At 58.4% G+C, this 51,854-nt stretch carries 43 protein-coding genes and 1 pseudogene; 17 read left to right on the top strand and 27 right to left on the bottom strand.

All coding sequences use genetic code 11. The features are described 5' to 3' along the window. Positions 1 to 3: 3 nt before the first annotated feature. Positions 4 to 132, bottom strand: a complete 129-nt coding sequence (locus EOC93_RS35310) for a hypothetical protein (protein ID WP_135907184.1) — start codon at positions 130 to 132, stop codon at positions 4 to 6. 296 nt (positions 133 to 428) lie between these two features. Beyond that, complete coding sequence (locus EOC93_RS07170) at positions 429 to 722, bottom strand: hypothetical protein (RefSeq protein WP_126105032.1); 294 nt, start codon at positions 720 to 722, stop codon at positions 429 to 431. 180 nt (positions 723 to 902) lie between these two features. Here EOC93_RS07170 and EOC93_RS34015 point away from each other — a divergent pair, with 180 nt between their 5' ends. Then, positions 903 to 1,043, top strand: a complete 141-nt coding sequence (locus EOC93_RS34015) for a hypothetical protein (RefSeq protein ID WP_164546995.1) — start codon at positions 903 to 905, stop codon at positions 1,041 to 1,043. Here EOC93_RS34015 and EOC93_RS07175 read toward each other — a convergent pair. Continuing rightward, a pseudogene (locus tag EOC93_RS07175) lies at positions 1,012 to 1,325 on the bottom strand (IS256 family transposase); the annotation flags it as partial. The gene EOC93_RS34015 and the pseudogene EOC93_RS07175 overlap by 32 nt on opposite strands. A gap of 938 nt (positions 1,326 to 2,263) precedes the next feature. Here EOC93_RS07175 and EOC93_RS07180 point away from each other — a divergent pair. Beyond that, positions 2,264 to 2,779 (top strand): DUF2285 domain-containing protein, encoded by a 516-nt coding sequence (locus tag EOC93_RS07180; RefSeq protein ID WP_245329899.1) that lies wholly within the window; start codon positions 2,264 to 2,266, stop codon positions 2,777 to 2,779. Between the two features lie 774 nt (positions 2,780 to 3,553). Here EOC93_RS07180 and EOC93_RS07185 read toward each other — a convergent pair. The 6 genes from EOC93_RS07185 to EOC93_RS07210 all read right to left on the bottom strand — a co-directional run bounded on the left by EOC93_RS07185 (position 3,554) and on the right by EOC93_RS07210 (position 14,056). Next, the gene (locus EOC93_RS07185) at positions 3,554 to 5,029 is read right to left on the bottom strand and encodes an NAD-dependent succinate-semialdehyde dehydrogenase (RefSeq protein WP_095486045.1); all 1,476 of its coding nucleotides are present in this window, start codon (positions 5,027 to 5,029) and stop codon (positions 3,554 to 3,556) included. A gap of 415 nt (positions 5,030 to 5,444) precedes the next feature. Continuing rightward, positions 5,445 to 7,421 (bottom strand): insulinase family protein, encoded by a 1,977-nt coding sequence (locus tag EOC93_RS34645; RefSeq protein ID WP_245461385.1) that lies wholly within the window; start codon positions 7,419 to 7,421, stop codon positions 5,445 to 5,447. A 69-nt stretch (positions 7,422 to 7,490) separates the two neighbouring features. Continuing rightward, positions 7,491 to 7,961 (bottom strand): pitrilysin family protein, encoded by a 471-nt coding sequence (locus tag EOC93_RS34650; RefSeq protein WP_245461386.1) that lies wholly within the window; start codon positions 7,959 to 7,961, stop codon positions 7,491 to 7,493. Positions 7,962 to 9,973: 2,012 nt separating this feature from the next. Beyond that, positions 9,974 to 11,302 (bottom strand): HAMP domain-containing sensor histidine kinase, encoded by a 1,329-nt coding sequence (locus tag EOC93_RS07200; RefSeq protein WP_127204231.1) that lies wholly within the window; start codon positions 11,300 to 11,302, stop codon positions 9,974 to 9,976. After that, complete coding sequence (locus tag EOC93_RS07205; RefSeq protein WP_126105034.1) at positions 11,299 to 11,958, bottom strand: response regulator transcription factor; 660 nt, start codon at positions 11,956 to 11,958, stop codon at positions 11,299 to 11,301. The genes EOC93_RS07200 and EOC93_RS07205 overlap by 4 nt, the downstream gene beginning before the upstream one ends. Positions 11,959 to 13,597: 1,639 nt before the next feature. Next, a complete protein-coding gene (locus EOC93_RS07210) occupies positions 13,598 to 14,056 on the bottom strand; it encodes a response regulator transcription factor (protein ID WP_224570033.1) in 459 nt (152 codons plus the stop codon). A gap of 754 nt (positions 14,057 to 14,810) precedes the next feature. On the opposite strand from EOC93_RS07210, the gene EOC93_RS07215 reads away from it, so the two are divergent. The 3 genes from EOC93_RS07215 (at position 14,811) to EOC93_RS07225 (ending at position 17,686) form a co-directional block, all read left to right on the top strand. Then, on the top strand, positions 14,811 to 15,932 hold the full coding sequence (locus EOC93_RS07215) for a DUF418 domain-containing protein (RefSeq protein WP_095486047.1): 1,122 nt from the start codon (positions 14,811 to 14,813) through the stop codon (positions 15,930 to 15,932). A 289-nt stretch (positions 15,933 to 16,221) separates the two neighbouring features. After that, positions 16,222 to 16,782: a hypothetical protein gene (locus EOC93_RS07220; RefSeq protein WP_127204232.1), complete on the top strand. Its 561-nt coding sequence runs from the start codon at positions 16,222 to 16,224 to the stop codon at positions 16,780 to 16,782. Between the two features lie 691 nt (positions 16,783 to 17,473). Further along, complete coding sequence (locus EOC93_RS07225; RefSeq protein WP_008874821.1) at positions 17,474 to 17,686, top strand: cold-shock protein; 213 nt, start codon at positions 17,474 to 17,476, stop codon at positions 17,684 to 17,686. Positions 17,687 to 17,914: 228 nt separating this feature from the next. Here the strand turns inward: EOC93_RS07225 and EOC93_RS07230 are convergent, their stop codons facing one another. The 6 genes from EOC93_RS07230 to EOC93_RS07255 all read right to left on the bottom strand — a co-directional run bounded on the left by EOC93_RS07230 (position 17,915) and on the right by EOC93_RS07255 (position 23,821). Then, positions 17,915 to 18,385, bottom strand: coding sequence for a MucR family transcriptional regulator (locus EOC93_RS07230; RefSeq protein WP_024505385.1), 471 nt, complete (start codon positions 18,383 to 18,385; stop codon positions 17,915 to 17,917). A gap of 891 nt (positions 18,386 to 19,276) precedes the next feature. Further along, on the bottom strand, positions 19,277 to 19,819 hold the full coding sequence (locus EOC93_RS07235) for a tetratricopeptide repeat protein (protein ID WP_082826568.1): 543 nt from the start codon (positions 19,817 to 19,819) through the stop codon (positions 19,277 to 19,279). A gap of 53 nt (positions 19,820 to 19,872) precedes the next feature. After that, positions 19,873 to 21,936 carry a type III secretion system export apparatus subunit SctV gene (sctV, locus tag EOC93_RS07240; RefSeq protein WP_127204233.1) on the bottom strand — a complete coding sequence of 688 codons (2,064 nt, stop codon included), beginning with the start codon at positions 21,934 to 21,936 and terminating at the stop codon, positions 19,873 to 19,875. Positions 21,937 to 22,168: 232 nt separating this feature from the next. Further along, the gene (locus EOC93_RS07245; protein ID WP_127204234.1) at positions 22,169 to 23,059 is read right to left on the bottom strand and encodes a hypothetical protein; all 891 of its coding nucleotides are present in this window, start codon (positions 23,057 to 23,059) and stop codon (positions 22,169 to 22,171) included. A gap of 117 nt (positions 23,060 to 23,176) precedes the next feature. Then, positions 23,177 to 23,419, bottom strand: coding sequence for a nodulation protein NopA (locus EOC93_RS34655; protein WP_224570034.1), 243 nt, complete (start codon positions 23,417 to 23,419; stop codon positions 23,177 to 23,179). Between the two features lie 72 nt (positions 23,420 to 23,491). Next, entirely contained in the window at positions 23,492 to 23,821 is a 330-nt protein-coding gene (locus EOC93_RS07255) for a hypothetical protein (protein WP_091595908.1), read from the bottom strand. A 1,350-nt stretch (positions 23,822 to 25,171) separates the two neighbouring features. Here EOC93_RS07255 and EOC93_RS07260 point away from each other — a divergent pair. Continuing rightward, positions 25,172 to 27,286 carry a hypothetical protein gene (locus EOC93_RS07260; RefSeq protein ID WP_029354840.1) on the top strand — a complete coding sequence of 705 codons (2,115 nt, stop codon included), beginning with the start codon at positions 25,172 to 25,174 and terminating at the stop codon, positions 27,284 to 27,286. 542 nt (positions 27,287 to 27,828) lie between these two features. On the opposite strand, the gene EOC93_RS07265 is transcribed toward EOC93_RS07260, so the two are convergent. The 12 genes from EOC93_RS07265 to EOC93_RS07320 all read right to left on the bottom strand — a co-directional run bounded on the left by EOC93_RS07265 (position 27,829) and on the right by EOC93_RS07320 (position 37,389). Next, complete coding sequence (locus tag EOC93_RS07265) at positions 27,829 to 28,632, bottom strand: Effector protein NopP (protein ID WP_127204235.1); 804 nt, start codon at positions 28,630 to 28,632, stop codon at positions 27,829 to 27,831. Positions 28,633 to 28,988: 356 nt separating this feature from the next. After that, positions 28,989 to 30,026, bottom strand: coding sequence for an EscU/YscU/HrcU family type III secretion system export apparatus switch protein (locus EOC93_RS07270; RefSeq protein WP_029354843.1), 1,038 nt, complete (start codon positions 30,024 to 30,026; stop codon positions 28,989 to 28,991). Next, the gene (gene sctT / locus EOC93_RS07275; protein ID WP_091595845.1) at positions 30,023 to 30,841 is read right to left on the bottom strand and encodes a type III secretion system export apparatus subunit SctT; all 819 of its coding nucleotides are present in this window, start codon (positions 30,839 to 30,841) and stop codon (positions 30,023 to 30,025) included. The genes EOC93_RS07270 and sctT overlap by 4 nt, the downstream gene beginning before the upstream one ends. An 8-nt stretch (positions 30,842 to 30,849) precedes the next feature. Next, positions 30,850 to 31,125 (bottom strand): EscS/YscS/HrcS family type III secretion system export apparatus protein, encoded by a 276-nt coding sequence (locus EOC93_RS07280; RefSeq protein WP_024505375.1) that lies wholly within the window; start codon positions 31,123 to 31,125, stop codon positions 30,850 to 30,852. Between the two features lie 2 nt (positions 31,126 to 31,127). After that, positions 31,128 to 31,793: a type III secretion system export apparatus subunit SctR gene (sctR, locus tag EOC93_RS07285; protein ID WP_095486053.1), complete on the bottom strand. Its 666-nt coding sequence runs from the start codon at positions 31,791 to 31,793 to the stop codon at positions 31,128 to 31,130. Beyond that, positions 31,786 to 32,814, bottom strand: a complete 1,029-nt coding sequence (sctQ, locus tag EOC93_RS07290) for a type III secretion system cytoplasmic ring protein SctQ (RefSeq protein ID WP_126105039.1) — start codon at positions 32,812 to 32,814, stop codon at positions 31,786 to 31,788. The genes sctR and sctQ overlap by 8 nt, the downstream gene beginning before the upstream one ends. Before the next feature lie 89 nt (positions 32,815 to 32,903). Next, positions 32,904 to 33,416, bottom strand: a complete 513-nt coding sequence (locus EOC93_RS07295; RefSeq protein WP_095486055.1) for a hypothetical protein — start codon at positions 33,414 to 33,416, stop codon at positions 32,904 to 32,906. Beyond that, positions 33,392 to 34,750, bottom strand: a complete 1,359-nt coding sequence (gene sctN, locus EOC93_RS07300; RefSeq protein ID WP_024505372.1) for a type III secretion system ATPase SctN — start codon at positions 34,748 to 34,750, stop codon at positions 33,392 to 33,394. The genes EOC93_RS07295 and sctN overlap by 25 nt, the downstream gene beginning before the upstream one ends. Next, positions 34,747 to 35,370 carry a type III secretion system stator protein SctL gene (gene sctL, locus EOC93_RS07305; protein WP_091595841.1) on the bottom strand — a complete coding sequence of 208 codons (624 nt, stop codon included), beginning with the start codon at positions 35,368 to 35,370 and terminating at the stop codon, positions 34,747 to 34,749. The genes sctN and sctL overlap by 4 nt, the downstream gene beginning before the upstream one ends. Continuing rightward, complete coding sequence (locus tag EOC93_RS07310; RefSeq protein WP_268931536.1) at positions 35,367 to 36,062, bottom strand: nodulation protein NolU; 696 nt, start codon at positions 36,060 to 36,062, stop codon at positions 35,367 to 35,369. Before EOC93_RS07310 ends, sctL begins: the two co-directional genes overlap by 4 nt. Further along, positions 36,007 to 36,870, bottom strand: coding sequence for a type III secretion inner membrane ring lipoprotein SctJ (gene sctJ, locus EOC93_RS07315; RefSeq protein ID WP_029354862.1), 864 nt, complete (start codon positions 36,868 to 36,870; stop codon positions 36,007 to 36,009). The genes EOC93_RS07310 and sctJ overlap by 56 nt, the downstream gene beginning before the upstream one ends. Before the next feature lie 9 nt (positions 36,871 to 36,879). Beyond that, positions 36,880 to 37,389 carry a nodulation protein NolB gene (locus EOC93_RS07320; RefSeq protein ID WP_029354864.1) on the bottom strand — a complete coding sequence of 170 codons (510 nt, stop codon included), beginning with the start codon at positions 37,387 to 37,389 and terminating at the stop codon, positions 36,880 to 36,882. A 186-nt stretch (positions 37,390 to 37,575) separates the two neighbouring features. Between EOC93_RS07320 and EOC93_RS07325 the strand changes: the two genes are divergently transcribed. From EOC93_RS07325 to EOC93_RS34660, 11 genes are all read left to right on the top strand, one after another. Next, entirely contained in the window at positions 37,576 to 38,274 is a 699-nt protein-coding gene (locus EOC93_RS07325; RefSeq protein WP_127204236.1) for a secretin N-terminal domain-containing protein, read from the top strand. Between the two features lie 427 nt (positions 38,275 to 38,701). After that, a complete protein-coding gene (locus EOC93_RS07330) occupies positions 38,702 to 40,513 on the top strand; it encodes an HrpF/NolX family T3SS translocon protein (protein ID WP_245461390.1) in 1,812 nt (603 codons plus the stop codon). A 1,058-nt stretch (positions 40,514 to 41,571) separates the two neighbouring features. Continuing rightward, positions 41,572 to 41,916 (top strand): helix-turn-helix domain-containing protein, encoded by a 345-nt coding sequence (locus EOC93_RS07340; protein WP_084831489.1) that lies wholly within the window; start codon positions 41,572 to 41,574, stop codon positions 41,914 to 41,916. Between the two features lie 37 nt (positions 41,917 to 41,953). Continuing rightward, positions 41,954 to 43,291: a serine hydroxymethyltransferase gene (gene glyA / locus EOC93_RS07345; RefSeq protein WP_127204238.1), complete on the top strand. Its 1,338-nt coding sequence runs from the start codon at positions 41,954 to 41,956 to the stop codon at positions 43,289 to 43,291. 57 nt (positions 43,292 to 43,348) lie between these two features. Next, complete coding sequence (gene metK / locus EOC93_RS07350; RefSeq protein ID WP_127204239.1) at positions 43,349 to 44,524, top strand: methionine adenosyltransferase; 1,176 nt, start codon at positions 43,349 to 43,351, stop codon at positions 44,522 to 44,524. 100 nt (positions 44,525 to 44,624) lie between these two features. Then, positions 44,625 to 45,638 (top strand): adenosine kinase, encoded by a 1,014-nt coding sequence (locus tag EOC93_RS07355; protein ID WP_127204240.1) that lies wholly within the window; start codon positions 44,625 to 44,627, stop codon positions 45,636 to 45,638. Positions 45,639 to 45,703: 65 nt separating this feature from the next. Then, positions 45,704 to 46,738, top strand: coding sequence for an L-threonine 3-dehydrogenase (gene tdh, locus EOC93_RS07360; RefSeq protein ID WP_127204241.1), 1,035 nt, complete (start codon positions 45,704 to 45,706; stop codon positions 46,736 to 46,738). Positions 46,739 to 48,426: 1,688 nt separating this feature from the next. Then, positions 48,427 to 49,113, top strand: coding sequence for a response regulator transcription factor (locus EOC93_RS07370; RefSeq protein WP_095486062.1), 687 nt, complete (start codon positions 48,427 to 48,429; stop codon positions 49,111 to 49,113). 71 nt (positions 49,114 to 49,184) lie between these two features. Then, positions 49,185 to 50,606 carry a type II and III secretion system protein family protein gene (locus EOC93_RS07375; protein WP_245461391.1) on the top strand — a complete coding sequence of 474 codons (1,422 nt, stop codon included), beginning with the start codon at positions 49,185 to 49,187 and terminating at the stop codon, positions 50,604 to 50,606. A gap of 9 nt (positions 50,607 to 50,615) precedes the next feature. Next, positions 50,616 to 51,179 carry a CpaD family pilus assembly lipoprotein gene (locus EOC93_RS07380; protein ID WP_095486064.1) on the top strand — a complete coding sequence of 188 codons (564 nt, stop codon included), beginning with the start codon at positions 50,616 to 50,618 and terminating at the stop codon, positions 51,177 to 51,179. A gap of 83 nt (positions 51,180 to 51,262) precedes the next feature. Then, on the top strand, positions 51,263 to 51,854 hold a 592-nt coding region (locus EOC93_RS34660), incomplete at its 3' end, for an acyltransferase (protein ID WP_245461387.1).

Here is a 51,854-nt window from a genome sequence, read left to right on the forward strand (position 1 = left end):
CAGCTACGCCGCCAGAGCGTCATCCGCAGCCTGCTTGATCAGCCATTCGATGTGATTTGACCACATCTGCAACACCTCGCGCTTCTCCTTGACGTTGCTATAGAGATTGTAGATTTCGCCAATGTCTGTCAAGGACGCCGCCTTGTGTTCACTATGTGCTCGATGACGTGTGGCAATACCTGCCGCCTGCCGAGATTTGTCGCGAGCGTCCTGCGCAGATCGTGAAGGGTCCAGTTCTCCAAAGCCACCCCGTCAGTATTGACCTTGCCGTCTAGAGCCTTCTTGCCCTTCGCGTAGCCTGAGAAGTGGCTTCTTTCGTTGCCCCTCGCAGGGAAAAAAACGTGTCATTGGTCTTCGGTACCGACTGGGGGACCGACACCGCCAGTGTGGACAGCGGAATAAGCGTAGGCTCTTCGTTCTTCGTGCGGTCACCCGATAGTTCCATGTTCCGGCTTCAAGGTTGAGGACCAACGCATCGCGGCAACTTCCGTACGCCTCTGTCCGGTCAGAATGAGCAGCTTGACGATGGAGCCGAACGAATAGCCGATATCGCCCGGTTCGGGCTCACAGCCCGTCCATATAGCCGCCAGTTCGGCATCGTTCACCACTCGCTTGCGCTTGACGATCGGGGCCGGATCCGGATTTTCCAATCCCTCGCGTTGGAAACCGCGATGAGCCGTTGCGGCGGTTTGCGACACCAGTTGAAAAATGCCCGCATACACCAGAAGGCCGTGTTAGCCGCTTGCGGGTGACCCCCGGCGACGATCTTCTTGGTGATGTTAGCAATGTCGGTGTCGATCACATGGTGGATAGAGCGACTCCCGAGGGCAGGCACAAGATACCGGTTCAGGCTGGCCTCGACCAGTGCGGTGTTTTGAGGGTCGTTACTCGGCGGCCTGGAGGTGACCGCCATCGCCGTCCTCGGTATCGTCAGCGCTGATATGCGCCTGATCGGCAAGGAAGGCTGGCAGTTCCGATGGAGCTATGCTGGAATTTGGGTGACGAGGCTGATCAAGCGGCGCTCTGCGGCTTCGTTTCGATGACCTCGATTCCGTCCAGGAACCTGGCACCTGCGATGAGTTTCGGCAACTGATTTTGTCCTTTCAATCGTGCCACCTCCTGGCCGCGGCAATGACCAGCTTGAAGACCATCAGCTGGGCGATTTTCCAGGATAGCGAGCCCTTGCTACGCACCGTGCGATGGCGAACGGTTGCAAAGACGCTTTCGATGGGATTGGACGTTCGCAGATGATCCCAGTGTTCGGCGGGGAAATCGTAGAGCGCCAGCGACGCATTCTGATCTTTCGTCAGGCAGTCGACCGCCTTGGCATACGCCTCGGCCTCCATCTCGATCGCATGCGCAAGCAATTTGCGCGCGCCGCTGCGAAGTACATCCGTCGGGGTATCATCGATTTCGTCGGGCTGACGAAAGGCGAACAATGTGTTGATAGTCTCGTTCATGGCGTATCACTCTCCTTGAGAGGTACTGGCAGGCTTCATCACCCGCCTCGATACGCCGCTCTCCTCAAGCCGTCATCATCCAGTTTCCGCCATGGCTCCCCCTGATTGATCCGCTTCACCTGTGCAACTGCACAGGCTGCCCTAGCGGGGAGATTGGCCTCCAATGGCGAAAACTTGCCGCAGGAGACCCTCCGATGACCGTGCCTATGGCGCCGCCGCTACGACAACTTGCCGACAAGCAGCGTGCGATCCACTGCCGCGCTACTGCGCCTTCAAGGGACGTCTGGATCGCGACGCAGGAGCCGATGACCGTTACGGAATCAATTCCAGGTCGCGCTGGCCGTCGCTGTGCCCGTTCGACGGTCTGGTGGCAATTTGGGCACATCTTCTGTCGCCGACAGTGGCGATGGCTGACGCTTCAACGAAACGGGGTCTTCGACGTCTGCTGCCTTCGCCGATGCTTTGCGAAGTGGCATAATGTTTCGACGCACGCAGGCGCGGGCAGGGGATGTCAGTCATGAATCTCCTGACTGGCGCGGATCAGGCCGATTGGCGGGATGAAAGATCATACGACTACACCGCTGGCCTGACGCTGCGGGAATGGGCTTGGGAGTTCTTACGCCGCAATCCAGCGTTCCAGCGCGATCTGACCGCTGCGCGCCAGCATTGCAAGACTTGGTCTCTCCAATCCTTTCTCGATATGGTCGCGTCGGCCGGCGACCTGTCACGCTGGGGTGTTCTGTTTCGCGGAGTCTTGTGGCCGCGCTTCGGTCGTATTCTGGTGTCCGCTCTGGTGCGTCCATGTGCTGCCGGTCATTGCGGAACGGTTGCCTGCCTCGTCGCCGACACCGCCGTTCGAACTCTCGGCATTGCCCTGTCGTGCAACCGTCCTGCTGGCGCCCGACAAGAGCCAGCATGTTCTTCTTCGCAATGCGGACCACGCGCTGCAGCTCGCCGTCTCGGGCGCGAATATCCTCCACCCTGTTTGCCTGCATACGCAAGCCATCTGGCCCGCGGTGCTTTTAAAGCATCGACTGAGGGGACTGGAGTGCCTCAATGCTCTCAGTCTAGGGCAACAGTTGCCCCCCCGCTTGTTTGCGCCGGAAAAGCGCGGCGTCCGTTTGTCCTTCGTTCTTCGTGCGCTCGACGGTTCGCTCGCCGGAGCACCTCATCGCGAGCTCGCCGAAGTTCTCATCGGTCAACGGCGCGTCCATGCCGACTGGGCGGATCCTCGCGATCATCTGCGCGACCGCATCCGTCGGGCCGTCTCGCGTGGCCGCGCGCTCATGAATGGTGGCTACAGAGATTTCCTAATTTGAAAAGCGACAGTCCGCGCTGTGCGTCGGTGGATGAACGTTCGCTCGCAGCTGTACCCGTCACCAACAGTTCGCCCGCCGACAGGACTGCATGGCGCCTTGCAAGTGCGCTCTGGTCTAGCTTGTCGATGCCGAAATGAGATGGGCGAGGGTGGTTCATTAGGGCCGGCCTCGACCTGGACGCACATCATTGGTCGGAAAGCGGCGTGCACCGCAATGTCGCCATAGCAGCCAAGATCCTTTGAGTCCGGACCTGCAGTCCTGTTGGACCGGCGGGTGCAACAATATGGAGGGATTTGAGGCCTCACACCGTTCCCTGGTCGACAGCTCGGTCAGACATAGCACCCACCGCTTGATTATGGAAATGGTGTGCCTGGAGTGCAGCGAGTAGCGGCTTGCTGCGCACTGTCCTAAGAATAGCAGTCATGACCCGTCTGGGGGTCTGCAACACGACGATTCAACCGCTTGGGCATTGTCGCATATCCCACAATGTAGAATGCGCAACAGGGCAAAAGCTGATCCATCGGCGGTTTATCAATGCTTTTTGGCTTGGCACGGCACATGCAACGCAATCGGCAAAAGGCGCACGAACTGAGTGGCCCATCGGCCCTAGGAGCGCTGACTTATGCCCTCCCAAGGCATGTCCGGCCCGGCAGCGAGCTCAGTCTCCTGCCGGGCATCCGTGTTTCAGGTCAACGGCGTTTGGAACTTCCAATTAGGTGGCGGCATTGACCGCAGGCCGCCCCCCGGTGGGGCGGAGAGACAGTGCAGCAGGTTTCAAATCCCGCCCATGCAAAGATATTTCATTTCCAGATAGTCCTCGAGGCCATGACGGGAACCCTCCCGCCCGATGCCGGATTGTTTGATCCCGCCAAACGGTGCCGCCTCCGAGGACATGCGTCCCGTGTTGATGCCAACCATGCCATATTCCAGAGCCTCTGCCACACGCCAGACCCGCTTCAGGTTTGAGGCATAGAAGTATGCGGCGAGGCCGTAGATCGTGTCATTGGCCTCGCGCACGACCTGATCCGCATCGTTGAAGCGAATGATCGGCGCGAGCGGCCCGAATGTCTCCTCTTGCGCGACTGCCATGACGCTGGAAATCTCGGTGAGGACCGTGGGTTCGAAAAACGTGCCATTCTTGCCGATACGCTGGCCGCCGCATCGTATTGTGCCGCCTTTCGCAATGGCATCTGCGATGTGAGACTCGATCTTGGCCAGAGCATGCTTGTCGATGAGCGGTCCGATGTCCACTCCGGCATCGAATCCGTCGCCAACCGACAAGTGCCGGATTCTTTCCACGAATTTCTTGACGAACTCATCGTGAACGCTCGATTGGACGTAAATGCGGTTCGCGGAAACGCAGGTCTGGCCGGCATTGCGGAACTTCGCCTGGACCGCACCGTCAACAGCACCGTCAATGTCGGCATCATCGAAGATGATGAAAGGTGCATTGCCGCCGAGTTCAAGGCTGACCTTCTTGATCTGGTCAGAGCACTGACGCATCAGCAGCCGTCCGACCTCGGTCGAACCGGTGAAGCTGATCTTTCGAATCTTGGAATTGGTGCAGAGTTCACGGCCCACGCGATCACCTTCGGACGCATAGATCAGGTTGACCACGCCATCGGGAAAGCCGGCCTGATGGGCGAGGGCGAACATTGCGCCAGCCACGAGCGGCGTCTGTTCAGCGGGCTTGAGCACGATTGTGCAGCCCGCAGCCAAGGCCGGCGAGATTTTGCGCGCCACCATGGAGGCCGGGAAATTCCATGGCGTGATCGTGCCAACAACGCCGATGGGCTGCTTGATCACTAGCATTCGGCGGTCTGTCGAGGGTGCCGAGATCGTCTCGCCATAGACGCGATTGGCCTCCTCGGCATACCATTGCAGATACGCCGCCGCATGCGATACCTCTGAAATGGCTTCGGCAAGCGGCTTGCCCATTTCCGCAGTCAGAATCGCGGCGAGATCGCCTGCATGGTCGATGATCAGCTGATGCCATCGCCAAAGAACGTCGCTACGTTCTCGGGCCGTCAACGCGGCCCATCCCGACTGCGCAACATAGGCCTTGTCTACCGCAGCACGTGTCTCCTCCACGCCCATATCGGGAAGCTCTGCCAAAACTTCGCCGGTCGACGGATTGACGACCTCGAACGTCTTATTGCCAACTGGTCTGCCGAGTGCCGGCAGGCGGTCGATGGCTCCAAACAGGTGCGGGGATTTCAGACGGCGGATCATCGGCAGGCACAGGGGCAATACCGGATTCCTCCTCAACGCAGCGAACATCCAGGTCGACAGGCCGTCAGTGTGTATTCTGCACCAGTGGGTTCGTCGTAGGGCCTCGGCAAAGCAGCTGGTAGACCACGCTAGCCCGATGAAAAGACAGCAGTTTCGTTAGTTTGAGTGCCCGCGGTTCATCAATTGATGGATTAAGCAGTCGGATGTTTGCTTCATCCACCATGCCTGCTGGTGGCATGCGACTGAATTCTGCAAAAAGGCGGCATACATGCTGAGGAGCGCCATTTCGGCGAGAGGCCGCCGGACCGCCAATGCCGCCCAAGGTCGGCGAAAACGACTCCGCGCGTCTGCATGATCTGCTTGGCCCACGGGCCTCCACATTCGCTCTTCCCACGAGAAGCCCCGATGAAGAAGGAAGGTGAGATGAGTTTCTTTACTCATCCTTGCCGCCCAGCGGCGGGCCGACCACCAAAATGGCGGGCTCGGCCGAAAGCAGCTTTTTGGCCGCCGCCTTGACCTGTTTGAGCGTCACCCGACCGATGCTGCGGGCGCGACGCTGGTTGTAGTCGACGTCAGCCTTGTGAATCTGCAAATCCAGGAGCCGGTCTGCAATCGAGCGGGTCGAGCCCAGTTGGTCGATGGCATAGGCGCCGATCAGGTGCTTCTTCGCCGCCTTGAGCTCGGCCCCGGTCGGTCCTTGCTGCGCCATCTGCTTTACCACATCTCGCACGATGCTCAGTGTTTGGGCAGCGCAGTCCGAGCGTGTCTCTGTCGTAACCAGAAGCGAGTCAAGGGTTAGTTCAGAGCTGACGTGATAGGCAAGGCCGCGTTTTTGACGTACCTCCTCGTAAAGGCGGGAAGTCAAGTATGAGCCGCCAAGGATGTCGTTCAGCAGCACGGCCGCGTAGAAATCCGGCGCGCTAGGCTTCACGCCAGGCCAGGCCAACGTCAGCGAAGTCTGCGGCAGGTCGTAGTTCTCCTCCACCAGTTGACCGAGTTTCGGCGCGACATCGTAGACGGGGACGAGGGTTTGTTGCTCAGGCAAATCACCAAACAGCTGGTCAAGCCTTTCCCTCAACGTGTTCGCGTCAATGTCACCCACCACGGCAATATGGAGCCCGTCGCGAGCGAAAATGGCCTGGTGGAAGGCGCGGAGGTCGGACGGCGTGATGCCGGGCAGGCTCTCTTTTGTGCCTTCTCCCAGCCTTGAACAAGGATGCGCGCCATAGATCGCGCGCAGCCATTTGCGCTGAGCGATGGCGTTAGGGTCTCGCTCGCTGCCGACGATGCGGGAGACAATCTCGGCGCGGACGCGATCGATCGGCCCCTGCTCGAAGCGCGGCGCGTTCAGCGCGAGCCGAAGCAGGCCGAACGCCGCGTCCTGCTTTTTGGAAAGCATGCACACCGATCCGTAGATGTCGTCGCTTTGCGCGTCCAAACTCATTTCGGCGCCGGCATGGTCGAGCTTCACCTGGAAGGCATCGCTGTCGTAATGGCCAGCGCCTTCGATGAACAGGCCGGCCATCAGTTTGGCCATCCCCTCCTTCCCGACCGGGTCCTGCTTGGTGCCGCCCTTGAAGGCAAAGCCGATGTTGACGATTTCCACTGTGTGGTCCTCCACCAGCCAGGCGATGATGCCCTTTTCGGACTTCACCTCCTGGATGTTCATCGCAGCATGGGGCCGAGCGCCGAGCGTCATCTCTTGATTCTGCGTCTTGGGCAAGAGATAGCCCGTGGTCGAACGGTCGAACGCGAGATAGCGGGCGGCAACTGCTTTGATTTGCTCGGGGGTAACCTTGCGGATGCGATTCGGCCGTTCCTCGACATCCTTCACGGTACCGCCGGTGGCCAGCGTCGAGCCGTAGATGCTGGCGAGCCAGTCCAGGTTGTCTTCCGCAAAGATCATATTGCGCAAATAGTGGTCCTTGGCCTTGCCTAGTTCCTCGTTGCTGACACCATCCTCGGCAATGCGGGCGACTTCGGCAGCGGCCGCCGCTTCGAGATCAGCCAGCTTGGCATCGCCGCGCGGTGCGCCATAGATGGCGAACTTGGTGTCGTCGAGCATAGTGCCCTGGAAATAGACGCGGGCGCTGGAAGCGATACCTTGCTGGACAGCGAGCGCCTGGTAGAGCCGGCCGCGGTTACCGCCGCCGAGAATTTCGGCCAGCAGGTCGAGCGCTTCGGCCTCGCCCGGCTTGGCGGTGTGGTAGGACGGCACCACCCACTGCGTCGAAAAACTGGGCACGCTGACGCGGGCGTCTGAGAGCGTGACGGTGCGCCTGGTGTTCTGCTCGGGCTCAACCGGCCGGATGCGCGGCGGCAGGTCAGGTCCGCGCGCCACCTTGCCATAGGTCTTTTCGGCCAGCGCCCGCACCGTGTCCGGTTCGACATCGCCGGCCACGATCAGCACGGAGTTGTTGGGCCAGTAGTACTTTTCATAGAAGACGGTGGCGTCGACGCGGTTCAGCTGCTCGATCTCCTACATCCAGCCGATGATCGGGATGCGATAGGGGTGGTTCTGCCACAGCGTCGCGTCGATCTCCTCATGGAGAACGTCCTGCGGGTTGGTGTCGGTGCTTGAGCGGCGCTCCTCGATGACCACATCGCGCTCGGTCTTGACGACATCGTCGGTCAGGATGAGGTTTCGCATTCGGTCGGCCTCGAAGCTCATCATCAGCTCGAGCGCCGACGGCGCCACTGTCTGATAGAAGGCGGTGTAGTCGGAGGAGGTGAAGGCGTTGTTGGAGCCGCCGATCTCGAACACTGCGCGGTCGAATTCGCCGCCCGCATGGTTGGTCGTCGCCTTGAACATCAGATGCTCGAAGAAATGGGCGATGCCGGATTTGCCCGGCGGCTCGTCGGCGCTGCCGATCTTGTACCACACCATGTGGGTGACGATCGGCGCCCGGTGGTTGGGAATGACGACCACCTCCATGCCGTTGTCGAGCACGAAATCCCTCGCCTTGCCGTCCTCCCATGCGACGGGGATCGGAGCCGGCCCCGCGCCGACCAACTCGGACGCAACGGACGTCCTGCGAAGCCCATGAGTGCGGGGCTTGCTTGGTAGTTCTGATAGGGAGAGTGGGGTTATGGGCTGCGTTCCTGGCAAAGTGATCTGTTCCTCATTTTGAAGGATCTATGTCTCCCGAACGCCTATTGGGAGAAAGTGGATCGGCACGCGACGCCGAGCCACATGAGCCGTCAGCGTGTTGCTGGGCCTGACGCGAGCCTCATCTTTGGATGCGTCCGGGAAACTTTCGGCATGGTGAGGCCATGGGAAGTCTGCTCGTTATCCATTGGGTGTTTGCGGATACCTGAGCATGCCCCGTGCCAAGTAAGAAAGCCCCGATTCGCAAGGTTTGATCCAACCTTGATACTTGCGATATCCGACATTGTCGGGCATCCGACAGAAAGCGCCTTTCGCCGGCGCGCCGGCTATGACGCTCGCCTCCTCCGGCGTGACGACGATCCTTTGGCGGGCGCCGCGCACACCGATCTGCCCGCCTATCAGCACCGCGACATCGAAGGACAGCGCGATCGTGACTGGATGGGTCTTACGCAAACATGCAGCAGTGCCACCGCGATCAGGACTTCATCCGCCCCACAAAGACCCGAGCGCGAGGGACGACGTGTAAGGCAACATGTCATCCTCGATAATGATGCCGCGCATAAAGAGGTAAGGTCCCTCGTCGTACCGGCGAGCCCCTTCGCTGGGTCTCGCGAGGGTCTGGTTTGCGAACGTCGACCGACAGCATCACGGCATGGGCGGCCCCATCGGTAGGCAGCATTGACCGTGCCACCAGCGTTGAGGCAGCGCAGAGCCCAATTTCCCGGTGCCAGCCGGTACGTTGGAGCTTCAACTGTGGCCAGCCAAGCGGGCCGAGGCCGTGAAACTCCTGATACCCTGGACCGTCCGGATTGCAACGCACGACGCCTTGGTCTCGCGCCAACGTCCATTGACGCTCAGCGAAGCATCATGCGGACGATCTGGGAAAGCTTGGCCGGGCCGGCGCCTTCCCAGGCGCACGGGACGCGCGACGACCCATGTGGACCTTGGATTTCACTACGCACTTACGCTGCTTTGGCCTTGTCAGCACCCTGAGCATAAAGCGTGCTCAGCTTTCAGGGCGAGCCTCTTTCATGTTGATAGCATCTGTCGTCATTCAGGATCGCCCCATTTTCGCATGCCGCTTGCAGCTTTCAGACTGTTGTCAGCCAGGGCCGCCATAAAGGGTCTCGTTTAACGCATTCGGGAGGCTTCATGACTCGACCACATTAATTTCGGGCGGTTCGCCGGCGCTCCGAAATGGCACTTAACACCAGATCCTCTCCAAACCCGTGATGATCCAAGAGGAAAACGAAAATCCCTAAATCAGGAAAAAGCACCGGTACGGTCGGCTCCAGGCTGATGAAATTGCGGTCTCACTGGCCACGCACGATACTTGCGATGGCGATGGCCATTGCAAAGGCCGGTCAAGCACCCAAGACGCTGACAAGCACGCCTCCGACCAAAGCTCGATCGTTGGCAGCCTTTCTAGCCGTATACTTGGGGCATTTTGGGACGGCGATCCGGACGCCGATTAAAACCTGCCGGTCGTCTAAATGGAATGGTTGGTCCGGGTCCTTACTGGACCTGCGCCAACCCGATCGGGCCGGCGCACAGGGGCACCCAGACAATTGGACACGTCGCCTTTGCGCGGCGGCTTGCACTTTCTCGGATGGCCTTTTTTCTCCCCGGGCGAAATCGAGCGAGCGGTGAGGCGGAGCCTTCGATTTTGCCGATCATGTCGTGTCGCTTCGATCGAACTGCTCAGACGATGATAGCGGCATTGATTGCCGCGGCCGAAATGCGTTGTGTGAAGTACGATTTCTACGCCGTATACATACTGCCGTACAGTTCGCCATGTCAGCAGCCTTGCCAGCAATCCGCCCTGTGTCCAACTGTCGTCGAATTCACCGGTGTCATTGAGGAATTCGTATGATCGCCTCGAAACCATCATTGCGACCGCGGGCGGGCGACGCAAGCTCTAGACTGCCACCGATCCGCTGGATAACCATGTTAGCGATATGTAGACCAAGGCCTGAGCCCGCAGCAGGAGTAGCACCACGACTAAATCGCTTTGTAAGCCCTTCGAGGTCGGGGAGGGGCACCACCGGTCCGGCGTTTGCAATAGCGATGGTTCCATCAGTTTGGACGGAAACTGTTGTCGGAACAGTGGCCAGTCCATGTATCAGCGCATTCTCGATCAGGTTACGAAGGAGGATCCCAAACGCATCGACATCCACTTTGCGCATCAAAGTGGGGCAGCCGTCGACGTTAAGATGCAGGCGTCCGGCATATTGCGGCTTTTTCCTCAGGTCGTCGATTTCCAGCCGAACCGATCGGACAAGATCGATCGCGTGATCCGCCATGCCAACCCCCGATTCAGCTTGAGCGAGCTGAAGCACTTTTTCGACAAGGCGGCCAAGGCTCGACAGCGCTTGCTCGATGCCGCGCGCACGCATTTTGGCCGACCCATTGGGGAGCTCGGCCACTAATCTCTGCATCTGAGCGATTGAACCTGCGATCGGCGTGCGCAGTTCATGCGCACTGTTTGCGGCGAACTCGCGTTCGGCCTCGAGAGCCGCCCGCAGACGATCGAGAAGCCGATTGACGGATGCCGCGATTGGAGCCAACTCTGCCGGGAAATCGCTCAAGTCCATTGGTGACAGATTGCCGCCGTCGCGCGATCCGATCTGCTGTCGCAGTACCTCGATTGGCCGCAGCGAGCGCCGGATCACGATCCACCAAACAGCTAAGCTAAAGGGCAGGAGCACGAGTGTCGGAAGGAAGACAAAAAGTGCGCCCTTCGCGATTGTGGTACGGCGGCCATCAAGCGGTTCGGCCAACTGATGATACACGCCGTCTTGGATCTGCTCTGTGTAGACGCGGTAATCAGCGTTTCCCCAAAAGCCGTTACTCAGGGGAGCATCAGGGAAGGGCTGCTGACCCTCTTCCGGTTCAGAAATAAGCACTACCCCGTACTTATTAATAACCTGCTCACGATAGGTCAAGTACTTTTCGTAAGTTGGCAAGTGGTTATTGTATTGATCAACGTGTTTTCCATTCAAGACCTTGATCAGCTCTGGTTGTCTGTACTTTGCGCTCGCCTGGAGCAAGTCATCCGAACTTTCGTTTACATTATTGCAAAAAATGAACGCAGCAATGGTTGGGGCGGCGATCCAAACCAGGAGCGTTGCCCCGCCTAACCACGATATCAGCTTTCTCGTCATGCTGTTCGAGTTCGTCATGTGACCACGAGCCTGTATCCGAAGCCACGCACGGTTGCTATTCTATCCCCGCCGATCTTCTTGCGGAGCCGGCTGACATAAACCTCCACTGTGTTGCTCTCGAACTCCGAATTGAATGAATAAAGCGCGTGCTCGATCTTCCCCTTTGAAACGACCGAACCGGGCTGGCGTAGAAGGCAGTCGAGCACCGCCCATTCGCGTCCAGACAGGGAGACCTCCTGCCCGTCGCGGAAGAGGCGTCGCTCGGCTGCCTGTATGGAAAGCGTCCCAACCGAAAATTGCGGCTCCGGAAAATGCCCTTGGCGACGTGCCACTGCACGGATGCGTGCCGAGAGTTCCCCCAGATCGAACGGCTTGACCAAATAGTCGTCGGCGCCAGCGTTGAGCCCCTCGATGCGATGCGAAATCCGATCGCGGGCTGTCAGAATGATGACCGGCGTTGTATCAAGCCCCTTGATCAGCTCCCGCAGATAGTCGATGCCATTGCCGTCCGGCAGGTGAACGTCGAGCAAAATAAGGTCGTAGCCGGCCACAGCTGCATGAGCGCGCGCTCCGGACAGGTTCTTGGCCCAGTCGACCGCGTGGCCACCAGCCACCAAATGATCGCGCACAGCACTTCTAAGGTCGTCGTCGTCTTCAATGAGCAGTATTCGCATCAGGCTGCCGAGCTCCGGTATGAGGGCAAGGCTCCTGCCTTATTGATCGAAGCTGACAGTAGGCTGAACCGGCGCCAGCGAATATCTGGCGGCTTTCAGGCTGCTGTCAGCTACAATTGCAAGAAAGGGGTCGTTAACAAAGCCAAACGAAGAGGCCTTATGAAACCCCTCCTGATCTCAGCACTTTTGCTCAATGTGACCACCGGCGGCTGTACACTGGTTGGCGGGCAATTCGACGTGGCGGTCAACGAATGGCAGCCGCGCCACGCGTCAATGTCCAGGCTTGAAACTGACAGGTGTCTTAAATACGAGGGCACCGTAGCGGGTGCCTCCAGTTATCGAACAGTGCCTAGCAGGTCAGAAGTGCACTTTGACCATAGGGGTCGTCCGTATTTTCGGCGCTCGCGAACAGAGTCGACGGTCAATCGATGCGCCACTGCCAGAGTCTGGAACGGTCAAGTGTTTGTTATCCCCCGTCCGGGCCATATTCTCAGCCGAGGACCAAGAAGGCCCTATTTTCGGTGCCCACGAACAGAGCCAACGGTCAATCGATGCGCCACTGCCAGGGTCTGGAACGGTCAAGTGTTTGTGATCCCCTGTCCCGGCCGTGTTCTCTGCCGAGGACCAAGAAGGCCTTATTAGCCCGTCGATCTCGGCTCCAATCCGTTGGGTGCGTCGATAGAGCTTGCCTGCTGATCACGCGCCTAATTCGCGTCTTTTGGCACTTACGGAGTAGACCCATGCAGAATACCCCCATCGCCGATCGTCATGCGCTGTTGCCGACGATGGCAGCCGGCAAGAACTTTCTCCTCGCAGCTGCTCGCCGTTGCGGCAAAACTAAGGACTTCCGAGTGAATCGCTGCACACTATCATTCCTCATTGTCGACCGTCGCTTTAGGGGCGGATCGTACGATCTATTCGGCGCCCGACAAGAGCGTAGTGTTTCTTGGTGGCATCGGTTACACATGGCTCATAGCAACGAGCTTGTCTACGAGGGCGGTAAGCGTGCCAGCCGAGCAGCCGGTTCATCTGAGGTGTGAGGCTCGATGGGACGTACCAGTTATCGGCCTCGCAAAGCACGAGATTGCCGCAGGCAAGCTGCACGCGGCGGTAGTCCACGGGGTTCCTCGGCGCTTATGCCTAACGCCTGGCGGGTTTATCGTCGCGTATGCCACCGGCGCCACCCGTGGTCAATACACCATCGTTCCAGCGTGGAGCGTGGCGTAGGTGTCTGAGCGGGCCGGCGTTAAGGGTTTCCAGCCAGGGCCAGGGCCAGGGCCTGGGTTCGGGAGGCGATGTGATCTGTAAATGAGTGCGGATCTTGCAGGGCAAGGAGACGGTCACCATGAGAGCGAGCGATGCCGCGATCAAATGTCAATCCATGCAAGCTCTAGACTGCCACCGATCCGCTGGATAACCATGTTAGCGATGTTTGGACCAAGACAAAAGCACGCGCCCGTCCCGGGTGCGAATCTGCCCCGGCACTCCAAACATCGGTCATGGCCAAGGCAACTGGAAGCCGAATTTTCTTTTAGAGTATGAATCAGCGCCGTCTGCCGAAAAGCGCGTCCACGATCTTCCCTTTTGAAACGACCGTGCAGGGCTGGGGCAGACGGTAGTCGAGCACCGCCCATCCGCGTCAAGTCAGGTAGACCTCCTGCCCGTCGCGGAAGAGGCGTCGCTCGGCTGCCTGTATGGAAAGCGTCCCAACCGAAAATTGCGGCTCCGGAAAATGCCCATGGCGACGTGCCACTGCATGGATACGCGCTGAGAGTTCCCCCAGATCGAACGGCTTGACCAAATAGTCGTCGGCTCCAGCGTTGAAGCCCTCGATGCGATGCGAAATCCGATCGCAGGCTGTCAGAATGATGACCGGTGCCGATTCAAGTTCCTTGATCAGCTCCCGCAGATAGTCGATCCCATTGCCGTCCGGCAGGTGAACGTCGAGCAAAATAAGGTCGTAGCCGACCACAGCTGCATAATCGCGCGCTTCGGACAGGTTCTTGGCCCAGTCGACCGCGTGGCCACCAGCCACCAAATGATCGTGCATAGCACTTCCAAGGTCCTTATCGTCTTCAGTGAGCAGTATTCGCATCATGCTGCCGAGCTCCGGTATGAGGGCAAGGCTCCCATCTTATTGGTCGAAGCTGACAATAGGCTGAACCGGCGGCAGCGAATTATTTGGGGAGCTTTCAGGCTGCTGTCAGCTACAACTTGCAAGAAAGGGGTCGTTAACAAAGCCAAACGAAGAGCCCCTATGAAACCCGTCCTGACCTCGGCACTTTTGCTCAATGTGACCCCCGGCGGCTGCATCAGCAAATTGATTTGGGAAACAGGCGCGCCGGTTCTAACGACCGACGCAGGCCGAGGTCTGGAACAGCTGGACCAGCGAACGGCGTCTTCGGTTTTTCAGGCAACAGCCACATGGAAGAATATGATTGGCTCGACCATGCGCCGAGCTTTGTCGAACGGATTGGTCGCGGGCGCACCACCACAGATTATGGCAGGTTTACGCCCTGGCCTTGACACCCGGGGTGATCGTCACCGGCGGAGCCGCGGCGTACTGATCGGATATCCAACGTCGCTGAGTCTCTCGTCGGTGCAGTGGATCTCTCGGCTTAGCCATCATGCAAAAAACGACGGTTCCGCGACACCACTTTTCAGGTCCGTGACACAGGCTTTGTGAGCCGATCTGTTGTTCTTACCCCAGGCTAATGGCTGAACAGCTCTGTCGCCGGCTCGATGCGCCAGATGGCGCGATGTTTTGAACCCTTTCACGAGGCGACGGCAGCAGCCGACCGGCTCTCCTATCGCGGCTCCCGCGATCCACACACCCAACAAGGGAATCTACCATGGTAATGAAGGCACCGGTTGCCGACGCTAGGAATGGGTCGGTAGTAGATCGGCTGGTCGGCATCGACCTCGCTCGGGGCCTGGCTGTCTTCGGGATGTATGCCGCCCATCTCGGTCCCGACCCCGGCGAAGGAGGACTAGTCGGGTTTCTGATGGAACTAACCCATGGGCGGCCGTCGGCCCTGTTTGCCGTATTGGCCGGTTTTTCAATCCTCCTGATTACAGGTCGCAAGGCGCCGAAGTCGGGGATAGCCGGTAGACAGGCCATCGCCAGAGTCGCAATTCGTGCCCTTGTTTTGCTCGCGCTTGGCTCAATCCTGGGCTGCCTCGGTACCCAGGTCGAAGTCATCCTAGAATACTACGGAATTTGCTTCTTGTTGGTATTGCCGCTCCATCGGCTCAGCGCATATCAGCTGGGCTTGATCGCTGCCGCTACGGCATTAGTTCTCCCGCAAGTCCGTTCCTCCCTTCTGTCGGTTGCCCCCAACCTCCTCGACCCGGTCTTCAACCTCATGGTCAACGGCTACTATCCCGCGGTGACCTGGGTTCCTTTCCTCATCGCTGGCATGGCCATCGCGCGCCTTAATCTTAATACGCTAGCAGCGCATTGGCGCCTTGGTCTGGCGGGGGTCGGGCTGGCCGTGTTGGGCCATGGGGGATCCTTGCTCGCGCTGAGTTCCCGCGCTTTGACTGAAACCTCCTTGTGGTGGTCTGACGTTGACGGCGCTTTTGAGCCTTCCAAGTCGTCATTTATAGTCAAGTCGTCATGGATAGCCGCACCTCATAGCGAAACGACGCTTTCGATCGTGGGCAGCACCGGTTGCGCAATGATCATCTTGGCGGCTTGCATGCTCGCTGTGGATGCGCTCCCGCGTCTGCGAAAGCTGGTCTGGCCAATAATCGCAGTCGGCTCGATGTCTTTGACGGCCTATGTGCTGCACATTGCGGGAATAGCCTATCTTATGAAGATAAACATTTTCAAAGACGAGAGCCTGTCCACGCTCTTTGGCTTCGTTGTGGTTATCAGCACTTTTGCGGTGCTTTGGCTGCGCGTCTTCCAGCGAGGACCGATGGAAGTGCTGATGGGTAGGGTCGCAGATCTCGCGCGTCACATCCGCTGAGCACCGCCGCGCCCCGGCCTCCCGATCACATTACGGACAAGGCGGGGCTTTGTCCAAAGCTTGTTCGCGGCAGGGGAGGGTACTTCCTCCCACCCTGCCGCCTTGTTGATGGAAGCTAAAACGGTCGCGCAGGCGCTAGAGTTGCATCGGCATAATCAGCTTAAACTCGCGAAGTTAAACCCGCGGTTGGTCTATCTCGGCCCGCCTCACCTGAAAGGCTAAGGTATCCGTTTCGGTCAAGGGTTTTAGGGGCCATTTTCGCTGCGCCTTGAGGAGAGCGTTTGCTAGGATGAGGAGCTTTCGCAACAAGATGATGACCTTTGCGGGTTTGCCTGCCGCCTTTAGCGCCTGGTATTTTGCCTTGAGGTCGGGGTTGAAGCGCAGGGCGAAGGCCGGGCATGTAGAGGGCCTGGCGAACATTGGCCCGGCCGCCCCGGATGAAGGCGCGGCCGCTCCATTTTGCCGAGGCCGGCGAGGCTTGCGGCCTTTGGTTCCGAGTTCCGGCATGTCGATGGTGAGTGTGCAGGCGGTGGCATCCGATGCGCCATATGCTGGTCAGGATTTCGCGGCGCTGGACAGCGTCGGGATCGGCTTTCATGAGGGTAAGCATCGTCTGATCGATATCGCTGAGTTCACGTGGATCTGCTCCAGCCACTCGTTGTTGTGGCGCCTGAGCAAGGCAAGCGGTCAAGGTCTGGCTCTGGTGCTGGCTGCGGTGCGATCCCCGCACGGGCGAGGTGCCGATCGTGTCGACGATCCACCTCGCCGCGACCAGAGAGCTGCTACTCTCTTCCGCTGTTCATTCTGGCCTCTTCGCAATGAATGTCATAAAATCACCTGTCGCAATTAATGGTTTTTGATTTGGCTCCAACAGCTGGCAGATATCGCCGAGAGTTCCGCAGAGAGCGTCGAAAGTTTTGGCCGCCTTCTTCCGCAGCCGCGCCTTGAGTTTTGAGCAGACCTGTCTTGATCGGGTTGAGATCGGGCGAGCATGGCGGCAGGATCAGGAGCCAGTGCCCCTTTGGCCAACCAGTGGGCGGCGCGTACCTTGCCGACAATCTGGGGTTCCGAACCCGACAGTTGGTTTTCAACCCGACAGTGGCCCGCCTCAGAGCAGGCTACCGCCCTTCGGAGCAGGCAGAAGCTAATCGAGGTTCGCGGGTTCCGGTTTGAGTGTGCAGGTCGCTGCGCGCCTGATCTTTCGGTCTGGCGGCACATGACAAAAACCCTCATTTTGGCCGACGATACCCGGTCAGGAGCGGGTATCGCAGTCGAGAAGCGACCCGAGCACGTCCACAAGATGTGCCGAGTTTGCAAGGTGTGTCATTGTTTCTGTCAACGTTCGAGCGACAGCGCACGACGAAACGTCTGGCATACGCCTCGTCTGGCACGCGCCTCGCATATGTTGCAGTTGCTGCTGGAGATCAGGCGATCGAGTGGGCCTTGCAATTTTCCGATTTTGCTGCGCCTAAAGTCTCGTGTACAAATCAGGCTGGCGTGAATGGCCTGCCTAAGTTGCGACTTATTACAAAGGAATGGATATGGCGACTGGAACGGTGAAGTGGTTCAACAGCACGAAGGGTTTTGGTTTTATTCAGCCTGACAACGGCGGTCAGGATGTCTTTGTCCACATTTCCGCTGTTGAACGAGCGGGCCTGTCGACCCTTAATGAGGGCCAGAAGATCAACTACGAGGTGGAACAGGATCGCCGCACGGGAAAGTCCTCTGCAGGCAGCCTCAGCAAGGCTGGCTAACGGTCCGGGAAAGCCTTGGCAAGGTTCGTCATCGCCGGAACGCATTGACGGCTCGAAACCCGGGCCGGAGCATGCAAGTTAATGCCGCGGCAGGGATTGCTGGAGCCATCATGAATTACTCTGGAAATGAGGCTCTTGGACGGGAAAGGCGGGGCTCATCCCCGCCCTTTGATTCCGCGCAGATTGGGCCTACGGCTGCTGCGCGTCCGAACGACTGTTGATACGGATTTAGGCTGCGACCTTCTTGCGGGTCCGTTTCGCCGGCGCCGTGGCTGGGGCTTCCGGCTCTTTCGGTTTGCGGCCGAGTCCCATGGTCTTGGCCAAGGCGGAGCGCGCAGCGGCGTAATTCGGCGCCACCATGGGATAATCCGACGGCAGACCCCATTTGGCGCGATATTCGTCTGGGGTCAGACCATAGTGCGTCGCCAGATGGCGCTTTAGCGATTTGAATTTCTTGCCGTCTTCAAGGCTAATGATGTAGTCCGGTTCGATCGACTTTTTGATCGGGACAGCAGGTTTTTTTACAGGCACAGGCTCTTCTGCCGGTATGAGTCCGGCCGTGCCGTTTAGAGCCCCGTGCACTTGGGCGATCAGGGCAGGAAGCTCCCCCGCCGGGACGGGGTTGTTGGAGACGTAGGCTGATACAACATCGGCAGTGAGCTCGATGAGGATGTCGGTCTTGTGGGGTTCTTCTGTCATAAACTTCTCCGGGCAGCTTGAAACACAGTTGGGCGAAGTGTCGCTACATAGTGGCGGTTGCCGCTGAAAGCAAATGGATCGACGGTGCGCTGCTCCTCCACCATTGAAGTCTCGGCGACGCATCCCGTCATCGTCCATCGCTAAAGGCAGCGTATTGAATTATGGGAGCGGTCGCGCCCGCCCCACCATAGCGATACAGCAAGACAATCAAAAAAGCCGGTCTTTGCTTGGCCCCAAATCTTTTCTCCTTTCGTGAACGCTGAGCTGCCAAGCTGCTACAGTTCACCTCGCGGGGCAACCGTGCACAACACAGGAGTCGCCCGAGCGATACATTCTTCACTTGCCGCTTATCAGCGCTGGTGATTGCACTTTGCAGCCTGCCTCCGGACCCGCAGCGCTCACGCTGTTGGTTTTGCGCCTGCAGGCGTCGGAAGTCGGATCGCCGCAGCTAATTTCCTCAGGCGGACGAATTCAACAAATCGATTGTTTGGATCGAAGGCATCCACACCATCGATGCCTCTAGAATAGGATCCAGCTACAATCACCGTGCTGTAATGGCAGGGACGGCCAGCACAAGCGCGACACGCTCCGGCGGGTCCATCGCTGCGTTACGTATTCATGGCTACTGCATCGGGCGCTCGGTCGACCGCCTTAAGCCAGGTCGCCGCATTGCGAGACGGTGACCGGCGAGGGAGAGGGCGCTCTGGCAACGAAGCGAGGCGGGTGGCCTTGCGGGTGGCCGCGTGATGTCATCCGGCTCTCCTGCCGACCTCTGCCGGCCAGATCTGGAGCAACAGCTTTGCGCAGATATGGCTCTCTTCAGAGGCCATCTATGATGGGAGCCGAGCGCGTCTCGAGCCGGGGAATAGGCTGCACATGCGCTGTGCCCACCTATTGCGATCGTGCTAACCTTGGTTGTTCGGACTTGCCGTTAAAGGCAAGCGACAGATTGAAGTTATGCTGCACCATCTGATTGCCTGGCTCGTTTTCGAGAGCTCGCCGATACAGGGCCTGTGCCGCGTCATGCCGCCCCTCAATGTCCAAAATCACGCCCTTCGCATTCAATGCACGTACGTTTCCTGGGGCTGCAACCAAGACGCTGTCGAGCACCTCAACCGCTTCGTGCGGGCGCTTCTGGCCCACCAAGGCATTTGTAAGTCGTATCGCCGCATCAACATTGTCCGGGTGCTGCTTCACCTCATCCCGCAAAGCCCGCTCTTGAACATCCTGACCAACTTCGCGCAAAATGCGTTCGCGCATAGCCGGATCGATTTGATCGGCGCTGAGCAACTCGGGGGAAGATGTCTCCTGCACGGAAAGAGCCGGCTTTTGCCAGCTGGCGCAACCGCCCAAAGGCAGAATGGCGAGTACGGCAAAAAGAAGTGAGTTCCGGCGCAGAAACATAGGCGATGGAGAAACTGTATTACTATTCATATTATCTCTCGGTTATCAGGGAGGCGCGTGGCGTTCAGTTAGGAAAGGTGGAACTACTCTAACAATCCGCTGTTCGATCCGTGCGGGAGTTTGACGGATCCTGCGGGGCGAATTGTAAAGTCGGAGGCGAGGTCTTGATAAGACAGCACGGCGAGATCGATCCCGTTTCGCGTCAGAAAGCCGCGGACGAAACGTCGGACATCCATTGACGTCAACAGAATAGGGCGGGTTTGACCCGGTTCTGCGTTCGAAAGGACCTGACGTATCTGTGATAGCATCGCTTCGCTTTGCCGATCCTCCAGTGCGAGATAGGGGCCTGCATCCGAATCTCGAACCGCGCCACGCATCACATCCTCGCTCTCGCGCTCGACGACCAAGGCGGACACGATGCCCTCCGTGTTGGCATGGCGGTGGCAGATCTGTCGCTTCAAACCAGAACGGACATATTCCGTCAGCAGGGCAACGTTTTGCTCACGCTCGCTCCATTCGGCCAATGCCTCCAACACGAGACGGGTGTGGCGGATTGGTATACCTTCCTCCAGGAGGCGGCGCAGAACATCGGCAATCCGAGGAATCGGCGTCGTGCGCAGCACCTCTTTCACAAGCTCAGAATATTCCTGCTCCATTCGACCCAGGAAATGTCGGGTCTCTTGGATGCCCACCAATCGCGGTGCGTAGCGGGTCAACGCTGCATGGACGCGCAAGGCGAGGAGTTCTTCCGGAGCCCGATGCTCTGTGCCGGCGCCCGTAAGGGCCTGTGCAGGGGTATGTTCGACCGGGAGTCTGTCCGTTTTCGGCTCACGTCTAAGGGGGATACCGCTCGAGTCGACGTGCGCTACATCGGCTCGGAGCGTCATCTGGCTTGGATCTATCGCGTCCTGTTCGACTGGCACGCCCTCGACATCTATCCGGAATTGCGATGTAGGCAGCTGCTCGTCAATCAAGACAGGGATGCGGGGAACGATAATGCCCAGATCGGCTGTGACCAGGAGCGAAACGCGCCCAATATGTTTTTGCAATTCGGCTTGATCGATCGCCTGCATAAGATTTGGCGCTAAAAAAAATGCGATCGGGAATTCCTTCGCAGGCGCGGCTTGCTTAGGCTCCGCTGCAGTTCCATCTTTCGCATCGGCAGTGCCGGCGCCCAGCACATCAGCCTTGACAATGCTTACCGCAGCGAACACTGCGGCCAGCATCAGAAAGACGGGGAGGGGAAACCCAGGAACGAACCCCATCACGACCAGGACGCCGGCCGCCAGCCGCAAGGCTCGAGTACTGGCCGTGAGCTGACTGACCATTTCGGTACCGAGGTTGATCCTCGCCGTCCCAGTCACACGGGTGACGATGGTCGCCGCAGTAATGGAGAGCAGAAGGGCCGGAATCTGCGATATCAATGCATCGCCTATCGTCAGCAGAGTATAGTGATGCAGTACCTCGCCGAAGGACATGCCCTTGGAGAGCAGGCCGATCGAAATTCCACCCAGCATGTTGATGCAGATAACCACCAGCCCGGCGATGGAATCGCCCTTCACAAATTTCATCGCGCCGTCCATCGCGCCATAGAGTTGGCTTTCCTTCTCCAATTCGGCGCGCCGCCGGCGGGATTCGTTGGCATCGATGTGGCCGTTGCGTAGCTCTGCGTCGACCGCCATTTGCTTGCCCGGCAGAGCATCCAGCGTGAAACGCGCCGCCACTTCTGCCACCCGTTCGGCACCCTTCGCGAGGACCATGAATTGCACCATGGTGACGACCAGAAATATGACGAAACCCACCACGATATTGCCTGAAATGACGAAATCGCCAAAAGTATGAATAATGCTGCCGGCCTCCCCCTCGGCCAGGATCAGTCGCGTCGTTGCGACCGTGAGCGCGAGACGGAATACAGTGGAAATCAAAATAACGCCGGGCAAAGAGGAAAAATCAAGTGGAGTACTGACATACAGGGCAACCATCATCAGCAGTATGGCCAACCCCATATTGAATCCTATCAGGGCGTCGACCACCACGACCGGGATAGGCATGACCATCATCGCGACAGCCAGAAGCAGCATCAACGCAACCATTAAATCCGGGCTGGCCGGCGCACGCTTGATGAAGTCACGCAGGACGTTGGCCATCGAGACACCTTTGCAATCGGTTGAGACTTACTCTGCTGTTACGCCATGAAACGTGGCTTTCGAACTCCGAAGGCGCCTCAGCCTTGGCCAGCGCGTGACCCTGCATGAGAGCCACAAGCAGGCGCGAAATGGCTGGGCAGCAAATGTTTCCAACGCAGCCAGCTTGTCAGCACCGAGCGCGACAGGATGTTTGGCTGGCCATAGAGTGCTGCTTGATGGGGCCTGCGAGCTTTCAATATTGGAGAGCAGCAATGCGGCCATTCCTGCTCAGCAGCACACGGCTGTCCTCAATACGATCGACCACCCATCCATCAGCCAAAATGGCGCCGACAAAATACTTCTCGCTGTCGATGACAATATATGGTTGGACCCCATGCCACACAGCTTCGACCGCGATTGCGGATGGCGCCTTCTCCTCTTTGATGAGCACTCCGTTCACCAGTGTTAGAGTACCCTTGGTGCGACGATCGAACGATTGCTGAAGCTTCTGCCAGCTGATGACCGATTCAGACGTGACGGTGCCTTCGGCGGTCACAACACCCTTTGCCGACCCAATCTTGACGTCGAGAAGACCCGCTCGATCGACTTCCTCCTGCAGCTCTTGGGCCGCTGCCTCCGTAAGTTCATTGTCAGCGCGGTGACTGATCGTTCTGGACGCGACTTCAGCCCGAAGTGAATTGGGGCTCGATCCACTTGCATTGCCAAGATAGGAGATCGTGCCTGAAAGCGCGCCGATCCCGAGTGAGCTGATTATGACCATGGCGAGCACACCGATCGGTAGGCGCGGTATGCCGGTCGAACCAGGCGGCTCTGCATCCTGCACGGACAAAGCAATGGACATCTCGCCTACGAGCAGGACGACAGGAAGGGGCACAACAACGGACTGGCCTGCGGCGATATTCCGGTTGCCCTCGATACTGAGTCCGGGTGCAAGCGCCTCCAGTTCGATCGACTTGCCAAGAAGAGTTACACGAAGGTGATGCGGTGCCAGTCCCTGCTCGACAAAGACCAAATCGGCATCGAAGCCGCTGCCGATTAAACACTTTTGAAGATCCGTCTTGCCGGTCAGACCGCAATAGTGCCCCGAACGCACTTCGAAACGGAGGGAAACGGCGTCATCCACAGAGCATCTCTCAAACAGGATAGAAGCCGCATGGCAATTGCCATGCGGCTCATTTCGGGACTACGTCGCGTCAATAAGGAGACGCGCTAGGGGGCAGTCTAAAACCCGCTTCCGACATTACGAAACGCGTTCGTCGGCGGCCTTCTTGATGGTCTGGAGATTGGTCGTTAGAGTGCGCAACTGGACACTCCTTTTCGTCGCCTCCAAGCTAACATTGGTTAGTTCCTGCACTTGCGCCTGAAAAGCAGTAGCATCAGCTCCGCTTGTATTGCCGGGAGTGCCACTGTTAGTTTTATCGGTATTGCCGGCGCTACTGGTATTGGTATTGCCTGATTTTTTATTATTATCAACTGCAGCCATGATCATTCCTTTTTCTGTTGGAGTTGTGCCGTCAATAACGGCCTGTATGACCTCACGCCGGATTTTCCCGCGTCAGGCATCTTCTGTGTCATCCAAAGCTTCATCGGCCTCAGCCATCGCATCGTTCGCGAATTGGAACGCGAACGATCGCAGGATACTTTGGAAGGCTTCACTTTGTGCTGCAGACTGTGAGTTGTCTTGAAGTTGATCATTTGAAACGGTCCGGTTATCCGCCCGATCGTTCCCGCCAGCTGGCTTGCCATCATTCCCACCAGCTGGCTTGCCATCATTCCCACCAGCCGGCTTGCCATCACCAGAATGCTCGGATTTCGAATCCCCATGGCCCTTTCGGATCAAGGAAGTCCCGAGGTTGCCAACTCCACTCCCAATTGCTGCTATCATCAGGTACTCCGGCATTTGCCATTGGCGGCGACGTGTTAAAGGTTAACCTCGATCAAGCTAAGGGCGGGAGCTTTCGAGAACCTGACGGCTTTTGACAAAAACCGGCCTGCGCAAAAACGTATGCTCTGCAGGATGTTGCTCTCGCATCGAACAGTCGACCACGATCTCGGCTGTTCGGCCAATCCCGCCGTCCACGCATGCCGCGACCGAATGGCAGCCGCAGCAGCTCGTTTGCATCCTCGATGCTGTGGTGTCGAACAGGAGACACGGTCCACGTGCTGCATGACCGCAATGACCGTATTCTTGCTGGCTCCACGGGCGCACGCAACGAGCAGGAACTCGGTCTTTGCATCACCATTCTCTCGCCTGCACATCACGGCCCGGCGCGGTGAGCTCATGGCTTCGAGAAGGTCGGCGACCGTACGAACATGGGATGGTCTGCCGGCTTTGGGAGGCCGGTGCGGATCCTCTTCTCACCATATCGAAAGCTTGAAGCGGTCGGATTTTCTTGCCCTGTTCGTGAGAACTCCCATCGTCAGCTAATCGTCAGCCAAGCGGTCTATCTAGGCCGGCCGTGCCTGACCTTCGGATCCAAAGGTCCCGTCTCGACACTTTTTGTAACTATAGATCGAAATGGTTTCCCGCGCGATACGCAACGCACACGCTTCTCTGAAGCAAATGTGTGACTTTGTCGGTGGCGAACGAGAGGAGTGACGCCTCAATAAAATCGTCAGGCACGTGTCTAGGAAGGGGAGCTAGCCGAGTTGGTCTGATTTCATTCGCTGTTCCTGGAAATCGGCGGACTGAAGCGCTGATAATCTCAGGACATCGATGGCAACGTTGCGAAAGTCCTGTGAGCTCGGGCCAATCTTGGCCTGCTACTGAGAAGCACTTTGGCGGGAACATTACGCCGTCGCGGGTCTGGCTGACCGTGACGTTAACCGAAAGATGCCGCTGGTCTCGTCAGCCGCCAGCACAATAGCAGCACATTCTCGCCTACTACGGAGACGCAATATGAAGGGCATTGGCCGACCACGGAAATCGCAGGCTGAAACTGGAGCCAGCCGCGCGGGGCGGGCGAGCAGTTCCCTTTCGCAATCAAGTCTTGCTGCGGGAGAAGGTGGACAGTCATTCGATTCCGTTGTGGAGCAGATGCGCTCTGGGGACGCCGATAGGAGGCCCTCCTCCCTTCCAGTTGCGCGCGGTCCAGGCGATGCCCGCGAAAGTCTGCCAGGCGCCTCGATTGGCGAAGATCAAATCCTGAACGCACCGCCACGTGGAGCCGCTGCGCCACCACGCGGAACCGTAGCGCCACGTGGCGCAGCCGCAAGGCGGCGCGGTTCTCCCTCCATGTCTGAGGGCGAAGCCATGGCGCCGGTCGGTAGCCAACTATCAACCGCGCAGGTGGAAGGCACCAGCTCATCGTCAAATGAAGATATCAGTCCGACACAGCTCAGAATGAACAGTCTTGTTCAACAACTGACTGATTGCGAGGCTGCGGCCAGGAAAACCGACGTCCCCGAGGAGGCGGTGGAGCTGATCAGTCGGGTCGTCGATGCAGCCTCAGCAATTCTGGAGTACCGCGCTAGCCTGCCTGCGGCTGAGGCGCAGACAATTATGCCAGACGACAAGGTGCGTAGATGTTGCCAGATCGTGTGCGACGCCGCGAATGAAGTAGACAAACTTGGCCTGTCGACGATCACGAAATTGGACAAAAAGACCAAGAAAGCGGCAGGTATGGTCGATAAACTCTACTCCTACTCCCAGGCGGACCGGCAGGAGCTGTTGATTTTAAATGTGGAGAACCACCATACGGCGGCAATTAAGTGGTGGGAAAAAAAGGCATGGCGCTCCGAACGGCAGCGATCCGCCTGCGCTGCCACCGCTAGCCTATCCAGTGGAACGCCCGTGATGCGGGAAGCCGAGCGGTGCGCACTGCGGCTGCGTGCCGGCTCGGTACTGAGTGTCAGGATCTGGCTGGTCCGTGAGCGGATCGGTCTTGCGCGGGCCAAGATTGAACTGCGGGCGAGCAGGTTCGAGCCAGATTTGAAGGAACTCCTCGTCGGTCGAAATGGAGTGGTGCAGCTGATGGCAAGCGCCGTTCAAGAAGCTCTTCGCGCCCTCTCTTTGGCGAAGGGCATAATGGATGATGGCAAAGCACTCAACGCTCATGATTGCGCGGTTGTAGAAAAAATCATGGAGCGGCTTTCGGATTTTGGATTGGCGTTGCACGAGGTGCATACCAAGCTAAGCCATACCTACCCAGATGCCGGCCTCCCATTGAAACTGTTCGAACGGATCGTGGACGATGCATGGATCACTGCGCACGATGCCATGCACTTGTTGAACCTGCAGTCTCCGCCGTCAGCCATCATGGCGCCACAGGCCCAGGCGGGCGCTGCGATGCCGGCCAGGGCAGGCGCTGCGATACCGGCTGACACTGCTGGTACGGCTGCAGTGTCAGAAGGCACTACAGCGCGAAGGAAAGGGAAGTCAAAGCATAAGTCGGCAGCTCGCGCCGGGACTTCTGCCGCCGGGCAGCCATCAACACCAGTCGCTGCGAACGCCGGCACAGTGCCAGCAGCCAAGGTTCTCGCGCGCTCGGATCAAGTTGCGAGTACACAGGTGAGAGCGCAAGAGGTGGCTGCGAGTTCGTCGGGGGCAGGCTCGACAATCGGGGGCGCCGCGTTGTCAATGGAGGTATTGACGGAGCGGCTCAAACGATTGGACGAACTTTTGCAGTTCGATCTGGCCGGTCAGCAAAGCGTCGTCTCCCAAGTGCGCCAGATGAAGCCTGAGGAGGCCGGTAAGGTCGTGGACGATGTGGCCCAGTACCTGCGAGCCCAGGCCATTGAGATGCAAACCTGTCTCGCCGGGTTGCAGGGACGTAATGTACGCCTGCTACTCACCTCCACCCAGCTACCCAAAGTGCACGAACGCACAGACCAGCTCAAAGGGTTGCTGAACATGGTGCTGGGACAGGCCAACGCATTGAATGAAGGAAAAGCCGGCATTACGACTGATTGCATGAAGACCTACGCATTTCCGGCGCAAAAATACCTGGAACATTTGTGCAATGCCGACGAATTGATGCCGCCGGAGGCACCGGTCGCGCTGCGTGGCGAGCCAGGAAAGCTGTTTGAGATGAAGCTGCAGCCCAAGATGCTGGTCAATGGTGCGATGCCGAGCCCGATGTGGGTGCACATCCACACGAGTCGCCCGGTCATGGCCAGAAACTTGGAAGGGCTGGCTGATTCCGAATTCACCGCTTGCCACGTTAAATCCAACGAACAGCGCGGCTACAATCGAGAGCGAGAGGAAGCCGATGCTAGGTCCGGTCGCGAGAAGGTCATAATTCATCGCGGCAAACTCACCCCCGCTTTCTGTAAGTCCTTGTTGACCTCGGGGCTTGGCCGCCAACCACGCCATTCGCGTGCCGAGCTCCCGTCGGCGCAGGCTGCATGACAGGGCACGTACTTTGGGGTCTAGGGCAGAATGCGGCCGGCCACGCTGTGAGTCAGCGAGCATTTCTCCTGGCCAAACCGCGAATGCCGCTGCGCGAGTTGCGGTCCGGCGATTGGAGTCGATCGGCTACCGTCAGGGCCGATTTGCGATGTCGCGTTACCTGCTGTTGACGTGGCGGCGTATCTTGCCTCCCATCCAACTTATCGCCGAGATCGCGCCGCCAAGATCGAGGCGGAAGGTCTTCCTGCGAGCGCGGAGCAGGCATAGCTGATCCGATCGGGATCGGCGCATCGCAACGACCCAACGGTGTGGTGGAGAAAATTGGATTCGGGAGAGCTCGTATCCAAGAGGCGGAGTTCCGGCCCGAATACAATCCGCTCGCAAGCACCCACGATGCGCATCCGCAGTTTATTGTCTGGGAGATGGGCTGGATTGCTCGGCGGCGCTGGCGCTAAGGCGGGGCTGTCGCCGGACAATTAGCATTCACTGCCAACAGCCTTGCAACCGTCACCAGTTGCAAGGCTCGGCGGCGGGTCGACAAATCACATGAAATCCTCGTCGGACCCGCTATCGCTGCTGTCGCTGTCCTCGTTTTTGTGGAGATAGAGTGGAGGTTTGCCTGCACGCTGCCACTCACCGGCACTGTTCTTCGTCCATTTGTCGGGATGCTGCGTAGGGTCAAGCACCAGGTCGCCATGATCCACTTCAACAAACCCCATCGTCTGCGCGCGCGCTTGTGCTTCCGGATTAGCCGCACGCCAATTCAGCAACGGTCGGTCGCCGTCTATCCGAAGTTGATGCTCCAGCAGAATATCGCCCGCATTTTCGACGAGCGGATGGGCGACTTGAAGATCCACTATGGAAGTGACCTCAGTTCGACCAGGAAATTGTTCCCGCCAACTTTCCGATTCGAACTCGTTCATGCTGAATCCGCCTTCCATTCTCAGCAGTCCGGCACTCCGGTCTCCCAATTGGTAACTGAAATATCGCGCGTGCTCCGTATCTCGACGGATGCCATATTGCTGAGCAACGTCCGCGGTGCGCCTGGCTCGTGACGATACGAACTCCGAATACTCTTGAGGATTGTCGGCGATGTGCGTGATTTCATCACCATGAAATTGCCTCACCTGTCTCCTGAAGGAAGTCCTGTTGATCTCCACCACAGGAGGTCGGGAATTGAGGGAGTATGCTTGGGGAGCCGCCGATGATGAGGCGCCGCTACCTTCCGATCCGGATAAGTGCATTCGGGCAAATGTGTCCGCGAACCCTTCGCTTCCTGCATCCGATTGCTCGCCGGCATTATGCGCGCGGTAACTATCGGATGAGCCACCAATTCGACCATACATGACGATTCGTACTCCTATGTTTCGCAACCGAGCTCAAGTTAGCACGGCTGTTCAACATAGGGCGCTTAGTTGACGACTAGCTGACGAGGGCATTCCAACGGCTGCACCAATCAAATCCGCACTGCCGGCCTCAAAACCTCGGACTGCGCCACGCACCGGCCAGCAGAGGCTGAAAGGTCATGCCCGGAGGACTTGCCGTAGTTGCTGGGTGGCAGATCCGAGGGGAGTGATTGCCCCAGGCCCGCGGTTGCGCGGTTGGCCTGACAGAGACACTGGGGCACGGATGGCCAGCCGACATTTGCCACTAGCATGGAACCAGGTCAGTTTTGAACTGGGCAGTCGTGGACTTCCAATGACTAGGCCAAGCCTGCGGCAAAGAATGCTTTCGCGACAGGCTGGAAATATTGCATAGGAACCGCGTGGCCGAGTTTTGTAGTGCTTATCAGCTGACGCGCTAAGACATGGTCATGGACGATCGTCAGGCGTAGTGCCCGCGCCTCACTCAACACATGTGAAACGCGCTCACCTTCGGCACGGCAAACTAAGAACGGCACCCCGGTTTCACCGCGAACGTAACGCAGACCGATCAGGACCGCCCTTCCTGTTAAGACCAGCGTGGCGCGATGCACGCCAAGCGCAGGCTCGTCGGCCGCCTCCTCGCGGATGCGACGCTGTTCACCTTTCAACTCTGGCGCTCCTTGCTGATCCTTCGACTCGCGCGTCACTTCGGTATTGGTCATGCGCATTTCGCGCAGATACAACGCGCGCTGGAGCAGGAGATCGATCAGTCCGCCGACCAGCAGTGCGCCGGCGCCAATTCCCATCAGCAATTTTGTCTCCATAAAGATGAGGCCAACACAGCCCATGCCGCAGATCGGCAGAGGGACCATTGTCTTCCACATCCCGAGAAGGACAATGGAAAAGGTTGCGCTGAGAACCAATACCTTGAACATGGTCTTGCAGACTTCGACCATGGAACGAGCAGACCCCAAGCGCTTCAGCCCTTCAAAGGGGTCAATTTTCTTAAAGCTGAGCTTCATCGGCTCCAGAGAGAAGACAAATCCACCATTGGCTAGCAGGCTGGCCAAAATCACCGCGGCGACGAGGGTTCCAAGCAGCGGGCCAACAGCCGCGACGGTGAGTTGGACGAGCACAACCAATGCCTGCGGCACCGCGGTATCGAAAGGTAGGCTCTGCAACTTGGTGGCTAATAGGAGCGCTTCCCGGCATTTGTCCTCGATCACGCTGCCTCTTAGCCAAAGGTAGCCGAGCCCAGCGCAAGTCCCGACCGCGCGGACGAAATCGGAGCTACGTGGCAGCTGTCCTTTTTTGCGCGCTTCACTTAACTTCTTCGGGCTGGCGGCGTGTGTCTTCTCTTCACTTGTGTCGCTCATGGCAGCAATTTGTCGAACCACTCCAGCGCGCCGTTGGCTTGTGTGACCTCCAGTTTCATGCTCTCCACCAGATAGGCAGCGTAGGTGACCATGAGAACTGGAAAGACAATGTTCTTGATTGCCGGAGACAGTTGGCTCGCCTTAAATTGCGGGGCAAAGCGACGCAGCAGCATCATCGATATATCAATCAGTATCAGGAAGAACACGACAGGCCCCGATACCAATAATGCCGTGCGCATTATGCGGTCGAGAAGCCCCAACAACTCCATTGCTCCTGGCCCGCTCAGTGTCGGGTGAAACTGATACACCGGCCAGATCAAGTAGCTGCGGTACAGGACACTGATCAAAGTTTCCAGGCCTCCTGATCCGACGAATATGGCAATCGCAGTGATCCCCAGAAAAACGCCCATCGCGGAAGCCTGACTGTTCGTCGCGGGATCGGCCGAAGCGGTCGGGCTGCTGATGCCGCGTTGGTTGTCGATAAGCTCCCCGGCAGCCTGAAGGCCCCAAAGCGGAATGCCAAGAAAAGTGCCAAGGAGTACACCGACAAAAACTTCCTTGAATCCGAGCAGGGTTAGCTGGATCAGGCGTGTATCAGAATCCAGCGCCGGCAATCCGCCGCTGACGTGTGCCAGGCATGGTAGTGCGAAGCCAACAGCCAAACAGCCCCGGATCAGCCCACTGATCTGCGAGCGTGTGAATACGGGAAAGATCAGCATGATGCCCATCGCGCGGGCTGCCCCAAGACCTGCCGCAACGACGAGTTCGAGAGCCGTCTGGATCAGAATTTGAATATCGGCCGATGGCGCGTCCATGGGGCGGACTAGTAGCTAAGTGTCATTGCGGGAAACTCGGTGAAGATCTGATCGGCTAGCTCTATGAGCGGGGCGCTTAGCACAGGAGCAAACAGCCCAATCACCGCGACAACGACCAGAAGCTTCACGGTGAGCGGCAAGCTTTCATCCTGGATCTGCGTCGCCGCCTGGAGGATGCCGATAACGAGGCCGACAACCACTGATGCAATGAGCGGCGGTAGAATCCAGATCATGAAAACCACCAGTGATTGGCTCATAAGAGTAATGATGCTGGATTCAGTGATGATCAGCCTCCCGGTAACGTATAACTCAGCACAAGCCCATGCATCAATTTTGACCAACCATCAATGGCAACAAACAAAAAGATCTTGAACGGGACAGATATAACAGTTGGTGAGACCATCGACATACCCATTGCCATCAAGATAGTTGTCACTATCAGATCTATAACAATAAAAGGCAGATAAAGTAGAAATCCCATCTCAAATCCGCGCTTCAATTCTGATAGCAAGAAAGATGGTACAAGTATTGCAAAGTCATCAGGCGTGGCTGCAGCGTGCATTTCCTCTGGCCAGACCTTTTCTGTCGAAGATAGGAAAAATCGCCGCTGCTCTTCATTTGTGAATTTCTTGAGATGCTCGCGCAAGGGCTCACTTCCGGCTTTAGCGGCGCTTACCCAGTCGTCGAATGTCTGATAGTGGAGCTTGGGATCCGACATGCGGTCATAGGTCTGCTCAGCAACGGGCGCACTAACGAACATAGTGAGGATCATCGCCGCGGCGTACAGCACCACATTGGGTGGTATGGTCTGGGTCCCGAGCGCATTGCGGACGAGGAAAAGAACAATTGATACCTTTACAAAGGCCGTTGTCGTGGCAACTGCTAAAACCAGCAGACCGAGTCCGGCGGTAACCGCAAGAAGCGCCAGGATTGTCGGCTGAGCTTCACTCATTGCATGCAAACCCGCCACGGAGCCTGATGCCCAGCTCTTCTCCGATGCGGACAATGTCGCCACGCCCGATACGCTGACCATTGGCCACTATGTCGACCGGGCCGTCGATCGGCCATCCAAGTTCAAAAATATGCCCTTCGCCGGCACTTCTTAATTCCCCAAGAGAAATAGGCCAGCGGCCGCATTCAAAGACAAGCACGATCTCGACATCGTCGAGATCCTTAGTAAGCTCCAGTTGCGATCCGGGTTGTGTCATATGCGCACTCTCCAAAGGACACGGTCGCGGGCGGAAAGGCCCCCGCAAGATTAATTCATCGCCGTCAAGATCCGCCTCGGCGCACAACTGGCCGACAGCTAGGGTGATCTGGCCGCGGCCGAACGGCGCAATATCGGGCAACAATGCATCACCGACACATGCGCTTCGAAGAAGCGCCGCAGGAAGGCGAAGCGTGCCGACCTCTCCTGCAACAATGAGCGGGAGCTCTGGAGGCAGCCCGCCCAGCTGCCGCGGCAACTGGGCAAGCAGTTCGCCTAGCGCGCGAAACGCAGGCGGTACTAAGCCGTCAAGAGGCGTGAACAGGAATAGACGGCCCTTGCCCTTGACCGCGCCGAAAATGATGTCGAGTTCAAGATGAGGAGCCAGCATCGTGGCTTCGCATACCCGCACGAGTTGCACGTTCAGACGCGTCGTCTCCTCCAGTCGAGTGACAAGCGGCTCCAGAGCGAGTTCGAGAATTAGCGAAGCAGTTGGCTCGGAAGGGAAGGCCAAGCCGTTCTGCACTGTCGTGATGAACTCCTCTACGAGCGGGCGCGACAGTGACAAGATGACCGTTTCGGCTCCCACTCTCCAGACGCAGTCAAGCATCGGAATGGCAGCAGGTTCCTGCTGCCAGACAAGCCCTGCCGTTCGCACCGATAGCGGCACCTCGTTGATCCGGCTTTGAAACGGCGTGCGCGGCGCTCCTGTATCATTGAGCCACGAGACAACCGTGCGGGACAGTTTCAGAACTGGTTCGAACATGGCGGGTGTGACCGCAGCGCCTATCAAAGACTGCACGGTCGTGTCATTCGGACGACCTCTTGCGACCGTCGGATCCGGTTGCGCGGCATTTAGGCAAGCGACCCCCTCGCATATTTCAGCAGTATCTCATCGTCGGCCTCGATCTCGGCTGCGGCCTCCGAATGAGTCTCGACGGCGCGCCGCACGTCGTCCTCGATTTGTTGCCATTTGTCCCTTGCCGCCGAACATATGACCCATAGCTCCCTCGTCCTGGACGCCGCCATCTCAGCCTCCTCTTGAGCGATTTGGGTATCATCAAGCATCTGCCGTCTGGAATTGATCTCAGCGGCAAGCTGTTCAGTGTGAAGGCGGTGACGGTCGAGCGCTGCGCTAGACAAGTTGTCGAGTGACATCAGATGCTGATAGAGCGCTGCTTCTTTTCTTGAACAATGTTGCTGTATCATTGCAAGCTCCCTAGAGGCATTTTGTACGGCTGAGGCGGCCACATCGCGCTGGGCTTCCTTCTTGGACAGCTCGCCAAGGGCACGACGCTCTTGCATTTCCTTCAGAAGCCGTAACCTCGAAGACTGAACCCAGTTCACGCGGTCAGACGCGACATCCATGCGACCGTCTCCTCGAAATCTGACGCGTCATCTTCGCTCTGGCGCAGAAACTCCCTCAGTTCGTCGATTGACGCGACGGCCCGGTCAGTCAGGGGATCTCCACCTGGCTTGTATTCGCCAACATTGATCAAGAACTCGGTCTCGGCATAGCGCGATAGGAGCTCGCGGAAAATGGATGCTGCCTTGCGATGTGTCCCCGAAACGACTGCATCCATGACGCGGCTGCGACTCTGCAGCACATCAATAGCGGGGAAATGCGATCGCGCCGCAATAGCGCGTGAGAGGATGACATGGCCATCGAGAATACCACGCGATTCCTCGGCGATTGGATCACCCGTGCCATCACCCTCTACAAGCACCGTATAGAAGGCCGTGATTGAGCCCCGCTCACCCATGCCGGCGCGCTCGAGCAGGCCTGGCAGCATGCCAAAAACGGAAGGAGGAAAGCCCCGTCGCGTCGGCGGCTCACCCGCAGCAAGGCCTATTTCGCGCATAGCGCGGCAGAAGCGCGTCAGCGAATCCAGCATGAGAGCAACGCGTAGGCCCTGATCGCGAAAATATTCCGCGAGCGCAGTCGCCATTGGAGCGCATTGCGCACGCTCTACCGCCGAGCGGTCGGATGTTTCAACCACGACGACCGTACGGAGAAGGCCCTCTTCACCAAGATTCCTTTCGATGAATTCACGAACTTCCCGTCCACGTTCGCCTATGAGCGCCACTATGACGACGTCAGCGGCGGCACCCTTTACGATCTGTGACAACAGCGTCGACTTGCCACCACCTGGCTCGCCATAAATCCCGATCCGCTGGCCCTCGCCGCACGTCAGCAGACCATCGAGGACACGGACCCCAAGCGGGAATGGCCGCTCAATCATGCGCCTCGTCATCGGATTGGGGGCTCTGCCATGCAGGGGCCGAGTTTCGACGGTCTTGATTTCGCCTTTGCCGTCCAATGGGCGGCAACGACTGTCGATCACGCGACCGAGCAAATCGCCGCCGACGGGCACCTCACGCATTCGGCCAGTGGCCACGACCTCTGCGCGGCTGGATAGGCCCACCAAGTCCCCGATCGGTGTCAGCAATACACCATCACCCGACAGGCCGATCACCTCGGCCTCGAGCGACAGCCCGGTTCGCGGGTCCTCTAGGAGGCAAAGTTCCCCAATACGAGTGTCTGGCAAGACGGCATGAACCAGTGTGCCGATAGCCCGCGTGATCCGACCGCGCACCGCACGCGTGTCAATTCGCTTGGCCGCAGCCCTCAAAGACGAGATTGCTGGAACGAGAGCTCGAGTGTCGGCGTCAGCGTTATGTTCTGGGACGGGCTTTCTCATAGCTCGCCTTTTTCACATAGCGTCCCGAAACCAAGGCGCAGCGCGCGCATCTGGGCGTCAAGTCCCAGGTCGACATTGCCGTACTCGCTCCACAGCACGCACCGTTGCGGCGACAACGTCGGGTCGGGCTCGATCCGCACCCTTGGTCGACCATCCTGGCCGTCGCATCGAGCAAACTCTCGTGCAAGCATGTCGACTTGCATGGGAGAAACATGAAGGCAAACTTCGGCGCCGCTGTATTGACACTCTATGGCGTGACGAACAGCCCTCACCAGTAGCTCGCCCGGATCGAAAGCGCCGATAAGATCGCTCAATATTTCCATCACGAGCTGCGGCAATTCCTGCTCCAGAGCCGCCTTTCGTCGCGCGATTTCGGAGATTGTCTCCGCAATCAGCCCTGCCATCTCCTCGGTGCCTGCATTCGAGCCCTCCATGTGGCCGCGCACCCACGCCCGCTGGTAAACGGCGCGTGCCCAGTTTCGAACGCGCTGCCGATGCCGTTCTGCCGCGGCAAGCGCTTGCGCGGCGCTGTGCCAGGTTTCGAGCTCGCTCGCGGGTATCAGTGGTCCGATTGGACGCATCTGCGGCGCTATTGGCCCCTCGGAAAGTTCGGCTGTCATTTCACCGGGGTCTCTGTCTCAAAATGAGCTAGTACAAGTGAAAGCAATTGGCCGGCGGCGGTCCAATGCTCAGGTGCTGGAGTCTCCGCGGCAGTCCCCTCGGGCAACCGAAGAAGCACGCGGTTACGCTCGGTCGCTGAACTGTCCTGGAGCCAAGCCCCAAGACATGCATGTCCATCGTATTCGATTTGCTGAGCGAGTTTTTCTGGGTCCGCGATCAGTCTGTTCTCAACGGCATGCAGCAGGTGTCGGATTCCGAATGCGTGTGCATCCACGCCGATGCGTTTAACAAGGATGGCAAGCTCAGGCTGAGAGACAAACGCGACCAGCGAACGGGCATGCCAGATACTACCAGCAAGAAGGGCAGCTCGATATGGATCGTGCCCGCGTAGAAGGTCCGGCCTGCAGCCGATGTGGTTCAGATCCACGTCATAGTTGCCCAGCAATTCTGCCAGCCTTGGATGCAGTCTGGAACACTTCTGCAACTTCACTAACGTTTCTGCCGATAACGCTGGATCAAGACGCGCCGCTAGACGGGTCGGATGGGCCGAAGCCGCAAGCTCGCTCGCGCCCGGAAAACGCAATTGGTGCGGACCATCAGGTCGGGCGGTCTGTATAGGCATTGGCAATGAGATGTCACCCACGTCCAATTGCAGGCATTCTTTTGCGAATGGCCTCGACAGCAGAAGCATCCCGGCGCCCCTCGACCTTGGAAACGCCGGTTGATTGCTTGCGCCGACGCGTAGCAACGCTGACCAAGAGATAACAGGCCACTGCGAATACGGCTGCGGCAAAACCTGTCACGGTCGCCAGAATTGGCGCAGGAAGAGGTGTTGATGCTTGTGGCAAAACAGCAGTCGGATCGGGCCGTTGCTCGTGTGCGGACCGTTCTACCGGCACCAAAACCACTTCCACCTTATCGTAGGACAAGCCTTCGATGCTGTCGGCTACCAGCATCTTTATCTTTGGCAGCAGAGCCGCGACATTTGTTTTGGCGTCGTGCCTGATAAACACCGCGGCCGAGGATGGCGTGGCGCCGGCTCGCACAAGGTCGTTATGCGGCAGCACGACGTGAACACGTACAGAAAAAACGCCATCGATATCGCTGATCGTCCGCGACAACTCTTCGCTCAGGGCATACACGTAACGGGCACGCTCCTCGGTCGGCGAGGCAATCAGGCCTGATCCTTGGAATATCTCACCGAGGTTCTTGAAGGATTGGCGCGGCAACCCCTTGGCGTTCAGAAGGTTGATTGAGAAGGCGAGCAGCTTTTCGTCAACCTGGATCGTGCTGGTCCCATCCTTGGCGACCACCCGGATCGCGGCGACCCCGTTGTCTTCAAGAAGTGCGAGCATTTCATTTGCCTCACGCTCTTGCAATTGCGTGTAGAGGTCGGTTTTGCAAGCACTGAGGGCGACGAGAACTGGCAGCATGACAAGTCTAACCGACCGCCACCCTGACAGGCCACGCATGATTTCGCCCTCGGCCAAGCCAATCATGCGCGCGGTTCAGCCTTCCTTCAAAAGTTTATTCACGGATGATGTGACGCCGCTGACGCCTTTGGAGATAAGCGCCACCTGGGTGACGCCGTTGTAAACATCCCGAAGACCAGCCATCATCGTTTCGAAGTCTTGCCCTTGTTGAGGAATGCCCGAGATTCCGGTTCCCGCCTCACCTGCGACGGGAAGCTTCTGCGCCGGTCCCGGTAGAGCGCCCTTCGAAAGGGCTATGTCATGGTCGAGCGCGGGGAAGGAAACAGTGTTGTGTGGATATAGGGAGGAAATCGTCTGCAACACGCGATCGCCCATGCCGCTCGTCGGCGCAGCCGCGCGCTGAACATCCATCGCCGCAGCAACTGGCGCCGCACTCGCTGGCTCCGCGGCGGCATTGTTTTTCAGCGAGTCGGCTGCATGCCCTAAGGCGCGCTCAAACTGGGCCTGCTCGACAATCGACGGTGATCCGACCCTGGGGAGGCCAGCCGTTAGAGTGGCAGAGATCGACGTGACAGGCATCATCATGTAAGGACTCGGTTGCTCTCTCTGACCGGGCGGGCCCCGCCCATTCATCACCCGGTGTCGGCGCAACACTCCTAGGGGGGCAAGCTGACAACAAGCTGACTAACGGCGGCGTCATTTCGACATCTAAAATCTCTTCGGCAATTTAGTCACTTGTGATGATTTCAGCGTTTGGTTTATCAGTGCGACATGCCGAGAACGCTTATCCAACCCGTCACCCTGCATGTTTTGAGACTTCTCTGTGCCGGGTTTTTTCTGTCCACCGGGATTCAACCGGCGCACGCAGTCCCGCTGTCCCTTCCGGCGACACCCTATAGATACACGGTTCTGGATCAGGAACTCGCTGCAGCGTTGCAGGAATTCGGCAACAACCTGAATATCAGGGTCAACATCAGTCCTGCGGTGAAGGGGCGAATTCGCGGACGTATGCCTGATTTGCCACCGCGCGCGTTCCTCGACCGCTTGACGAACCTTTACGGTCTCCAATGGTACTATGACGGCCTTGTGCTCTATGTGTCTGCTGCACAAGAATCGCAAACTCGAATGCTTTTGATGACGTCGATTCGCTTCGATGCGTTCAAGGGGGCTCTCGACAAGCTTGATATCTCCGACGAGCGCTATGTGGTCAAACCCGTGCCAGGCAATGGCCTCGTCTTCGTTTCCGGTCCACCGCGCTTCGTCGCACTCGTGGAGCAGACCTTTAACGGCTTGGTGGCGCAGGCGCAGGCGCAGACTCACATAGCGGCCACGCCAAAGGAATCAGTGCTGATCTTGTTTCGTGGCTCCTCCACTACGGTCGTTCGCGACGGACGACCGGATGCTTCTTATTCTTCTGACATCCCACAACAGGATAGCGTTGGCGGGAAGCCTGAGCTGGGCAAGAAATGAACATTGAGGATTTCCCGCAGCTCTGAAGAACATGACTGCGGCTACCCCTTTGTGAACTCTTCGCAAACTCGTCAGTTTCTCGAAAGCTAATCCGCTCATGATGAGTCCCGGCAGCTCTCGCGGTGACTCCGGCCATTGTGTTGGACCGAACCTTGGAGCCGGCCCGGAACACAGCAATTGAAGGCAGGGCAGGCGCATTCGTGACCTGCCGACGCTTGGAATTGTCGAATTTTGTGAAACGCAAGGGATCTTCTGTCGGGGTCTCTTGTGGGGATTTCAACGTCACGTCTGAGGATGCATAATGTCGGCCAGCAATCTTTCAACTTTCTACCGCTCAAATTCGCTACAGTCCGCAAGGGGTTGGCCGGGCCTGAAAGTTTCCCATTTTGCGACCCAGCATCAGCAAAGTGCATCGTGCTTCGAAGCGATGCTGTCCACTTGTGTGCTGGCAGACAAGCCCGGCTCTTTCGCGGAAGGGGATCTGCCAGCGTCGAATCTTGATTCGACAATGGATAACTTGCGGCAGGACCCTTTGGGCCATCTGGCACCGGATGTCGAATTGACATTGAAGGGCTTGGAGCAACACCCACTGGATCTGCTGCCGCCAAATATGAGGGCGGCTCTCAAGGAGGACCAATCGCAACGCTCCAAGGCGACTGAAGCCCAACATCTGCTCCGCGTCACCCCGAAGATCGAGCCGGCTCCCAGGCCGAGCCCCGGAATCACGTGGAACGGTGGGTCGCTGACCACGGCTGAGTTGCAGATTGTTGCGGTACTCAACCGTCACAAGGACCAATGCCCGCTTACTTGGAAGTCGTTGACCGACAAAGCCAATGATCCCTCTACGCCACCGGATCTGAAAGCGGCGATCCAGGGACTGCAGCAGGATTCGGGACTTTTTTATGCGATTGGCTCGCAGGGCGACGGCCGCTGTGGAGGCAAGATCAACGCCAAGGACTTGGCCGGATTTTCAAACCACCACCCACAAGTTGCTGCATTTCAGGAAGCCCAAGCGCAAAGCTACGAGCAGAACTACATACCATCCGACGGCAGCGGAGGTTTGCAGCCTTCGGTCATGACTTTGAGCGATGCCTTGCGGGAGTTTTACCGGTACTCCGAAAATCTGTCCAAGGACCTGAGTCTGGATGAGTTCAAGAAAATGGTCGGCGGCGAATCGAAAAACGGCAAATTTCCGCCCCAGGTCATTGCGGCGGCGCAATATTTCCTCGATCACCCCGATGCTTGGAACCAGTTGTGCGGTGGCTCGAAAGGGAAGATGCACAAAGAGGATTTCCTGCAAGTCGCCTCATCGTCGATGAGCCTCACGCAAACTGAGCTGAATACGGTCGAGATGATCAAGGACCATCAGGACACGTTCTTTGGAAGCGGTGTTCTGACTCGCGACAAACTGGCGAAAATGAAAGACGACAAGAGCCTTGATCCGAAAGTGCGGGAAGCAGCCTCTCAGCTCCTTTCAGATCCTCTTTTGTTTGGCCTCCTGAACAATTCGATCACGGGCTATAAGACCCATCATAAATTCTTCGACTTTGGCGGCGGGCATACGGTTGATTCCGGCAATATCAGCAAAAAAGACTTTGCCCATTTTTGCACAAACATGTCGTCTGCGAACCGCAACGTTCAGCAGCCAATCACCCACGGCGCCCAAACCGCAGAAGAGCAGAATGCCGTCGCGGACATGAAGATGGGCCTGATGGACCAGCCTGACATTAAGTCAGCCAAAAAGAACGGCGGGGCCGTCATGCACGTCGTCGACTCCGTGCTCAAAATCGAGACGAAAGTGCTCGACTTGGCGGCAACGGCGGTGGGACTGCTCAGCTTCATTCCGGGCCTCGGACAAGTAGCCGATCTTGCCTCGATGGTTCTCGAGGCTGAGTCGCAAGCAGCCAATCTCCTGCGTACGGCCATTAACGGAGGCGATATGAAGCGAGCGCTGGAGGAAGCTGGCCTCAATATGGCCGCGCAGGCGATCGGCCTTATCGCAGGCCCCGAGGTCAAGCTGGCCATTCGAAATGGGCTCGTAAAGCACCTGATGGAAGAGGCCTTGGCGGCAGGCATTGATCTTTCGGTCTCGACGGCGCAGGACTACGCAGAAGGCTATGTGAATAACCTCAAAGCGCGCCTTGCAGGCGGCCCTGAGCAAAACCTAGGCCTTCCGAGCATGCCATCATTCCAGAGTGTGGCAAGCAATGTGCCCTTCGTCGGCATTGCCTTATCCTAGCCGTCGCCTTGCGCGGAAGCTTTGGCTCGCGCGCTGACATAAGGGTCATTGTGGCACAAGCAGGGGTTCATCCGCATCAACGCAAGCGGTGTTCCTGACGCCATCTGGATCGGACTGTGAGGGGGATGTCCGAAGTCTGTGAAGGCTTCGGTATATGACGACTTCAGAGTTACGCTGAGCCCAGCCATCTCGAGCCGGTGCGCCGGGTCGAGGTTTTCACGGGCGCCGGCCGGCAGCGGGAATGGTCTCCGGAAGGCACGGCGCGGATGGTGGCGGAGCGGCGCAGCCGAAGGAACGGCTGTCGCGCGCCCAGGGCGGCCTCCCGAACAGCCAGACGATGATCTCCTGCCTTGGGCCTATATCCTTGTGCCCACGCTCAAGGCAGTCGGCTGAAAACAGCGCTGATTTAAAACAGCATTATCCTGCACTGCACCCTCGATCCTTGCGCTCACCGATCGCTCGTCGACACGCACGCGGTCAAGTCGTTATCGGCGCTATGCCGATGGGCTTCGAGAGCAAGGTGGACGCTGAGCGGTGCGTCAGCCTCAGGGCGCGGCTGGCCAGCTTTGCGTCTCACGCTCTATGACGGCAACACCCGGCTGATCCACTTGGCCTGTTCGCGGGCTCCCGGCAGCGGCGCGGAAGCCACGGTCCGCCTTCCTCGGCTTCAGGCCAAAGACACCGCAGCATGCTCCAGAGCTATGTCTGCCGCCTTCGCCCCATCGTCGCTGGTCATGTGGAAAGGACAAGTAGGCTACGCACCCCATAATCCCGTCGGGCAGGATTCGGCAGTCGACGGCGAGACATTCGCCAAACCTCATTCTTGATTCTCAGCAACGTTAAAAAAAATTCACATAATGTTCGTGAGCGTAGTCTCCTGTCAGGTGGTACATTCGCCACAATATCTGGCGTCTTAGTCGTAGAAAGGACTGTGATCCATCTTCCATTAGCATCCATACCAGCGGATTTACAGCAAATGACGAGAGAGGTCTCATGCGGATTGATGGGGATAGAAGGGCTAGCGGCTTGCTGCATCCCGTCCGGGTTGATGCCAACCAATGTTGACACTGGTAAATCGCCTAAGGACGGCAGCGCATCTTGATCGTCTTCGAATCCTGGGCCTTTGCGCGCATGCGGATCTAACCGTCGGCGAGCTGGCCGATATTACCAGTCTGCCTCGCGAGCAGGTTCGACGCCACGTCCGGCGGCTGGTCAGAGCCAACTTTCTTTGCTGCAACGAACAACGTCCGCAGTCTTCGTACCATATGCAAGCAGGAGGCAAGGATGGCGGGCTGGCTCAATTGGTGGTCGATCTCCTGCCCCACGATGATGGCCACCATAAAAGAGACCTACAACGCCTGGAAGCAATACAAGACGCGCGGTTGAAGGGACCGCCTGCTTGATCGTGAAATAGATCAGTCCAAATGGAGCGCGACTACCATGGATAACTCCGCCGGCGGCGCCATCGCGCAGCCCGACACTTACGGGCGGCCTCACTTAGCCGCCGTCGACTCCCGCGTTCACGAACTGCTTCTAAGACAGGAGCGCCAGGAGCGGACAACTCTCAAACTGATCGCCTCTGAGAACTTTGCCTCCTCGGCGGTGTTGGAAGCCACCGGGTCGATTTTCACCAACAAGTATGCCGAGGGATACCCCGGTGCGCGCTACTACGCCGGAAACGAGATCGTCGATGAGCTTGAGACCCTCGCGATCGAGCGCCTGAAAGCGCTATTTGGCAGTGAACACGCCAACGTCCAGCCTTATTCAGGCTCGCCAGCCAACCAGGCTGTCTATCGCGCGCTTTTGAGCCCCCGTGACAAAGTCATGGGCTTGCCTTTACCCGAAGGCGGCCATCTGACTCACGGTTGGTCCGTCAATTTTTCCGGCAGCGATTATCAGCGCGTCCCGTACAGGCTGCACGAAAAGACACAGCAAATTGACTATGACCACTTGCGCGAGACCGCCAAGGGGGAACGCCCGAAGCTAATTTGGGTCGGCGGAACTGCTTATCCGCGTATTTTTGACTACGCGGCAATGGCCGAAATTGCTTCGGAGGTGAACTCGTATCTGGTGGCTGACATCGCCCACATCTGCGGCCTGGTTGTCGCAGGAGTGCATCCGAACCCCGTGTCCCATTGCGATGTGGTCACCAGCACCTCTCACAAGTCGATCCGCGGTCCCCGGGGTGGCTTCATTTTATCAAGGAATGAAGACCGTTATCAGCCCCTCCATCATCCGAAGAGCAAACACAATCTGGCCAAACGTATAGACCGCGCCGTGTTCCCTCTTCTGCAAGGCGGACCGCATATGAATACTATCGCCGCGCTTGCCGTCGCTTTGCAGGAAGCAGCGAACTCGTCCTTTCGTGTCTACGGTCAGCAGATCGTCCACAACGCCAAGGCTCTGGCCCAGGCGCTTCTGGAGCGAGGTTATGAACTCGTCACCGGGGGCACTGACAATCACATGCTGATCCTTGATCTTCGGGACCGGCCGCTGTCAGGCAAAGCCTATGCAGAGCGCTTATCGCGTGCAGGCATCATTGCGAATTTCAATATGGTCCCGGGCGACCGACGGCATCCGGCGCTGACAAGCGGCATCCGCTTAGGGACACCAGCGGTGACGTCCATGGGCATGCGCGAAACGGAGATGGTGCAGATCGCCGCTTTCATCGACTCGGTCTGCCGCCAGCCCGATGACCAGGAAGTTCATGCGAGCGTACGAAGAGACGTTGTCGACTTCTGCACTGCGTTCGATGTTCCCGGCATCACCGACCGATAAGCCACCCCAATCCAGAAACTCCTCACTAACTCCAGCACTTGAAGCGAGGGCATTTTTATGACCAGGCAGTTCGTGTTCTCTTCCGAATCCGTCGGCGCGGGACACCCCGATAAGATGGCAGACAACATCTCCGATGCCATTCTCGATGCGGTCCTGCGCACCGATCCGAAGGCGCGCGTCGCCTGTGAAGTGTTGGTGAAGACGGGGATGGTCGTTGTGGCTGGCGAGATCACCAGCCATGCACACATCGATTACAGCCAAGTCGCCCGCGATACGATACTCGATATTGGCTACGACGATGATGCGATTGGCTTTGATGGTCAACGTTGCGCCGTCGTTCTGGCCCTCACCGAGCAGTCGCCCGACATAAGCCAGGGCGTTGATGAAGGACGAGGGCAGGATCTCGGGCAAGGGGCAGGGGATCAGGGCATCATGTTTGGATTCGCATGCAACGAGACGGATACATTGATGCCCCTGCCGATCCAACTCGCTCACCATTTGACGAAAAGACAGGCCGAGGTCCGGAAAGCGGGACAGCTTGGCTGGCTGCGTCCGGACGTGAAATCTCAAGTGTCCGTACGCTACGAAGGGCTCCGCCCGGTGGCGCTGGATACCATAGTCCTGTCAACGCAGCATGACGAAGCGGTCTCACAAGCCACGGTCCGCGAAGGCGTCATTGAGGAGATCATAAAACCGGTCCTGCCGGCCCACCTGGATACTTCGGGGATCAGATTTCTGGTCAACCCAACAGGGCGGTTCGTGGTCGGTGGGCCTGCCGGCGACTGCGGCCTCACAGGACGGAAGATCATCGTCGATTCCTACGGTGGGACCGGGCGTCACGGCGGCGGTGCCTTTTCGGGCAAGGACCCATCCAAGGTTGACCGCTCGGCGGCCTATGCCGCCCGGTATGTCGCGAAGAACATCGTTGCCAGCGGCCTTGCGGAGGTCTGCGAGGTTCAGCTTGCCTACGCGATCGGCGTGGCCAGTCCGGTTTCTGTCATGGTCAATACCTTCGGAACCGCAAGGATCGAGGAAAAAAGGATCGAGCGCCTTGTTCTCGAGGTTTTCAATCTCCGACCGAAAGGCATCATCAAGATGCTTGATCTCTTACGGCCGATATACCGCAAGACGGCGACATACGGACACTTCGGGCGTGAAGAGCCTGAGTTCACTTGGGAGAAGACGGACAAAGCTGACGATTTGCTGCGTGAAGCCGGACCGGCAGCTGCGTGAGGGCGGCTGGATCAAGCGCATGCGGCAACCCATTTCAACTCGCGAGACCACGCCCGGCCGGCGTGGCAAGAAGCCGGCTCGGGTTTTGGCGGAGATTTTGATGCCGGATTATGACGTGCTTTGCATCGGCAATGCCATTGTCGACATCATCGCCCAGTGCGACGAGGAATTCCTCGAGACGAACGGCATCATCAAGGGCGCGATGAACCTCATCGACACACAACGCGCCGAACTGCTCTACAGCCGCATGGGCCCGGCGATCGAGGCCTCCGGCGGCAGCGCCGGCAACACGGCGGCCGGCGTCGCCAGCTTTGGGGGCCGCGCCGCCTTCTTCGGCAAGGTCTCCAACGATGCGCTGGGCGAAATCTACGCCCACGACATCCATGCACAGGGTGTCGCCTTCGACACCAGGCCGCTCAAGGGCGAGCCGCCGACGGCGCGCTCGATGATCTTCGTCACCCCCGACGGCGAGCGCTCGATGAACACCTATCTCGGCGCCTGCGTCGAGCTCGGACCGGAGGATGTCGAGGCCGACAAGGCGTCCGGCGCCAAGGTCACCTATTTCGAAGGCTATCTGTGGGACCCGCCGCGCGCCACGGAGGCAATCCGCCAGACGGCGAAGCTGGCGCACGCGGCAGGCCGCGAAGTGTCGATGACGCTATCGGATTCGTTCTGCGTCGACCGCTACCGCGACGAATTCCTCGACCTGATGCGCTCGGGCACGGTCGACATCGTCTTTGCCAACAGCCACGAGATCAAGTCGCTCTACCAGACATCGTCGTTCGACGAGGCGCTGGCCCAGATCCGCAAGGATTGCCGGATCGCCGCCGTCACACGCTCTGAAAAGGGCTCCGTCATCGTGCGCGGCGACGAGACCGTGGTGATCAAGGCGACCGCCATCAAGGAACTGGTCGACACGACGGGCGCCGGCGATCTCTATGCCGCCGGCTTCCTGCATGGCTACACGCAAGGCCGCGACCTGCAGACTTGCGGCGACCTTGGCTCACTGGCAGCCGGATTGGTGATCCAGCAGATCGGCCCCAGGCCCCGTCAGAATTTGCGCCGCGAGGCCGAGCAGGCGGGGCTGACCATTCCGGACGTTCAAACGAGTTAGTGGCCTACCTTCCCGTTGTGCAGGCTATCTCGCCAGAAGCGCAATCACGGAATAGGGAGATCCTGATGTCGAACATGATGAACGCGCTGGTCAAGGCCAGGGCCGAGCCGGGCATCTGGATGGAAGAGGTGCCGGTACCGGAGATCGGCCCCAACGACGTGCTGATCAAGATCGAGAAGACCGCGATCTGCGGCACCGACGTCCACATCTACAATTGGGACCAGTGGGCGCAGAAGACCGTGCCGGTGCCGATGGTGACCGGCCATGAATTCGTCGGTACCGTCGCCGATTTCGGCGCCGCGGTCAGCGAATACAAGGTCGGCCAGCGCGTCTCCGGCGAAGGCCATATCGTCTGCGGCCATTGCCGTAACTGCCGGGCGGGCAGGGGCCACCTATGCCGCAACACGCTCGGCGTCGGCGTCAACCGTCCGGGCGCGTTCGGCGAGTATCTGGCGATCCCGCAGCACAATGTCGTGCCGATCCCCGACGATGTGCCCGATGAGATTGCCGCGATCTTCGATCCACTGGGCAACGCCGTCCACACCGCATTGTCCTTCGACCTTGTCGGCGAGGATGTGCTGGTCACCGGCGCCGGGCCGATCGGCATCATGGGCGCGCTCGTTGCCCAATGCGTCGGCGCGCGAAAAGTGGTCATCACCGACATCAACCCGGTGCGGCTGGCGCTGGCGAAAAAACTCGGCGTGCAGCATGTCGTCGACGCCTCGAAGGAAAAGCTGCGCGACGTCATGCCGGTGCTCGGCATGACCGAGGGTTTTGACGTCGGCCTCGAAATGTCGGGTGCCGCGCCCGCCTTCCGCGACATGATCGACACCATGAACAATGGCGGCAAGATCGCCATCCTCGGCATCGCGCCGACCGGCTTCGAGATCGACTGGAACAAGGTCATCTTCAAGATGCTGCATCTCAAGGGCATCTACGGCCGCGAGATGTTCGAGACCTGGTACAAGATGATCGCGCTGGTGCAGGGTCCTCTCGACGTGTCGGGCCTGATCACACACCGCATCGGGGTCGATGACTACCTCGACGGTTTCGAGGCGATGAAGAGCGGCAATTCGGGGAAGGTGGTGATGGATTGGTAGGGATTGCCTTGGCCGCTCTTCAGGAAAAGCTGACGGGACAGCACCCCTCTGGTCCGCCGGACATCTTCCAACGAGGGGAACATGGCTGGGTGGAGAGCTATGGCTCCGCTAGGTGCGCCCCCTAATCATGATACGGCGACGTATCGCGGCCCATCCGATAACGGTCGATGGTGGCAATTCGCCTCAGCCGATGACGGAAACCCGGTGAACGGATGCTCACAGGCCCCCACGGGATAGTCTATTTCCTAAGATCTGCGATTGAGGTCGAGGTGTTGCCGCTGTTTCAGCGGGTAAGATGCGTTAGACGACTTCCGGTACCTTTCCGGTCAGCGAATTAAGGAAGGCAACGAGCCGCATTGGACAGGTCGTGCCATTCCGGTTCGGGGGAAGTATGGCGCGGCTCAGCATGGCGACACGGTCGGAACTGAAGCGGCGATCGTGGAGCGTTATCGCGGCGTTGACAAGCGGCGCATTCTGAATGAGTTCGGGGCGGTAATCGGCTATTATCGCAAGCGCGCGCGATCCGTCTTATGAACCGGTGAGCAGAGGCCGTCTGCGGGCAAGAGCCGCAGCCGCTGTTACGGCAGCGATGTCCGCGAGGCGCTCATCGTGTTGTGGGAGGCTTCGGAGCGGCTGAGGTCCGCATCGTCGCTCGCGGCGGCCAGCGCCGCCGGGCAGGAATGAGTTCGGCAGTTCGCCGCTCGGTGCAAGCCCGCACCTTCGGCGATTGGAAAGATCCGCCGCCCGGCTTTGTTGAGCGCATTCGGGCACGTCTTGGTCGGGGAGCTTCGTGCAGACGATGGTGCTGACCGAAATTGCCACCGGCTGGACCGAATGCATTCCGGTCCGCACGCGCAACAGCGGCAATGTGATCATGGCGATCAAGCAGGCCCGCTCGCGGTTTCCCTGACCCTGTGCTGCTGTTTGCCGGCATCCGCCCGCACAGGAAGAGCTTGGAAAGCGGTCGATCGTCGTGGCCTGAATGCGGAAATCGAGGAGCCGTTGGTCGTCGATCTCCAGCCTGAACGCGGTCGTTTCCTGGTGCCGCAAATCGGCTGTTGCATACACATCCCTGTCAGACGTCAGTTTTCCTCGCCCATTTTGGTGTCGAGACGCGAAGTGCTCTTTTGGACCAGCAAGGCTTTTTGGAAATCTGAGAGCGGCTTTCCGCGGGGCGCTCCATTTTTGAGCATCAAGCTACCACAGCCAATGACGCGCAGGTTCCACCAGGCTCGCCAGCCTTGAAGGACAGCGAAAAAAGCAGAGCACGACAGACACTAGAATCCATCAGGACGCCGCAGTCGTTGAAGATGCGGCGCTGCATCCATACCGTGGATGCATTTGATCCAAATAATCGATTTGTTCAATCAGTTTCTCGAAAGCTAACCCTACCCTCTGTGGGAATCGGGCTCTGAGCCGCGACGCTGCCTTGCGAGCGTAGGGGCTGCACGTAGGAGAGATGATGCAACGAGAAATCGCACGCGGGTTGCTGGCGTCGTGGGTTCGCCGACCGGCGTATTTGAGCCCGCCAGTTGGTCCTCACCCGCGCCTATTGCCACCGAGCGACTTGCATGTCCCTCCGACTCGGACCAGTTCCGAGAGCTGCGACGAGTTGCGCGCCGTGTGCTCCGATCAGATGGCCGCCGGTGACGCGTTCGATGGGCCGTCCCTCTTCGATAGGAGATGAAATGCGAACGCTGCTCGTGGATCATCATGCGGATCTTGCGCGCGCCATGCGACTTGCGCTCGGGGATGGCGGCTTCGTCGTTGATGTCGTTGGTACTCTGGAACTGGCCTCGAGTGCATTTTCTTGCGCCAGCTATGAAATTCTCCTGCTGGAATTGGCTCTGCCAGATGGCGATGGCTTGGGTTGGCTGAGGCAGTTGAGGACCCACGGGCATTCAGTTCCTGCCGTCATTATGAGCAGCCTCAACGATCTCGATAAGCGAATTGCGATCTTCAACGGTGGTGCGGACGACTTTCTGCTCAAACCCGTCTCTACCGATGAGCTTATCGCCAGAATGAGAGCCATTCTGCGCCGGGCGACACAAATGACCGACCTGAGGCTCGTATTTGGCAATCTCAACTTCGATCCGGTCGCCCGACAGGTTTTCGTTGCTGGGCACCCAATGATGATCGCACGTCGCGAACTCTGTATTCTAGAGCATCTGCTTAACCGGGCAGGCCGCATCGTGCCCCGTGCGCAGTTGGAAGATCACCTCTATTCGTTCAACGACGACGTGTCTGCCAACGCGCTTGAAGTCGGAATCTATCGTTTACGTGGACATCTGACCAGATCAGGTGCAACGCCACGGATCAAGACCATCCGTGGCATTGGTTACATTCTAGAATTGACTGACGCGTCATCCGCATAGTTTGTCGAATCGAAAGAAGATCTATTTTGCTGATCCTTCAACATCCTTGCCCTGCGCTCAATTGGCGGGCGATCGCCATCAAGGTTCCTAGACCTGCAGTGCCCCGTTACCTGGGCCATCTCCTCTGTGCGCTTATTGTGACTTTCCCACTTGGTGTCGCGGCGCAAAACAAGCAGGACAAAGGCGCGCCGCGTGCGGCTTCGAATAGCATCAACGCCACGCTGACCCTTTCCTCTTCGCTCGGGGAGACCGTTCATCTGCCCGCGCCAGCCACGACCATCTTTGTTGCTGACCCCGCGATCGCGGATTTTCAGGCACCATCGAGCAAAACAATCTTCGTCTTTGGCAAGAAATCGGGGCGGACCAGCCTATTCGCCTTGGATGGCAACGGCGAGCCTCTCGCCGAATTGCGTATCGTTGTCACGCAACCGATCGGGGATTTACGCGCCATGTTGCGGGAGCAGGTCGGCGACTATCCCATCCGCGTCAACTATACGCCGCGCGGCGCAATCCTTAGCGGGACAGCGCCCGACGCAGAGGTCGCCGACACCGCAAAAAGAGTCACTGAGCAATATCTGGGCGACGGAGCGCAAGTCGTCAACAACATCAAGGTCGCTGGATCCCTGCAAGTTAACCTCAGCGTGCGCGTAGCCGAAGTCTCACGCAGCGCCATGAAGTCACTCGGCGTCAACCTGTCCGCCTTCGGTCAAATCGGCAATTTCAAAGTGGGCGTTCTAAGCGGAAGCGGTGCAAGCGCTGGGTCTGGTTCAACCCAGGGTGGCGGTACAGCAGAAATCGGATTCGACAACGGTGCCGTCAACGTCAGCGCGGTTCTCGACGCGCTCGCCAAGGAGCATATAGCTTCCGTCCTGGCTGAGCCGAACCTCACCGCCATGTCGGGTGAAAAAGCCAGCTTTCTCGCTGGCGGCGAATTTCCCATTCCTGTCCTGCAGGAAAACAGGCAGATATCGGTTGAATTCCGTCACTTCGGCGTCAGTCTGGAATTTGTGCCGACAGTTCTCAGCAACAATCAAATCAACATTCACGTAACGCCCGAAGTCAGTGAACTGTCGACGCAAGGTGCCGTGCAAATCAACGGAATTTCCGTGCCGGCAGTTTCCACGCGCCGAGCCGATACGGTCGTCGAACTCGCCAGTGGGCAGAGCTTCGCAATCGGCGGTCTAATCAGGCGGAACGTCAACAATGATGTCAGGGCCTTTCCCTGGCTCGGAGAAATGCCGATCCTGGGACCGCTTTTTCGCTCGTCCTCGTTTCAAAAAGAGGAGTCAGAACTGGTCATTCTAGTTACGCCTTACATTGTAAGACCAGGCTCCAACCCAAACCAGATGAGCGCACCTACCGAGCGGGCGGCACCGGCTTTGAACGGAGGGGGCGCTCCGACGAATTCCGTGGCAAGTCCCCCGCGAGACCGCGCTGCTATCCGTGCGGGCGCGCCAAGCGCCCAGGGCGGTCTCGGCTTCATCATCGAATAGTGTCGTCCAATGATGTTGCGTTTTATAATCCTCTTTGTCGCTCTGGCACCAAGCGTAAGTGGCTGCACCAGCACTACGCCAGTTGATGTCGAACCATCGGCACCAATGCTTGTCCGAGAGGAGACCACCGTCCTGACGTTGCAAAGCCTGCGCGCTTCCGAACGGCAGCGTTTGCGTGTTTTCCTAGACAAGGCCAGTCGCGGCCGGTTCGATGCCCTCCACCTCCTCATCAGCGGTTCGCCCCAGCTCAGCGCACGGGTAGCCCATCAGGCCAGGCAGTTGGCAATCGAAGCAGACAACATTCAATTGCTCGATCAACACGACGCCGGCTCAGTGCGAATTGAGGCGATTGTCTATCACGCCCGTCCGCCGGTCTGTCCCTCATATGGTGCTTTACCCAATGAAGAATCCTTCAAACAGCCGCTTGGTTGTTCGACAGGATATAACCTGGCCGTGATGGTCAACGATCCGCGCGATCTGCTCGACAATCAGGCCGTCAAGTCCGGCGATGGCGATCGTGCTTCTATACCAGTTGCCACTTACAGAACATTCGGGACGGATAAAGGTGGCTGATACCGTCCCTTATCTTGGCAGCACTCCTACCGGGGATTGAAAGCTCCAATCTCGCCCTGATCTAAAATCAAAGGAACCGCTGGATGCAATATAGGCGCGATATCGAGGGCCTTAGGGCTGTTGCTGTACTTCCGGTCGTACTCTTTCATTTCGGAATTTCGGCGATCCCGGGTGGCTTTAGCGGGGTCGATATCTTCTTCGTCATCTCCGGCTACCTAATCAGCGGAAGCCTCTTGGATGACCTTGAACGCGGCCAATTTTCGATCGTCAACTTCTACTGGCGCCGTGCCCGGCGCATTCTGCCGGCTCTCGTCTTTGTGATGCTTCTCACCTGCATTGCGGCATTGTTCATTCTTCTGCCATCGGATCTGCGCGAATTCAGTCTTAGCATCATAGCTGCCTCGACTTTCTGGTCGAACGTTTTTTTCTGGAAAACGTCAAGTTACTTCTCGATCGATGCCGCGCTTCGACCACTGTTGCACACCTGGTCGCTTTCCGTAGAGGAGCAGTACTACATCTTCGCCCCAATCCTGATGTTCCTAATCTATCGCTACATCGGGAAGCGCTGGCTGACGACACTTCTTCCGATAATTCTCTGCAGCTTCGTAGTGGCGGTGATGGCGACATCGCTGGCGCCCACCGCCGGATTCTATCTGCTGCCGACCCGAATCTGGG

It is taken from the genome of Mesorhizobium sp. M6A.T.Ce.TU.002.03.1.1 (assembly GCF_003997275.1).
Taxonomy (GTDB): Bacteria; Pseudomonadota; Alphaproteobacteria; order Rhizobiales; family Rhizobiaceae; genus Mesorhizobium; species Mesorhizobium mediterraneum.

Excerpts from the sequence above, each read along its gene's own strand:
- EOC93_RS07200 (WP_127204231.1), bottom strand. The coding sequence starts at position 11,302 with ATGACGAACTCGAACAGCATGACGAGAAAGCTGATATCGTGGTTAGGC.
- EOC93_RS07205 (WP_126105034.1), bottom strand. The coding sequence starts at position 11,958 with ATGCGAATACTGCTCATTGAAGACGACGACGACCTTAGAAGTGCTGTG.
- EOC93_RS07210 (WP_224570033.1), bottom strand. The coding sequence starts at position 14,056 with ATGATGCGAATACTGCTCACTGAAGACGATAAGGACCTTGGAAGTGCT.
- EOC93_RS07215 (WP_095486047.1), top strand. The coding sequence starts at position 14,811 with ATGGTAATGAAGGCACCGGTTGCCGACGCTAGGAATGGGTCGGTAGTA.
- EOC93_RS07220 (WP_127204232.1), top strand. The coding sequence starts at position 16,222 with ATGAGGAGCTTTCGCAACAAGATGATGACCTTTGCGGGTTTGCCTGCC.
- EOC93_RS07225 (WP_008874821.1), top strand. The coding sequence starts at position 17,474 with ATGGCGACTGGAACGGTGAAGTGGTTCAACAGCACGAAGGGTTTTGGT.
- EOC93_RS07230 (WP_024505385.1), bottom strand. The coding sequence starts at position 18,385 with ATGACAGAAGAACCCCACAAGACCGACATCCTCATCGAGCTCACTGCC.
- EOC93_RS07235 (WP_082826568.1), bottom strand. The coding sequence starts at position 19,819 with ATGAATAGTAATACAGTTTCTCCATCGCCTATGTTTCTGCGCCGGAAC.
- sctV (WP_127204233.1), bottom strand. The coding sequence starts at position 21,936 with ATGGCCAACGTCCTGCGTGACTTCATCAAGCGTGCGCCGGCCAGCCCG.
- EOC93_RS34655 (WP_224570034.1), bottom strand. The coding sequence starts at position 23,419 with ATGGCTGCAGTTGATAATAATAAAAAATCAGGCAATACCAATACCAGT.
- EOC93_RS07255 (WP_091595908.1), bottom strand. The coding sequence starts at position 23,821 with ATGATAGCAGCAATTGGGAGTGGAGTTGGCAACCTCGGGACTTCCTTG.
- EOC93_RS07260 (WP_029354840.1), top strand. The coding sequence starts at position 25,172 with ATGTCTGAGGGCGAAGCCATGGCGCCGGTCGGTAGCCAACTATCAACC.
- EOC93_RS07265 (WP_127204235.1), bottom strand. The coding sequence starts at position 28,632 with ATGTATGGTCGAATTGGTGGCTCATCCGATAGTTACCGCGCGCATAAT.
- EOC93_RS07270 (WP_029354843.1), bottom strand. The coding sequence starts at position 30,026 with ATGAGCGACACAAGTGAAGAGAAGACACACGCCGCCAGCCCGAAGAAG.
- sctT (WP_091595845.1), bottom strand. The coding sequence starts at position 30,841 with ATGGACGCGCCATCGGCCGATATTCAAATTCTGATCCAGACGGCTCTC.
- sctR (WP_095486053.1), bottom strand. The coding sequence starts at position 31,793 with ATGAGTGAAGCTCAGCCGACAATCCTGGCGCTTCTTGCGGTTACCGCC.
- sctQ (WP_126105039.1), bottom strand. The coding sequence starts at position 32,814 with ATGTTCGAACCAGTTCTGAAACTGTCCCGCACGGTTGTCTCGTGGCTC.
- EOC93_RS07295 (WP_095486055.1), bottom strand. The coding sequence starts at position 33,416 with ATGGATGTCGCGTCTGACCGCGTGAACTGGGTTCAGTCTTCGAGGTTA.
- sctN (WP_024505372.1), bottom strand. The coding sequence starts at position 34,750 with ATGAGAAAGCCCGTCCCAGAACATAACGCTGACGCCGACACTCGAGCT.
- sctL (WP_091595841.1), bottom strand. The coding sequence starts at position 35,370 with ATGACAGCCGAACTTTCCGAGGGGCCAATAGCGCCGCAGATGCGTCCA.
- EOC93_RS07310 (WP_268931536.1), bottom strand. The coding sequence starts at position 36,062 with ATGCTTCTGCTGTCGAGGCCATTCGCAAAAGAATGCCTGCAATTGGAC.
- sctJ (WP_029354862.1), bottom strand. The coding sequence starts at position 36,870 with ATGATTGGCTTGGCCGAGGGCGAAATCATGCGTGGCCTGTCAGGGTGG.
- EOC93_RS07320 (WP_029354864.1), bottom strand. The coding sequence starts at position 37,389 with ATGATGATGCCTGTCACGTCGATCTCTGCCACTCTAACGGCTGGCCTC.
- EOC93_RS07325 (WP_127204236.1), top strand. The coding sequence starts at position 37,576 with ATGCCGAGAACGCTTATCCAACCCGTCACCCTGCATGTTTTGAGACTT.
- EOC93_RS07330 (WP_245461390.1), top strand. The coding sequence starts at position 38,702 with ATGCTGTCCACTTGTGTGCTGGCAGACAAGCCCGGCTCTTTCGCGGAA.
- EOC93_RS07340 (WP_084831489.1), top strand. The coding sequence starts at position 41,572 with ATGTTGACACTGGTAAATCGCCTAAGGACGGCAGCGCATCTTGATCGT.
- glyA (WP_127204238.1), top strand. The coding sequence starts at position 41,954 with ATGGATAACTCCGCCGGCGGCGCCATCGCGCAGCCCGACACTTACGGG.
- metK (WP_127204239.1), top strand. The coding sequence starts at position 43,349 with ATGACCAGGCAGTTCGTGTTCTCTTCCGAATCCGTCGGCGCGGGACAC.
- EOC93_RS07355 (WP_127204240.1), top strand. The coding sequence starts at position 44,625 with ATGCCGGATTATGACGTGCTTTGCATCGGCAATGCCATTGTCGACATC.
- tdh (WP_127204241.1), top strand. The coding sequence starts at position 45,704 with ATGTCGAACATGATGAACGCGCTGGTCAAGGCCAGGGCCGAGCCGGGC.
- EOC93_RS07370 (WP_095486062.1), top strand. The coding sequence starts at position 48,427 with ATGCGAACGCTGCTCGTGGATCATCATGCGGATCTTGCGCGCGCCATG.
- EOC93_RS07380 (WP_095486064.1), top strand. The coding sequence starts at position 50,616 with ATGATGTTGCGTTTTATAATCCTCTTTGTCGCTCTGGCACCAAGCGTA.